The organism is Paraglaciecola sp. (assembly GCF_030730205.1).
Taxonomy (GTDB): Bacteria; Pseudomonadota; Gammaproteobacteria; order Enterobacterales; family Alteromonadaceae; genus Paraglaciecola.
The window spans coordinates 1-57,671 of record NZ_JANQVQ010000125.1; the positions used below are offsets into that span (position 1 = coordinate 1).

Annotated in this window: 49 protein-coding genes (1 of these 49 running past the window's edge); 19 read left to right on the plus strand and 30 right to left on the minus strand. The window is 43.9% G+C overall.

All coding sequences use genetic code 11. The features are described 5' to 3' along the window. Positions 1-118: 118 nt before the first annotated feature. From NWQ57_RS08800 to NWQ57_RS08870, 15 genes are all read right to left on the minus strand, one after another. Positions 119-1,159 carry an AgmX/PglI C-terminal domain-containing protein gene (locus tag NWQ57_RS08800; RefSeq protein WP_306021777.1) on the minus strand — a complete coding sequence of 347 codons (1,041 nt, stop codon included), beginning with the start codon at positions 1,157-1,159 and terminating at the stop codon, positions 119-121. Continuing rightward, entirely contained in the window at positions 1,156-1,704 is a 549-nt protein-coding gene (locus NWQ57_RS08805) for a biopolymer transporter ExbD (RefSeq protein WP_306021778.1), read from the minus strand. The genes NWQ57_RS08800 and NWQ57_RS08805 overlap by 4 nt, the downstream gene beginning before the upstream one ends. Before the next feature lie 23 nt (positions 1,705-1,727). Then, positions 1,728-2,294 carry a biopolymer transporter ExbD gene (locus NWQ57_RS08810; protein WP_306021779.1) on the minus strand — a complete coding sequence of 189 codons (567 nt, stop codon included), beginning with the start codon at positions 2,292-2,294 and terminating at the stop codon, positions 1,728-1,730. Positions 2,295-2,316: 22 nt separating this feature from the next. Next, complete coding sequence (locus NWQ57_RS08815) at positions 2,317-2,982, minus strand: MotA/TolQ/ExbB proton channel family protein (RefSeq protein ID WP_372340904.1); 666 nt, start codon at positions 2,980-2,982, stop codon at positions 2,317-2,319. A gap of 69 nt (positions 2,983-3,051) precedes the next feature. Continuing rightward, the gene (locus tag NWQ57_RS08820) at positions 3,052-3,345 is read right to left on the minus strand and encodes a hypothetical protein (RefSeq protein ID WP_306021780.1); all 294 of its coding nucleotides are present in this window, start codon (positions 3,343-3,345) and stop codon (positions 3,052-3,054) included. Next, positions 3,342-4,082 (minus strand): tetratricopeptide repeat protein, encoded by a 741-nt coding sequence (locus tag NWQ57_RS08825; protein WP_306021781.1) that lies wholly within the window; start codon positions 4,080-4,082, stop codon positions 3,342-3,344. The genes NWQ57_RS08820 and NWQ57_RS08825 overlap by 4 nt, the downstream gene beginning before the upstream one ends. Beyond that, positions 4,069-7,068: a tetratricopeptide repeat protein gene (locus NWQ57_RS08830; RefSeq protein ID WP_306021782.1), complete on the minus strand. Its 3,000-nt coding sequence runs from the start codon at positions 7,066-7,068 to the stop codon at positions 4,069-4,071. The genes NWQ57_RS08825 and NWQ57_RS08830 overlap by 14 nt, the downstream gene beginning before the upstream one ends. Then, entirely contained in the window at positions 7,065-9,245 is a 2,181-nt protein-coding gene (locus NWQ57_RS08835) for a tetratricopeptide repeat protein (protein WP_306021783.1), read from the minus strand. The genes NWQ57_RS08830 and NWQ57_RS08835 overlap by 4 nt, the downstream gene beginning before the upstream one ends. Further along, positions 9,246-9,815, minus strand: coding sequence for a hypothetical protein (locus NWQ57_RS08840; protein ID WP_306021784.1), 570 nt, complete (start codon positions 9,813-9,815; stop codon positions 9,246-9,248). A 26-nt stretch (positions 9,816-9,841) separates the two neighbouring features. Further along, a complete protein-coding gene (locus NWQ57_RS08845; protein WP_306021785.1) occupies positions 9,842-11,080 on the minus strand; it encodes a DUF3570 domain-containing protein in 1,239 nt (412 codons plus the stop codon). Continuing rightward, positions 11,067-11,312, minus strand: coding sequence for a DUF4266 domain-containing protein (locus NWQ57_RS08850; protein ID WP_306021786.1), 246 nt, complete (start codon positions 11,310-11,312; stop codon positions 11,067-11,069). Before NWQ57_RS08850 ends, NWQ57_RS08845 begins: the two co-directional genes overlap by 14 nt. 7 nt (positions 11,313-11,319) lie before the next feature. Then, positions 11,320-11,877, minus strand: coding sequence for a TlpA disulfide reductase family protein (locus tag NWQ57_RS08855; protein WP_306021787.1), 558 nt, complete (start codon positions 11,875-11,877; stop codon positions 11,320-11,322). Between the two features lie 24 nt (positions 11,878-11,901). Then, positions 11,902-12,528 carry an outer membrane beta-barrel domain-containing protein gene (locus tag NWQ57_RS08860; RefSeq protein ID WP_306021788.1) on the minus strand — a complete coding sequence of 209 codons (627 nt, stop codon included), beginning with the start codon at positions 12,526-12,528 and terminating at the stop codon, positions 11,902-11,904. Further along, the gene (locus NWQ57_RS08865) at positions 12,498-13,253 is read right to left on the minus strand and encodes an SH3 domain-containing protein (protein ID WP_306021789.1); all 756 of its coding nucleotides are present in this window, start codon (positions 13,251-13,253) and stop codon (positions 12,498-12,500) included. Before NWQ57_RS08865 ends, NWQ57_RS08860 begins: the two co-directional genes overlap by 31 nt. Positions 13,254-13,279: 26 nt before the next feature. Next, the gene (locus NWQ57_RS08870; RefSeq protein WP_306021869.1) at positions 13,280-15,985 is read right to left on the minus strand and encodes a hypothetical protein; all 2,706 of its coding nucleotides are present in this window, start codon (positions 15,983-15,985) and stop codon (positions 13,280-13,282) included. Positions 15,986-16,664: 679 nt separating this feature from the next. Between NWQ57_RS08870 and NWQ57_RS08875 the strand changes: the two genes are divergently transcribed. The 4 genes from NWQ57_RS08875 to NWQ57_RS08890 all read left to right on the plus strand — a co-directional run bounded on the left by NWQ57_RS08875 (position 16,665) and on the right by NWQ57_RS08890 (position 23,363). Next, positions 16,665-17,867, plus strand: a complete 1,203-nt coding sequence (locus NWQ57_RS08875; RefSeq protein WP_372340905.1) for a hypothetical protein — start codon at positions 16,665-16,667, stop codon at positions 17,865-17,867. A 2-nt stretch (positions 17,868-17,869) separates the two neighbouring features. Beyond that, the gene (locus NWQ57_RS08880) at positions 17,870-20,359 is read left to right on the plus strand and encodes a LamG domain-containing protein (protein ID WP_306021790.1); all 2,490 of its coding nucleotides are present in this window, start codon (positions 17,870-17,872) and stop codon (positions 20,357-20,359) included. Between the two features lie 16 nt (positions 20,360-20,375). Further along, positions 20,376-21,968, plus strand: coding sequence for a hypothetical protein (locus tag NWQ57_RS08885; protein WP_306021791.1), 1,593 nt, complete (start codon positions 20,376-20,378; stop codon positions 21,966-21,968). A 426-nt stretch (positions 21,969-22,394) separates the two neighbouring features. Further along, entirely contained in the window at positions 22,395-23,363 is a 969-nt protein-coding gene (locus tag NWQ57_RS08890; protein WP_306021792.1) for an alpha/beta fold hydrolase, read from the plus strand. On the opposite strand, the gene NWQ57_RS08895 is transcribed toward NWQ57_RS08890, so the two are convergent. Next, the gene (locus NWQ57_RS08895) at positions 23,364-24,887 is read right to left on the minus strand and encodes a GAF domain-containing sensor histidine kinase (protein WP_306021793.1); all 1,524 of its coding nucleotides are present in this window, start codon (positions 24,885-24,887) and stop codon (positions 23,364-23,366) included. It lies immediately after the preceding gene. A 345-nt stretch (positions 24,888-25,232) separates the two neighbouring features. Between NWQ57_RS08895 and NWQ57_RS08900 the strand changes: the two genes are divergently transcribed. Then, positions 25,233-26,669 carry an FAD/NAD(P)-binding protein gene (locus NWQ57_RS08900; RefSeq protein ID WP_306021794.1) on the plus strand — a complete coding sequence of 479 codons (1,437 nt, stop codon included), beginning with the start codon at positions 25,233-25,235 and terminating at the stop codon, positions 26,667-26,669. Positions 26,670-26,683: 14 nt separating this feature from the next. Here the strand turns inward: NWQ57_RS08900 and NWQ57_RS08905 are convergent, their stop codons facing one another. From NWQ57_RS08905 to NWQ57_RS08925, 5 genes are all read right to left on the minus strand, one after another. Beyond that, positions 26,684-27,109: a potassium channel family protein gene (locus NWQ57_RS08905; protein ID WP_306021795.1), complete on the minus strand. Its 426-nt coding sequence runs from the start codon at positions 27,107-27,109 to the stop codon at positions 26,684-26,686. Between the two features lie 128 nt (positions 27,110-27,237). Then, positions 27,238-27,396, minus strand: coding sequence for a YqaE/Pmp3 family membrane protein (locus NWQ57_RS08910; protein ID WP_306021796.1), 159 nt, complete (start codon positions 27,394-27,396; stop codon positions 27,238-27,240). A gap of 115 nt (positions 27,397-27,511) precedes the next feature. After that, positions 27,512-28,129 (minus strand): LysE family translocator, encoded by a 618-nt coding sequence (locus NWQ57_RS08915; protein WP_306021797.1) that lies wholly within the window; start codon positions 28,127-28,129, stop codon positions 27,512-27,514. A 134-nt stretch (positions 28,130-28,263) separates the two neighbouring features. Further along, complete coding sequence (locus NWQ57_RS08920) at positions 28,264-31,494, minus strand: glycoside hydrolase family 15 protein (RefSeq protein WP_306021798.1); 3,231 nt, start codon at positions 31,492-31,494, stop codon at positions 28,264-28,266. 518 nt (positions 31,495-32,012) lie between these two features. Beyond that, the gene (locus NWQ57_RS08925) at positions 32,013-32,804 is read right to left on the minus strand and encodes a hypothetical protein (protein WP_306021799.1); all 792 of its coding nucleotides are present in this window, start codon (positions 32,802-32,804) and stop codon (positions 32,013-32,015) included. A gap of 346 nt (positions 32,805-33,150) precedes the next feature. Here NWQ57_RS08925 and NWQ57_RS08930 point away from each other — a divergent pair, with 346 nt between their 5' ends. Then, entirely contained in the window at positions 33,151-34,791 is a 1,641-nt protein-coding gene (locus NWQ57_RS08930) for a methyl-accepting chemotaxis protein (RefSeq protein ID WP_306021800.1), read from the plus strand. A 20-nt stretch (positions 34,792-34,811) separates the two neighbouring features. On the opposite strand, the gene NWQ57_RS08935 is transcribed toward NWQ57_RS08930, so the two are convergent. The 4 genes from NWQ57_RS08935 to NWQ57_RS08950 all read right to left on the minus strand — a co-directional run bounded on the left by NWQ57_RS08935 (position 34,812) and on the right by NWQ57_RS08950 (position 39,050). Continuing rightward, positions 34,812-35,588: an ABC transporter substrate-binding protein gene (locus tag NWQ57_RS08935; protein ID WP_306021801.1), complete on the minus strand. Its 777-nt coding sequence runs from the start codon at positions 35,586-35,588 to the stop codon at positions 34,812-34,814. Between the two features lie 119 nt (positions 35,589-35,707). Next, a complete protein-coding gene (locus NWQ57_RS08940) occupies positions 35,708-36,034 on the minus strand; it encodes a YdbL family protein (RefSeq protein ID WP_306021802.1) in 327 nt (108 codons plus the stop codon). Positions 36,035-36,057: 23 nt separating this feature from the next. Continuing rightward, positions 36,058-36,228: a YnbE family lipoprotein gene (locus NWQ57_RS08945; RefSeq protein ID WP_306021803.1), complete on the minus strand. Its 171-nt coding sequence runs from the start codon at positions 36,226-36,228 to the stop codon at positions 36,058-36,060. A gap of 5 nt (positions 36,229-36,233) precedes the next feature. Beyond that, complete coding sequence (locus tag NWQ57_RS08950; RefSeq protein ID WP_306021804.1) at positions 36,234-39,050, minus strand: YdbH domain-containing protein; 2,817 nt, start codon at positions 39,048-39,050, stop codon at positions 36,234-36,236. Positions 39,051-39,296: 246 nt separating this feature from the next. Between NWQ57_RS08950 and NWQ57_RS08955 the strand changes: the two genes are divergently transcribed. Together NWQ57_RS08955 and NWQ57_RS08960 are read left to right on the plus strand one after the other, a co-directional pair. Then, positions 39,297-39,671, plus strand: coding sequence for a BlaI/MecI/CopY family transcriptional regulator (locus NWQ57_RS08955; RefSeq protein WP_306021805.1), 375 nt, complete (start codon positions 39,297-39,299; stop codon positions 39,669-39,671). Then, on the plus strand, positions 39,664-40,890 hold the full coding sequence (locus NWQ57_RS08960; protein ID WP_306021806.1) for a M56 family metallopeptidase: 1,227 nt from the start codon (positions 39,664-39,666) through the stop codon (positions 40,888-40,890). The genes NWQ57_RS08955 and NWQ57_RS08960 overlap by 8 nt, the downstream gene beginning before the upstream one ends. Positions 40,891-40,941: 51 nt before the next feature. Here the strand turns inward: NWQ57_RS08960 and NWQ57_RS08965 are convergent, their stop codons facing one another. Beyond that, a complete protein-coding gene (locus NWQ57_RS08965) occupies positions 40,942-42,636 on the minus strand; it encodes an NAD-dependent malic enzyme (RefSeq protein WP_306021807.1) in 1,695 nt (564 codons plus the stop codon). Positions 42,637-42,798: 162 nt separating this feature from the next. Beyond that, positions 42,799-45,429, minus strand: coding sequence for a penicillin-binding protein 1A (locus tag NWQ57_RS08970; RefSeq protein WP_306021808.1), 2,631 nt, complete (start codon positions 45,427-45,429; stop codon positions 42,799-42,801). 138 nt (positions 45,430-45,567) lie between these two features. Between NWQ57_RS08970 and pilM the strand changes: the two genes are divergently transcribed. The 9 genes from pilM (at position 45,568) to NWQ57_RS09015 (ending at position 54,345) form a co-directional block, all read left to right on the plus strand. Beyond that, on the plus strand, positions 45,568-46,632 hold the full coding sequence (gene pilM, locus NWQ57_RS08975; RefSeq protein WP_306021871.1) for a type IV pilus assembly protein PilM: 1,065 nt from the start codon (positions 45,568-45,570) through the stop codon (positions 46,630-46,632). Then, on the plus strand, positions 46,620-47,204 hold the full coding sequence (locus NWQ57_RS08980; RefSeq protein WP_306021809.1) for a PilN domain-containing protein: 585 nt from the start codon (positions 46,620-46,622) through the stop codon (positions 47,202-47,204). Before pilM ends, NWQ57_RS08980 begins: the two co-directional genes overlap by 13 nt. After that, on the plus strand, positions 47,201-47,824 hold the full coding sequence (locus NWQ57_RS08985; RefSeq protein ID WP_306021810.1) for a type 4a pilus biogenesis protein PilO: 624 nt from the start codon (positions 47,201-47,203) through the stop codon (positions 47,822-47,824). The genes NWQ57_RS08980 and NWQ57_RS08985 overlap by 4 nt, the downstream gene beginning before the upstream one ends. After that, entirely contained in the window at positions 47,821-48,354 is a 534-nt protein-coding gene (locus NWQ57_RS08990) for a pilus assembly protein PilP (protein WP_306021811.1), read from the plus strand. The genes NWQ57_RS08985 and NWQ57_RS08990 overlap by 4 nt, the downstream gene beginning before the upstream one ends. Next, positions 48,347-50,110, plus strand: a complete 1,764-nt coding sequence (locus NWQ57_RS08995; protein ID WP_306021812.1) for a type IV pilus secretin PilQ — start codon at positions 48,347-48,349, stop codon at positions 50,108-50,110. The genes NWQ57_RS08990 and NWQ57_RS08995 overlap by 8 nt, the downstream gene beginning before the upstream one ends. 230 nt (positions 50,111-50,340) lie before the next feature. Beyond that, a complete protein-coding gene (gene aroK, locus NWQ57_RS09000; RefSeq protein ID WP_306021813.1) occupies positions 50,341-50,856 on the plus strand; it encodes a shikimate kinase AroK in 516 nt (171 codons plus the stop codon). 28 nt (positions 50,857-50,884) lie between these two features. Then, positions 50,885-51,952 carry a 3-dehydroquinate synthase gene (aroB, locus tag NWQ57_RS09005; protein ID WP_306021814.1) on the plus strand — a complete coding sequence of 356 codons (1,068 nt, stop codon included), beginning with the start codon at positions 50,885-50,887 and terminating at the stop codon, positions 51,950-51,952. Positions 51,953-51,986: 34 nt separating this feature from the next. Further along, entirely contained in the window at positions 51,987-53,438 is a 1,452-nt protein-coding gene (locus NWQ57_RS09010; protein WP_306021815.1) for an SPOR domain-containing protein, read from the plus strand. Positions 53,439-53,520: 82 nt separating this feature from the next. Further along, complete coding sequence (locus tag NWQ57_RS09015) at positions 53,521-54,345, plus strand: Dam family site-specific DNA-(adenine-N6)-methyltransferase (RefSeq protein ID WP_306021816.1); 825 nt, start codon at positions 53,521-53,523, stop codon at positions 54,343-54,345. A gap of 45 nt (positions 54,346-54,390) precedes the next feature. Here NWQ57_RS09015 and NWQ57_RS09020 read toward each other — a convergent pair whose 3' ends face one another. The 3 genes from NWQ57_RS09020 to NWQ57_RS09030 form a co-directional block, all read right to left on the minus strand. Beyond that, entirely contained in the window at positions 54,391-54,600 is a 210-nt protein-coding gene (locus tag NWQ57_RS09020) for a DUF2970 domain-containing protein (RefSeq protein ID WP_306021817.1), read from the minus strand. A gap of 7 nt (positions 54,601-54,607) precedes the next feature. Beyond that, on the minus strand, positions 54,608-54,895 hold the full coding sequence (locus tag NWQ57_RS09025) for a hypothetical protein (RefSeq protein ID WP_306021818.1): 288 nt from the start codon (positions 54,893-54,895) through the stop codon (positions 54,608-54,610). Between the two features lie 231 nt (positions 54,896-55,126). Then, positions 55,127-55,780 (minus strand): TorF family putative porin, encoded by a 654-nt coding sequence (locus NWQ57_RS09030; protein ID WP_306021819.1) that lies wholly within the window; start codon positions 55,778-55,780, stop codon positions 55,127-55,129. A 322-nt stretch (positions 55,781-56,102) separates the two neighbouring features. On the opposite strand from NWQ57_RS09030, the gene rpe reads away from it, so the two are divergent. Beyond that, a complete protein-coding gene (gene rpe, locus NWQ57_RS09035) occupies positions 56,103-56,786 on the plus strand; it encodes a ribulose-phosphate 3-epimerase (protein WP_306021872.1) in 684 nt (227 codons plus the stop codon). Between the two features lie 30 nt (positions 56,787-56,816). Continuing rightward, positions 56,817-57,671, plus strand: the 5' portion of a protein-coding gene (trpS, locus tag NWQ57_RS09040) for a tryptophan--tRNA ligase (protein WP_306021820.1). It continues 153 nt past the right edge of the window; only the first 855 of its 1,008 coding nucleotides appear in the window; its start codon is at positions 56,817-56,819; the stop codon falls past the right edge of the window.

A 57,671-nucleotide genomic window follows, 5' to 3' on the forward strand; every position in this document is an offset into this window, starting at 1 on the left:
CCCGTAAATTCTCTAGCCTTTTTATCAGCGCTTTTTTATTGGCTGCTAATTTTCATAACACCATCATATTTTTTGTCAAAGCTCATAGCCATAAGTATAAGCAGCAAGCTATTACGTACTAGAAAGGCAAAAAATTAAATGAGTAGTCGAGCAGGGTTTGTGTGGCGTTTTGTGCGCCAAAATTTATGAGTTTTATTCTGGCCAGCAAGGCCTCTTCTAATGCTTGAGAGTCTAATTCGCTGCTGACAATTTTAACCGCTGAAACACTGCCATCGGGCTCAATTTGAATATTAACGGTTAGCTTGCCTTGTAAACTCGCATCTGAGCGCAGGGCGCGGCGATAGATGGCATAAATACCACCTTTGTTAGCATCTAAGACTTGGCGGATAGACTCCGTACTGCGATTGCCGATGACCACGTCTTCGTCACTGGCTTGTTGTGCGGCCAGTGATGCAAGGCCTTCATTCGGTGCGACATATTCGGTATTTTTGCGCTCAGCTAATTCGCCTTTAGAACCTGTGTCACTGCTGAGTTTTGCGGTATCCACGCCGCCGCTGGCAGTACTGACTTTTTTGCCAACGAATTTGCGCTGAGTTTGATCAGTAGTACCGGCGCCCTTAATACTGTCGGTATTGGCTAAATTATTGATGCTGGGATTTTCTCGCATACTGGCCAAGTCATCTTGTAAGGCTAAGAGCCCGCTTTGTTTGGCTGTTTCTTTGGCCTGTTCAGTCATTTCAGCCTGAGTTGGCACCTTCGCCTTAGGCGTTTCTACCTTTTTGACCTCTTTGGGTTTTTCAATCTTGGGAGGCGGTGGCTTTTTCTCTGGTTCTTTTACTATTGGTTGTTTTTTCTCTGGTTGTTGTTTTTCTGGCACAACGGGAGGTTTGGGCTCGACAATAGGTTTAGGTGCTTCTACTTTAATCGGCTTAATCAAACGGGTTAATTGCGGCGGTATTTTTTCTTTTTCTTCACGAGGCCTTTCAGGTAGCTCTTGCCATTTCACCACGCCAGCCATGATACACGTGCACACTAGTATTGCGCTGCAAATCACTTTGAAGCGTTTGTTTTCGGCGGCACTAGACGACCACGGCAATACCGACACAAAAACGCTAGCTGAGCTGCCTTTTAACACAGCGGTGGCGTTCACAACATTCATGATGCGTCACTCTGAGCTGGCTCAGCAGCGCTATCCGATAAAGTTTGCTCAATGCCCTCGACGGCCAAGGAAATATTGGTAAAACCCGCTTGCGCACAGGTTTGCATTATGCGTTTTAACAAGGCGTAGGGTATGCTTTTATCACCCATGATGGTAATGGCTTTATCGAGTGGCTGTCCTTCCTCATCAAGTTGTACCCCAGAGGATTTGCTTGATTGGTAGGCTAGCTCATCGCTTAGCTCGCTGATATTTTCATCGGCTCGGGCCATAATGTCTGATACGTCGGCAAGTTTTCGCCCTTGCAGAATTAAATCATTATTGTTGATTAGCAAAACCAAGGTTTCTTTCGCCGCTTGTTTGGCGGTGGATTTAGGTAATTCAACACTTTTGCTGTTTTGTAATACTTGTACGTCTGAGGCATTCAGCATCAAGAAAAATACCAATATGGTGAAAATATCCATCAACGACACCAGACTTAATTTCGAGTCTTTGGCCATTCTTCGATGATGGCGTTCCATGCGCATGGCTCGGGCAGATTTTTTCATGTTGTTATCCTTCTCTGCACATACTAGTTGGCGCCAATGCTACGATCTGCTTCGTGCGCGGCGTCAAAGACTCGGTCGTCTTGCGGCGCATCACCTAAGGAGATTTCTGGAAATAATTCAGCATCAACCACACTGGCCACCACCACGTCAGGGTACGAACGAATGCTATCCATTAAACCAATAATGGCCTCGTAAGGAATATTCTCTTCAAGTAATAAGGTGGCGGCTTTTTTATCAATATCTTGCCCAAGCAAATTCTGTTTGATTTGTTTTAGGGTAAATTGCAAGGCCTCGTAGTCATAGCCCTCGTTAACTAAGGGAATGTCTTTAATCAAGTAACCTTGCGGGTAATACACTGCAATGTTGTGAGTTCTGACCACAATTTCTAAACGCTGATCTTTTACATCAATAGGAAATTCGCTGGCTTCGCCCAGTTCAGGCAAGGTGAGCTCTAGCACGGTGATGCGTGAAAAAACCATCATCATCAGTAACACAGGCACTAATACGATCATCAGGTTCATAAATGAAGTGATATCGAGCTCAGCGTCCGCTTTTTTACCTTTGCCGCGCCCTTTGCCAAATCTTGCCATGAGACTCTCCCGCTACGTTGGCTTATTCAGCACGGTCAGATTGGCGAGAATGGGTGCTTAACGCTTGGCGAGCGATCAGTAAGTTCAAACATTTCACACCGGCCATTTCCATGCTGTCGATTATTTCTGTGGTTTTAGTTTGTAACACTGAATGAAAGGCCAATAGTGGAATTGCCGCAATCAAACCAAAGGCGGTGGTATTCATGGCCACTGAAATACTTTGTGAAAGTAAACTGGCTTTTTCTGAGGGGTCAGCGGTGGCTACCGCCGAAAACGCCGCGATCAAACCGATAATGGTACCTAGCAGACCTAATAACGTGGAAATATTCGCTAATGTGGCTAAATAGGCCGTGCGTTTTTCTAGGCGTGGTGTGGTTTCCATTAAGCCTTCTTCCATGGCGTATTCAATATCTTCACGGCGTTGGCTGTGATTTAATCGCGCCATACCGGCCCCAATAATGCGACTAATCGGCGCAGTGTCGCTGCTAGCAAAGCTCAGCACACCTGCGTAATCGTTGTTGTTGAGTAGGGGCTCCATTTGCGCGAAGGCTTTTTTGTTCACCCTTTTTGCCATACTCAAGAATAGATAACGTTCAATAGCAATGGCTAAACCCAAGGCTAAGACGATGGCGATGGGAAACATAAACGCTCCCCCTTCTTGAAAAAACCTTACGATGACGTCGAACATATGAATTGCTAACTCCTTGAGTAAATATCTCTGCACTATACCTAATTTTGAACCTTGTTAGGTATATCCTTAGGGATTTAAGCTTTCGCTGGGATAACTAAGGTTTTGTTGTTGGCTTAAGGCCTTTAACTGGCGACTGAATTCATCACGCTCTAAGGGCACAAACTTGCGATTAATGCGTTCTACGATAGGACTAGGCAAGGCTTGCTTGATTGTAGGGGCTTGCCAAGGCACGATAGTTAATACCTTGGGCTGCTCTTGATCGCCGCGAATAGTGTCCTCTAGTTGAATAACTTGTTGCTCTTGCCCCATCACACTGTTGGCCACTACGAGTATGCTCAAACATAACAAATAACACTTCATAGGGCGTCTTCCTTAATTGAGCCAGAGCTGGCATTGCTGGCTTGTAATTGGCGCTCAAGATCAGCAATCCAGCTTTTTACCTTACGATCAGGCTGCGTTAATAAGGCCTGATACACCTGATAATCGGCGAGCGCTTGTTCTTTTTCACCTAAATATAAATCGTACAAAATGCCACGATTTAGGCGGGCTTGAGTAAAGGCCGGCCAACTGTCTAACGCTTGATTGTAGTGGTTTAAGGCAACACTGAACTTACCCTGTTGGCGGTACAATAAACCAAGGTGATTGTGTGCCAAATAGTTGCTGGTTTGTAAATTAATGGCTTGGCGTAAATAGGCTATGGCTTGCTCAACGTGGGCCTGTTTTTCAGCAATACTGCCCAGCTGAACCCATACACCAGATAGCGCTGGATAGTGTTGCGACATGGTTTCATACAGTGATTTGGCTTCATCTAGCTTGCCTTGCTTGAGCAATTGAGCCCCCGCAGCAAAGCGGCTTTTTGCCGAGTCAGGCACATTAACCAGGGCACTTTCTTCTTGATATCGATTGGGTTTAGCTTGCAGAACAAGCGCTTCGCGTTGCCATGGGTCGCTTGGCAATAAGCCCTTTGGCGCAATAGGCTGTTCTACCTTAGGTGGTGTTGTATTACTCCTTGTTACAATGCCGTCAAAGGTGGCACAGCCGCCAAGCAACAAGGTAACAGCTATCAGCGAGCCGCTAACACCCTTAGAATATTTCATTGCTCAGCTCCACGTGTTGTTCAGCTTTGCGATACCGAGCAGGCATAAGCTGTTCAAGGGCCACAAAACTTTGCTTAATCCACTTATCGTAGTCTCCTTGCCAAGCCCGTTTTGCATTGGTTTCATGCAAAGTGATCGCTTGTTCTTCAAAGGGAAACGCTTGCTCTTCTAACAGTAAGGTATATTGCTCTAGCTCTAAAGCATTCAAATTTTGAGGCTGACTTGAGTTCATTAAATCTTTGGCAAGCTGATGATAAATATCCGCTAAATAGAAATTAGCGGCAGTCACAAACTCTGCCACCTGATAATCAAGCACCTGATTAAAGGCTGCAAGCGTGTCAGTTTGTGCTGATTTTTTCAGGGCTAAACTCTTTTTAAGGGGTAAGCTGAGTTTGATTTGTTTGAAGTGATTAAACTTATCTTGCGCAAAGACCAAGGCACTCATGGCCGCTAAATAGCGCGAGCGGTCAGTGCGTTCAATAGCAGGGTCAGCCAAGGCTTGCTGGTCACCGTCAATGAGCTTTTGCAGCCAAAAGCGGCGCTTGGTGTCATCGTTAGCTTGGCGATACATTTCACTTAATACAAACCGCGCTTCATTCGCCTCAGCTAAAGGGAGCGTAAAGGCATGAGCATAACTGCGATAAGCTGCCAACGCCGCTTGCTTTTGACCTATTTTATTAAAGTATTGCGCGGCAACATACAAAGCTTGTCGCCCCTCTTCACTGGCGGGTGATGCTTGCCACAGCACCATCAGTTTATCAGCCGCTTGCTGCCAATTTTCATTTTGCTGATAGGCGTATATCAACTTGTCGTCGATGCCTTCAGTTAAAGAATTATCACTGAAACGCTGTTTAAAATCTTCAAGCAAGTCAATGGCTTGTTGCCAGTCTTGCATCTCCAGCAAATAGGTGGCGGCGTCGTATTGTGCATTGACGCGGATGCTGGTTTGCGGAGCAAGGGCGATGACCCGTAAAAAGTCATTCACCGCCAAGGGCAGGTAATGTTGTTTGACATTAAGCTCGCCTTGTTTATAAACACTGGCCGCCAATCTTTCCTGAATATCGGCTTTACTGGGATCATTCGCAGCTAACTCAAGAGCAATATGTTGATAAGACGTCTCCGCTGCCACGTAATCTTCAAGAGCAAATTGACTGTGAGCAATCACCAACATACTGGCTTTTATATTGGCTGGTGCTATAGCAGGCTGCCATGCAAGTAAGCGTTGCGCGTTGTCGATAGCCTGCTGATAACGGGCTAGGCTAAAGCGTTGCTGCATGGCGATATACAGCACTTCTGGCGCACGGCTATCACTGGCAAACTGCTCAACAAATTGATCTTGGCTGGCAAGTTGTTGGTCTAGCCACTGCTCTTGACTCAGCGGACGAGTCTCATCACCAACGAGCTGAATTTGTCGGTACGCTAATATAGCGGCATACGCCGCTTCTGCAGCCTGAGGATAGGTGTCAGCTGCATAGGCATACGCCTCGAAGGTGTCTATGGCCTCGGCGTAATGGCCAGCGGCAAATAAAGCTTCACCTAAACTAAAACGTAAGGAGGGAGTGACAGGATCGTTGTAAAAAGTAGCAATAAACTCGCGATACCACGCTGCGGCTTGTAAATAACTGCTTGTGGCTTGGGTTTGCAGGTCAGCAGCAACCGCTTCTTCGTTCAGATTACCCAAAGTGGCTTCTGAGCTTGACGATACACCTTGGCGTTTGGCCCCTAACATTTGTGCGCGGCTATGTTCAAACACAGCCAGCTCTTGTAAGTATTGACTCAAAAAAGGCGCCACGCGTTCTTGCTGCACTACGCCCCAACGAGGCCAATATTCGCCGTGAATACCGTAACGCTGCACAAACAGGTCTTTAGCGGGTAAGACTTGAGTCGGAAACTTGCCAAGTATGTACGCATCGATTTCTTTCACCGCAAAAATGGGCGCTTGAAAGTGCTTGGCATGCACTAAGGTGAAGCGTTGATACACATCGGCACTGTCTTTAAAACGGCTTTGATTGAGATAAAGCTGGGCTAGTTGGTCGTACAATACATATTCGTAATGACGAGCGCCCACCCGCGTAAAATGCTCAACTATGCTATCCGCGCGGTTTTCGTATTGATTTTCTTGATAAGAAAATAACAAACTCATGATCCGAATGGTGTCGTTGACTAAGCGCTTTTCACCAAGGCCCAATGCATCAATTTGTGCTTGGCTATCAAATTGCGCCATCATCGTTTGCGCAATGATGTCGCTGGGTAAACTGTTATCCAATAACAGAGTAAACGCTTCTAAGGCTTGGATATTTTGATTGCGTTTAAAAAAACTCCAGCCCAGCATATAAGCCGAAGTAGCGTAATACGCGCTTTGTGTGCCTTGACTCAAGACATTTTGATACGCTTCGACCGCCGCAGCATAGTTATTACGATTAAACGCTATTTCACCAAGGCGAAAATACACCTCAGCCAAATACGGATTAACAGGAAAGGCTACTAGCAATTGCTGCAAGGTAAGGTAACTCTGCTCAACCTGCCCTAACTGTTCATGGGCTTTGGCAAGCTGGTACAGCACTTCCATATTACTTTCTTGCTGAGGCTGACTGACCAACAAGTCTTGGTATTGCTTCACCGCCGATTGTAAAATATTTTCACCTTGCTGATTAACCAATAAACCAGATTCAAGCTGTCGTTCAGCCAATACCGCAGTTAAATCAGCTAAGCGATACTGCACAATTTTTTTGGTTTCAGGCTCTGTTACGCGGGGCAACAAGGCGGCGTAGTCAGCGCGTAATTGCTCCAAACTCGGTTCTGGCAGCAGCTTATTATCAATGGGAATAGGCGCAAAGTAAGACTCCCCCAATGTTTTCGAGGAGATGTTAAATTTCTTAGGCGCAGTGGGTTTCGGGTCAAATAGGCCAGTGCTGCAAGCAGATAACAATAAACACACTAAGGTACTGAATAATAAAGGACGAGAGCCGAAGTGATGATACATCATTTTGGTTGTACCTCTGCTGCCTTGGGCGACAACTGCATAGGACGACCAATTTCAGGCTTGGGTATTTGCGAACCGTGCGCCTGATTTTGCTGCAAAGCTTGATCCTTAAGTCTCACCATGGCCAATTGTGCCTGCATTATGTAGTCATTTACGTTGAGCACTTGCTGGTCTATTAGGGCCGAAAGTTGTTGACTCAACCTGCCGAGCAGTTGGCCTTGCAAAGCGTCATTATTTTGCTGTTGTTGAGTAATTCGGATGGTTAAATTGCCGACTCGCTTACGCTGTTCAGCATAGTTGGGGCGCCCTTGTAGGGCAGTCAATAATTGATTTTGCTGCTCGGTAACCCGTGATAACTCACTATCAAGTTCAACTAAGGCCTTTTGTGCTTGCCAGCGTTTATCCGCGTAGGCCTCGCTCGCCTGCCAAATTAATATGCCTTCAGCACGCCTTAAACGCTGGGCATATTCAGCTTTAAGTGTATTTTGCTGCAAACGACTTTGCGCCTGTTCTATATCGGCCCAACGCTGCTTTGCTCCCTGTAGGCGCGTATATTGCTGCTGGTATTCGAGTGGCATAAGCACTATGCCATCAGCTTGTTGTTCGGCAACTCTGAGCTGCTTTGCTAAGGCATCGCGCTTCGCTTGTAGTTGAGCAAGCTGTTCAAATATTTGGCTTTGCAACATGGCCTTAGCTCTTTCAGTGCGCTCAATTTCTCGCTCGTCTAACATTAATTGGTAATGCGCCATGCGCGTCTGCCACTCTTGGTATTGCGCATCTAACCTTTGCGTTTGTTGCAGGGCTGATAATTCGTGACGAAACCCGTTACTGACACCTATGCTGTTGAGCAGTTCAAGTAACATACTCGTATCGGGTGAATTTGCGATCTTAGGGGCGATGAGTAAGGCCTGTTCGGCGTCGTAATTGTGTGCAAGTGATAACAAAAACGGAGCTTGATTGACTTGCTCCCGCGCCACACTTAATTCAGCCAAGGCTTGATGAAAGCGGCTCACGCCAGCGCTTAATACCGCAACCGATTGACGGGGAGCGTACGCTTTTTCATAGGCATAAGATGAGGCAAGATACGCTTCTAATGTGTATTCTGAATGCTGAGGTAAATTAATTAAACTCTGCCAAATGCCCAATGCAGTTTGCAGTTCTTCACTTTTTACTGCCGCCCAACCATAACCCAATACTGCAGCGTCACCATCAAGGCCTTGACGACGAATTTTGGCAAAAACTCGATAAGCCTGCTGGGGTTTGTTTTGCTGCAATAATACATACGCTAAGGTCAAGTTGGCCCGGTCTATAATTCCCAGCACTTCTTGTTGCTGCTCCTGTGCTTCGTCTTCAGAATCGGGGCGTGATTCTTGTAATAAAGGAGAAAACCAGCCAGTGATGAGTTGAGTAAAGCCTCGATTTGGCCGATTAACCAATGATGCTAACTGTTCAATGGCACGCTCTGTTTCTCCGTTTTTCAAGCTGGCTAAGGCTTGATTGTAAAGCAGGTAATAATGATAAATTGAATTGTCAGAGAGGGCGTGCGGCCAATTTTCTGGCAAAGTGGGCGTAGCATCAGTTAGATACTGATTGCGTAATTGCGCCTGTAAATACACCCACTGATCGTGACTCTGCACATCTAAATAATCGTTGGCTTCTGCCTCAACAATCTGACTAAAGGCCTCTGAGGCTTGTTGCCATTGCCCTTGGCGATAGTAAGTCAATCCTAACAAATACCACGCTTGGGTGCGTTTTTCAGCCGATTCATAAGCCCCTAAATAACGCTCAAACAGGCTGGCGGCTTGGTCTTCTAATCCATAAGCCAGACTCAAGACTCCTTTGAGTAAGGTCGGTTCAATATCTTGAGCCCGCAAATAAGCAGGTAGCTGCAACAACCCCTGCGGATAACGCTCTTCAATCCAAGCGAGCTGACTGAGTGCATCTTGCACATCACCTTGAAAGTAAGCATACAAGGCGTTTTGATAGCGTTTTTCTAGTAAGACCTGCGCGTTGTTGTTGGCAATTTGATTATTGGGCTCTTGGGCACTCGCGGCCAGTGGCAAACAAAAACACAGCACTGCCCAAAGACTCACCTGCCCTGCACTGACCGCCCAACGCTTTCGTCGGACCTGATACACGTGACTAAGTAAGGATAGCAATGGCAATTTAGGCTGAGACATTTAAAGTTCAAGCACCTTAAATTCAGGTTGTTGGCTGGCGCTAGAATCAGTGATGCGCAGCTCTAACAATTTTGCGTCAGCAGACTTGGTAAATACCAAACTGGTGGCGCGGGTATACTCTCTATCATGGGGGCCGGTGCCAATGAAAAAAGCGCTGATTTCGTGCTCACCTTGGGCAAGATTAGCCACATGCAGTTTTTGCACGCCGCCTTTGACCAATGCCCCTTGCTGTTTTTCAGTATACAAATAATGCGTTACAGTTTGTCCATCGAGTTTTACCTCAACTGAATCTAAGTCAAAGTAAGTCCCTACATCCATGGATAAGTAGACTACAAGCTGAGTGCTTGAAGGAAATAACAAATCTTCCTCCAATACAAACAAATCACGATTGAGAGCGATCACTTCTTTTTTTAACTGTTGCAGTTGTTCTTGAATGCTTTGGTCATCAGCCGTATTGCTGCTTTCTTGTGCCCACACCCCAGCACTTAGAAGTAAAACGCTCATGGCCCAGATACGCAAACCAGCGCCGACACTACGAATACATGCTGCGCGTTGAAAAAAAAGTTTCATTACATTGCCACCTAATTGGGTTATCACTAGTAAAAAATCGACACGTACAAACGTGTAATATTGGCTGAAAATTCATATAAGGGTTCATCGCCCACAGGAGCGTCCACCAGCACATTCCGAAAATCATCGTAAGCAAATCTAACATGATCAAAATCAAGGTTAATGCTGCTTTTTTTCAACCAGTTGGCGGCTGAAAAACGAAACTCGTAACTCACACTAAACCCTAAGGCGACATTGCTAAAGGTACTCATTTCTTTGTCACGGGCGCGAAAATTAAATTCTTCACTGCGCTGGTATAAATCTTGATAAAAATCGGCTTTATCTTGCGAATAAAATCGACTGCGCAATTCGATGATCCAGTCATCAGTGAAGGTATGGATGTAACCTACTTTGTACGTATTGGCATCAATGCCCCACGTATCCGAGAAGACTTTTGCCTCAGCGTATAGAGACGCGCGATAGGGTAAGTAATAATTAGCGCTGAGTGCGGCGGCATTACTGGTTCGAGTAGTGGGATAGGCTTCAGTTTCAAAGCGATAGCCCCGAGCGCTAGACTCATCAATAAAACGCACTGAACGGTAAGGATTATTGAGGTAGCCTTCATCGGCAATATTCTCAAAACTCAAGCCGACGATCATGTTTTTAGTCACCACTTGGGTTAGGCCCAAGCGATAATTTTGGCGATCAGCTTGTTCTAAAAAGTTGTCATCGCCTCGCTTACCCACTTCATCGTTACCACGAGCATAGCCGATACTCAAAGTTGTTAAGTCACCAAAAAAATCTTGTGACAATCCAAATGAAATAGATGTAGCTTCAAAGTCGTTTTCAGAACTGGTGGTATAACTCAAATTCATTAGGGTTTTGTTGCGCAAATAATCAAGCCCAACACTGTGTTCGGTGCGCTCTTCTTGATATTGACTTGCGGTAGCCAACACATCAATAGACGCACCCGATATGGTATCAACGTAGTAGTTAGCGGTTACTGACACACTGTTACCAATGTTTTTACGCAGTAAAATGGACGGGCCATCAATAGACATGCCGCCACCTTGATACGAGTGATACATGGCGTCAGAGCGCTCTTGCGGTAATACCGCTGCTTGCGTGGTTGCACACCATGTCATGATAACTATCAAGCAAATTAGAGGTAGTACTTTGGCGGTGTATTGCCTCTCACCAAAGTCTTTGGAATTATAAGGGGGCAGCAAATGAACGAGCCCCCATACGCCTCGTGGGATGACCGGCATATTGTTAATTGCAACCACAACCGCCCCCTGCCCCACCTTCAGCGCCTCTTGCTCCTTCGCGCGCTTGAAACGCGTGGTGAGTGTAACTGCTGGCAACGGGGTTACGATTCATGCTCATGATGGGGTCAGCTAAATTTTCTCGCTCATAGGGCTGCACCCAAGGCTCAATCGAGGCACAACCACTCATCAACAGCCCAAAAACCAAGGTAAGAGCCGGCTTGATATAATGACGTTTAAATAGCGACTTCATAAGCAGATTATTCTCTTAATAAGGTTTTAATAATGATTTCGTATTTTGCCACATCACCACTTTTATAGCCTTTGTGCAACAAGCGCTGGTAGCCATCTCTGTCTACAATGACTGTAGTGGGCATGGCGCTGACATCATATAATTTACTGACCTTGGCATCAGGGTCAAACAATACCGGAAAGGTTACTGCGATGTCGCTTAATAAGACTTCAGCTTTGGCCGGGGTTTTATCCACATTTATGGCCAAAATGGTAAATCCTAAGTCTGCATAGTCTTGCTGCAGTTTTTCGAGCAAGGGCAGCTCTTCACGACAAGGTCCGCACCACGATGCCCAAAAGTTAATTAACACCACATTGCCTCGCTGCTCTTGCAAACGCATATTGCCGTCATTTTTACTGGCTAGGGTAAAATCAGGGGCGAGCTCTGTTTTACCGGCTGCCATCGCACTTGGTTGAGCAAGCACTAATAGACTCAAGAACATTGTGGCCATAAAAGCGCGCACACTACCAAGCGATACCCTCGGCGATAAACTGTGCGCTATAACATAAAAAAATTGACTCATCATTCGGTCTCTACTGCTTTGTGGTTTTTAAAAAAAGAACGTCGCACCCAGGCCATACTGAATATTGTGTGTGGTCTTTTCATCGCCGATTAATTCGCTGTTAAACAGATGGTCTTTCAGCTCAACTCGTAGCGAAAAGTAATCAGTGAGTAAAACCCGATATCCTGCCCCTAAACTTACGGTAAAACGCTCGTCACCTCCAAATTCGGTACTGCCTGCACCAATAATAAAGTAGGCAGCCGAGTTAATGACCAAGCTGTCAGTGACAAACGTTTCGCCGTTTAAGTTGTAGCCCAAACCTAGGTTGTAATAACGATAGTTGCGCTCGTCTTCGGTTAATAGCGGCGCTCCACCGCTGAGTAATTCAAAGCTGGTTTGCCCTGCGGTCGCTTGCTCATAAGCGGCTTCCACAAAAAAATCTTCGTTAATATGAAACGCAAAACGGGCACCGACGATGGCACTTGTCGAAAAATCTTCAATGCTGATCACGCCTGCCACTAAGCCAAATTCGAAATTTTCTGTATCAATATTGGCTTCATTTATTTCTCGGCGCTCGGGCTGTGGCTCGATAACACTGGATTCTTGGGCTAAGGCGGGGCATGCACACAGCACCACTAGCGAGATTAAAAAAAGACTGCGAAACCTAATTGCCATTGTGCCAATTCCTCGTTTGTGTCTCGGTCGGTTTTGACCAATAAACTGTTATATTCCAACTTAACCAAAAAGTTACGTGCTAAATAGTAGCGTAAACCCAATCCAGCCGAGAGCACATTGGCGCTGCGTTTTTCATCGCCACTTTGCACTAAACTACCCTTGGGGCTTGTCCAAATCTTACCGGCGCTTACTACAAAATAAGGCGCTAAACGCCACTCTGGAAAGGCGTTATGCCTGATGTTCACCAGCGCCAATTGATTTTCAGAGTAAGTGCCCACGGCTTGCGTAATATTAACGCCTAAGGCGATATTTTCGGTGGCCAGCCAATTACCGATAACGCTAATACTAGGTACGCCATCAAAGGAGCCCGCCATCGCCCCCACTTCAAATTGGCGTTGGCTAAAGTCCTCAAATGAGCCATCAGACAGTTTTACCGGTGCTAAATTGCTGTCTAGGGTGAGGTGCAAGTCGTCTTGACTGATCCAGCCTTGTTGGCCTTTTTCATTTTCTACTTTAAACCACGCTGTGCGCTGCTTGAGGACTGTAAGCCACTGCCCTTGCTTGGCTACTGCAATCACCGGATAACCGCCGGCAGGGCCAGAACGCATATCAACATAAGCGGTTCTTACTTGGACTTGAATCGGCGCTTCTGCTTGGCCACTAAACGACCAACATAGCAGCAGCAAGCATATGCCCCACAAGCCCGCGCTTTTACACTTGAACACTGCATATCCTTGTGACTGTTTATTCATTAATTTACCGGTGCCGCAAAGGGATTGTTGTAATATTGTCCACCTATATCTAACCATTCTGCAATAAGCTTTAATTCTACCGGACTGAGCCAAGTATAATGACTTCCACTGGCATTAAAGGGCAAGAAAAAATCCGCACTGGCGTGAGCGCCATTGACTGACATCGTGTTACTTACCGCCACAGTAGTTAATAGTGCTATGGGCTGGCCTACTTCATCTAAAATTAGCTCACCGTCTTCATCACGCTCAAACACGGTATCACCGTTGGCGTCGCTTACCTCAACCAATCGCTCAAGCAATAAGCCTTCAATGATCTCTTGCTCGTTGTCAGTGAACATCAGTTCACGATAACTGGTAAATTGGTCGGGATTCTCCGTTGAGGTGCTACTGCTCAAATCCAGTTGTGCCGCTGGCACCTGTGCCAGTTCGGCGGCATCGACCGGAGCATGACAGCTCGTGCAACGATGATTGTTTAATTCGCTTACCCCATCTTCGGCTAACACAGGACGCTCGGCGTCAAACAGGGGCTGAATGTGCTCTGGGTAATTAATTTGAATGCGGCACAAGGCTGTCCAATTGGTGGCACAACTCGGGGTAATGGGCAGTGGCGTGGTTAAATCGCCATAGGCCATAGTGAACCCCGCTGCAGGTGCTTGAGTGGCCGGGTCATTCCAAATATCGCTAAACTCAATATCAGCATTGGGGTAACTAAGACCATTCATGCGCCCCGCCGTTTGTGCCATGGTTTCGCCTAGTTCAGCGAACAAGGCTGGATTGGTATTGGGGAATGGCAGCCCGGTGCTGGCTGCCCCCTGATTAATGCTGCTGGCCTCTGCGTCAAAACGGCCATGAGCTGCGGTGCTAGCTTGGGTATGACAACCATTACAGCTGCGCACTTCACCTGGGGCAAACTGCAACCAATTTTGATGACGCTCACTCACGCGTTTACCATCACCATCAAGAATACTGAAAGCCACAGGCACATTAGCAGGTAAGGTCATCAATACTGAGCCATCAGGCTCGACCGGGACGTAACCAATAATTTCACGCATCAATTGACCCGTGCTGCGGCCAAAGGCTGAGTTACTGATATCACGAGTACTATCATCGGGCTGCGATACCGCTTTCACAACCCGTAAAAACCGCGCGGGGCGCTGAGCCACAGCGGTTTGCGTAGGATCGGCTAAGACAGCCAAACCTTGTGGCGAGTTATCTACCCCAGCAAAGTCATATACGCTTCGAATATGGACCTGTGCTAAGTCAGCCACGGCCAGCGCTGCGTCAAAATCAGCACTTTGCTGAGCATTGCCTGGAAAAGCGCGCGCTTGCATGGCAAGTACTTCGCTGTACATTTGTTGCTCTTGCGGCACAGCTACAACCAATTGAGTATTGTCGATGGGGTCGTACATCCACAAGCCATATAACAGAGGCGCGGCTTGAATGTCAGGCGTGGCCAGTAAGGCGGGCGTACAAGGTAAAATAGGTCGAGGCTCGCCTTCATCGACCGAAGCTTCAGGATCGTAAACTCGGCATTGGCTCCAACTAAACAAGATGCGATCACTGCCATCCCATAAGGGGTAAACCGCTGAAAAACGCCCTCCCGCTGACAGCGCACCATCAATTACAATATTGTCAAACAAAACGACTTGTTCAGCCGAACCATTGCCACTTTGCCCGGTAAGCGGTGTTTGACGGTCGATAAATTGCTGAATATTAATTTCGACAAAATCGCCGCCCCAATGCTCATTTACCACGGGACGAAGTGCACTCAGTATATTGCCACTGGGTAATTCACGTAGTTGACTGTATTGCAAAGCTTGGGTAGAGCGCTCACTTACGTGGCTGTGCCTGCCGTACATTAACTCTAACTCGCTGCCATCAGCATTCATCTGATAAATATTAACACTGTTGTTGTTACCGGCATTGTCCCAACGACTAAACAAAATTTTGCCTGAACTTAGTACCGTGGGGTCGAGATCATGACTTTGATTAAAAGAAATTTGTTTTATATCGCTGCCATCAGGATTGATAACATGCAATACCGACGCGGTTTGATTACGCCGCTCATCCAAGGCTTGGTATTGGGGTTTGTTTTCATCGAGTAAAATGGCTTGGTTAGCTTGTTGACGAGTAGAACTAAATACAATTCTTCCATCTGCTAAATAAACTGGCGCGGTATCTTGCCCCTCTTCAGCTAAGGCATCATTACTGATGACGCGTTCTAAGATGTCGCTCTCTAAGTGATACTGCCATAAATTCCAAGTAGCTTGCTCGTCCTCATCTGCCCCTTCAATTTCTGGGGCACGCATGGCAAATAGTAAGGTTTGGCCATCATAAGACACTTCTAGATCTTTAACATCGTAGGCGGCTAAGGGATTGTCGGGCGTAGCGTCTGCGATTTCTTGTGCACTAAAAAAAGCACGATCAGTGATATTGCGCTCGACCGCGGTGGCCGAAGCACGTGCTTTAATATATAGCGCCGCTCCTGGCACAAAATCATTTAAGCGGCGCAAGTCTTGACTGACTATCTCGCCATTTGCATCTAAGGGTAAATTGCGCTTAATAAAGGCTAATGGCACGTCGACCACAACCGGATCAGGCGCTTGATCATTGGGCAACACCTTATCACCACCACAACCTAAAATACTGTTTATGAGCAAACAACTAAGCAGTATCTTGATATACGTAGGGTAGGCATGAAACATAGTCACTGGCGTTTTGCGTCCTATCTGGTGCATTATGAAGTGTGCGTATTGCTGCTAAGACTACCAACCAACAAGCCAATGTAAACTGTCGTTAGCTTGCAACAAGTCTGAGCAATAATGCCATTAAGAGAGTCATATCCTGCCACGCTTAAAATATTCACTCAATTATCTACGCTAACATAAGTAATAAAATTTAATACCCAAGCAAACTAAAAAGTCACAAACGCAGATTACCCCGCTATTTTATTCTTAGCGTGTTAGCCTAAAACAAACAGTGCCTTATTAGTGACACCAAGCACAAAGTAAGCCCTCCCTTGCACACCAGCAACGCTAGGTGTTTACTAATTAGCTTGGCTGCAACAGCACATTTCTGCCGAGTCAGCGTCTGCTATCGACAACTAAAAACCCTGTTACTCGCATCGTTTAATGACCATTTTATTGATTAGCAGCTACTTAGTAAGGCTATCACCATATTGGTGCGGTATGTGCTAAAGCCATCGCGGCTTGCAGATGAGGTGGTAGTAAGCTGGCAATATCTGCGCTGTATAAGGTATTAGTAACTAGACCTATTGCTCATTGTTCATATTTACGCCACTTCAAATTAAGCCTTTAATCTATTTATTTACGCAGGAGCTTCAGTTTGAAAAAGCTAATTAGGCAACTCGGCTCGTTAGGCATCATGGGGGTGTTAACCACTGTGATGTTGTTGCTTGCTGGTCTGACTCTTTCCTCACCGTCATTGGCGGGTGAAAGAGAACAAGCCAAACGCATGCATGACCGCTTAACGGGCGTGCCGCCTTCTGCTGATGTCCTTGAGCAAATGAGTGTACTGATTGCACAGGGCCAAATTAATCAAGCTGCCTATTTGGCCATGAACAACCCAGCGTTTTATTCCGTGACCCTTAAAAATTGGGTTAGCCCTTGGACGAATGAAGAAGCGGATATCTTTGTTCCGCTCAATGACTACACCGCCACAGTCATTGGTATGGTCAGAGACGACATTGATTTTAGGCAGGTATTAGCGGGTGACATTTTATATGTGGCCAAAAACCACTATAACTTGCCTACGTATAGTATGAATAACAATGCTCTGTACCAGGCAATAGACGATCAAGGCCTCGACCTACAAACAGTATTAGAAGCCTCTAGCCAATCTGCACAAACCGGGCTGCCACCTGATGCCACTGCAGGTGTAATGACAACCCGCGCCGCGGCCAAAGCCTTTTTTAAAGATGGAACCAATCGTGCCATGTTCCGTTTTACCTTGATGAATCACCTTTGTACCGACTTAGAAGGCTTGAAAGATACGAGCCGAGCACCTGATAGAATTCGCCAAGACGTCAGCCGAAGTCCTGGCGGCGATAGTCGCATATTTAACAACTCCTGTGTGGGCTGCCATGCAGGCATGGATCCTTTGGCTCAAGCCTTCGCCTATTACAATTATCAATATGATGTTGATAGCGATCCCGAGGGTGAAAACGGCAATTTGCAATACCTCGCAGCCGGTCAGCAAGACCCACAAACGGGCAGTCGAGTGCAAGGTAAATACCATATTAATAGCAATAATTTTCCCTATGGATTTAGCACCGACAATGACAATTGGAGCAACTATTGGCGAGAGGGCCTTAACTACAACCTAGGTTGGGATCAACGTTTGCCTGCTTCAGGAAGTGGGGCCAAGTCCATGGGTTGGGAGCTGGCGAATAGCCAACAATTTGCTCAGTGCCAAGTAAGCAAAGTGTTTGAAAATGTGTGTTTACGTCGCCCGCAAGATGCGCAAGACCGCGCACAAATCAGTACCATGACGGCTCACTTTCAACAAAATAATTACCAGATAAAAGGCGTGTTTGCCGATTCTGCCACCTATTGTAAGGGAGAATAATCATGGCTAATAACGGGTTATTCTCACGTTTTTTTCATCGCCCTTATTTTTTATCGTGCACCGCAGTGGTATTTAGTACTTTGCTTTTAAGTGCCTGTGGCGGGGGCACAACTCAAGTTGTTCAAACGCCTATGCCTGCCCCCGTCGACACGTCTCCAATAACGTACTCAGGCCCTGTGGCGGCGACCGCCGATGTGCAACAATTTAAACTCGCCCTGTGGGATAACATTAGCGGTAAAGAACGTTGCGGTGCGTGTCATGTGCAAGAGCAGCAAAGCCCGTATTTTGCTCGTAACGATGATGTAAACCTAGCTTATAGTGCGGCAAACAATTTGGTTAATCTGCGATCTGCGCAAGACTCTAGTTTGGTTGCAAAGGTCGCTGGCGGCCATAACTGCTGGCTGGCCAGCGCATCAGCCTGTGCCGATATTATGACGACGTGGATCAACAATTGGGCTCAGATAGAAAACACCGCCAATAAAATCCAACTTGAAGCCCCAATGGCAAAAGAGCCAGGAGCGAATAAAAACTTCCCAGCCGATAGCCGTTTATTTAACGAGACGGTTTATCCCGTACTAGAAACCTACTGTGCAAATTGCCATACCAATTCAGCCTCAATTCCTATTTCTCCCTATTTTGCCTCTAGCGACATCGATGAAGCCTATGAAGCGGCTAAAGCGAGAATAGAGTTGGATACACCGGCTAATTCACGTTTTGTTGGTCGCCTTCGAGACGAATTTCATAACTGTTGGAGTGATTGCGCCAGTAACGCAGACGCGCTTATCACTGCAATTCAGGCCATGGCAGATGGCATTGATGTCACTCAGCTCGATGCGAGTTTGATAAACAGTAAAGCCCTTAGTTTATTTGAAGGCACCCTTGCCACGGGCGGCGGACGTTTTGAAAAAGACCTGATTGCCAAATGGGAATTTAAAACCGGCTCTGGTAGCACCGCCTTTGATACCAGCGGTGTTGAGCCGGCCATTAACTTGAATCTATCAGGTGGTTTTAGCTGGATCAATGGCTGGGGGATACAGTTGGTAAATGCCAAGGCGCAAGGCTCTACCAGTAGTAGTAAAAAATTACATGATCTGATTACCGCTACTGGTGAGTTTGCTATCGAAACATGGCTTGTGCCTGCCAATGTGACCCAAGAAGGACCTGCGCGCATCGTCAGCTATTCGGGAGGCACAGATAAGCGCAATTTTACCTTGGGTCAAACCTTGTATAACTACAATGCCTTGTTACGTACCGGCAATACCGACAGCAATGGGCAACCTGCACTGTCTACTGCTGATGCCGATGAAGTATTACAAGCGAGTTTGCAACACGTGGTGCTGAACTATGATCCCATCAACGGACGTCAACTGTTTGTCAATGGCGTATTTACCCAAGATAGCGACTCAATTGAAGCCAGTGATTTAAGTGCCTGGAATGATAGCTATGCCTTTGCTCTTGGCAGTGAAGTCTCAGGTGACTTTCCATGGGCAGGCTCTATTCGCATGGTCGCGATTCATAATCGCGTATTAAGCGCTGAGCAAGTCAGCCAAAACTTCGATGTTGGTATCGGACAAAAATTCTTTTTACTGTTTGATATCAGTGAACTAAGCGGTATCAACCAAAGTTACATCGTGTTAGAAACCAGTCTTTACGACAGCTACAGCTATTTGTTTAGCGAGCCGTTTTTTATCTCTTTGGATGAAAATGCTGATATAAGCACGCTAGCGTTAAAAGGCATGCGAATTGGTATTAATGGCCGTGAAGCTAATGTGGGCCAGGTATTCAAAAATCTAGATGTGAGGGTCAATAGCAATGAGTATGTTGCCGGTGAAGGCCAAGCCTTATCGCGCCTAGGCACCATTATTCCGCTGGAAAAAGGGGCTGAGCAGGATGAATTTTTCTTAACCTTTGAAGTAGTAGGTGAACAATCCAATGTTCGGATTGAAGCCCTACCCTCAGCGCCTGCGACCAGTGTCGATTTAGTACCTCAGGCACAAATTGGCATGCGCGATTTTGCTGAAATCAACGCCAGCATGGCGGCCACCACTGGCGTTTCGACCAACAACAGTTCGGTAAAAGCGGCTTATGAGCAACTCAAACAGCAGTTGCCTTCGGTCACGCAACTCGACAGTTTCTTAGCCTCCAATCAAATGGCGGTAACCCAACTGGCCATTAAATACTGTGATCAACTGCTTGAGAGCAGCAGCTTACGTGGTACGTTTTTTAGCGGCTTTGACTTTAACCAAGCGGCAAGCTCAGCGTTTATTAACCAAGACCGAGCCTTAATTTTTACACCTATTATGCAAGGTATTATTGGCCAAAACATTGGCAATCAGCCCGACACCAATGCGGTTATTAGTGAGCTTGATGCCTTAACAGACAAATTAAGCGATTGCTCAGGCGGCAAAGTATGCGATGCCAATTACACCAAAACCATTGTGAAAGCACTGTGCGCCTCAGCGCTGGGCAGTGCTGCCCTAACCGTGCAATAAGGCTGAGGAATAAGTGATGAACAAAACGAAAAAGCATTTTGGCCTTAACGAACCGCTTCGCCATGCTTGTCATAGTAAACCCATCTCTCGTCGTGATTTTATTGCACAAGGATTTATGGCGGGTTTAGGCACGTTTTGCAGCGGTTCTGTGTTGAGTCTTTTTGCCAATCCAAGTAAGGCTTATGCGGCCTTGTCTCCGGATTTAGAAGCCTTAAAAAGCAGTTGTGGCATTGCTTCACAAGGCGCAGGTAAAATTCCTTTTATTGTGTTTGATTTGGCCGGAGGTGCCAATATTGCAGGCTCGAATGTATTAGTAGGTGGCCGCGGCGGGCAACTCGATTTTTTAAGTACCGCGGGTTATAGCAAATTGGGCATACCGGGCGACATGGTGCCTGCGATTGCTAACCCGACCACCGGACTAAGTGATTTTATCAATACTGAATTGGGCTTAGCCTTTCATGCCGACAGTGCTTTTTTACGGGGTATACAAGACAAGTTTTCGGTCACTAATCGGGCCAATGTCAATGGCGCGGTTATTCCCGCTCGCTCTGAAAACGACACAGGCAACAATCCGCACAATCCCATGTATGGCATAAACAAGGTGGGCGCTGACGGCAGTTTACTAAGCTTGATTGGTTCACGTAATAGTGACTCCGGTGGCAACTCCATGGCGCCTGCCATGATGATTGACTCAAGTAAACGCCCCACCAAAATTGATCGTCCTTCAGATGTTACAGGTTTAGTGGATACTGGCGATTTAGTTGGACTCTTAAGTCAGCAAGACTCCGTGGCGGTCATGGAGTCTATTCAACGCATCAGTGCCATGAAACTGGGCAAGGTCAATAGCCAAATTACCACTGACGATGTGCTCAAAGATCTGGTCAACTGTGGTTATGTGAAAAGTGCCGATATTACTGATAGATTTGGTGATCCCTCTACCTTAAATCCAACACTGGATGCCGATTTGGTGGGTGACCAAGGTATTTTTAGCGAGGAAGAATTTGCCAATGAGGGAGAATATCGAAAAACGGCCTCAATGATAAAACTGGTGATTAACGGTTATGCCGGCGCAGGCACGATTACCATGGGTGGTTTTGACTACCATACTGGTGATAGAGCAACCGGCGAAACACGCGATTTGCGTGCAGGTCGTTGTATGGGTGCCTGTTTAGAATACGCCGCACGTAAAGGCGTTCCGCTAATGATGTATGTTTGCAGCGATGGGGCAGTGGCCAGCAATGGCATGATTGATGATTCCACCAACGGTCGAGGCAAAGGGGTGTGGACAGGAGACAACTCCTCAACGGCTGCGTCTTTTTTCCTTGTTTATAATCCCAGTGGCACACCTCAGCTCATCGGGAATACCAGCGACCAACAAGCCAAACATCAGCAAATTGGTTATATGCGCAGCGACGCTTCGGTTGAAACAGCCAGTTCTCCTGCCGCCAATAATGTTAACCTATTAGTCGAAACCGTGATTTTAAATTATATGGCACTACATGGCGAGCAAGGTCAATTTGCCACCCTATTTCCACGCCATGGTTTAGGTAATAGTGCTTTGCTCGATAGCCTAACGGCTTTTGAACCCATCGTTAATGGTGTGATGTAAAAACCAGACGAGTATAAAACAACCCGGTTGTGGAGGCAGCCTAAACGAGGCAAAATATACCCGCTAGGACGAGCAACAACTCGATAATTAAAACTCATGGTCGAATGTAACAAGGAATACGCAGTAATGACGCAACGAGCCAAGCTAGAATGTCGAACTAAAGCAGCACAGCAGAGCGAAAATCAATGTCCCCATTGGCCCAAGACACTCGTCAGTGCCGGAAACAGAAAAATAGTCAGTCAGAAACGCCCAGTTTTAGGCGAGCACTATAACGAGGGCTTAAGTTATACCCTAAGAAAAGTGCGGCTTTTTAGGCTTTAAACGCGCTTAGAGCTAAAAGCAAATTTTGCCTAATCGGCATAAATATTTCGAGAATGTTCGCCAATGAGCTACAGTCTAACGCTTCATTAATGTTGTCGTTGTTCTATGATGAAAAAAATTCTGCGTTTAATTGGCGTGATGTTACTTGTGGTGTTGCTTGCCGCTTTTGGCTACCGGGTTGTGCATAATCAGCCTGACCGCTCTGTCGACGAGCTTAGCGCCCGTTGGGCACCATCGCCTTCGCAGTTTATTGATATCAATGGCTTGCAAGTTCATCTGAGAGATGAAGGGCCCCGTGATGATCCTGCACCGATTATATTACTTCATGGCACTAGCGCGTCCTTACATACTTGGGACGGCTGGACACAGGCCTTAGTTGAACAGCAACATCGAGTAATTCGCTTTGACCTGCCCGGTTTTGGCTTAACCGGACCCGCTGTCGATAACGACTATCGTATTGAATCTTATGCGCAGACGGTGATGAATGTGCTCGATAGCCTCAATATAGAACAAGCCACCTTAGCCGGGAACTCCTTAGGTGGATATATTGCGTGGGCCACTGCCGTTCTGTATCCCAATCGCATTAAAAACTTAGTGTTAGTTGATCCTAGCGGTTATCCCTATGAATCCGAATCGTTGCCTTTGGCTTTTAAAATCGCTAAAACACCAATTCTCAATCAGATCATGCACGGCTTTTTACCCCGTTCGCTGGTCGCTAGCAGTGTTAGGAATGTATATGGCGATCCAAGTTTAGTCAGTGAAGAACTGATTGATCGTTACTTTGAACTGACCACCCGAGCGGGCAATAGAGACGCCTTAGCCGAACGATTTAAACAAACTCGTCCAGGCGCGATGGTAAAACGAATGGCAGAAATTAAGGTGCCTACCCTCATTTTATGGGGCCAAAAAGACCGTCTCATTCCTGCGCACCTCGCCGAACATTTTCACCAGGCGATCGACAATAGTCAGGTGCATATTTTTCCACTTCTTGGTCATGTGCCCCAGGAAGAAGACCCACAACAATCCGTTGGTGTGCTGAGTAAATTTTTAGAAGAGCACCGCACAAGCCAGTAGTTAATTGGATCGAGCGGGTAAATCTAAAGGCAAGGTAATAATAAACTCACTGCCCTTACCTAAGGTACTTTTCACCTGAATATCCCCTTGCAACTTTTTTACCACCAGATTGTGCACGATGCTTAATCCAAGCCCGCTGCCACCTTGACCTCGTTTAGTGGTAAAAAACGGCGTGAATATTTTTTCAAGTATAGGTTCACTCATGCCAATGCCGTCGTCTGCCACACTAATACGCACACACTTTTGTGCATATAACACACTAGCGTGTAATTTGACGTGCCCCTGTTCTCGACCTTCGAAGCCATGAATAATACTGTTTTGGATTAAGTTACTAATAATTTGAAATATTGAGCCTGGATGAGTAACAAACTCACCGTTTTGTTCTACTTGATAACTAATCTCAATGGGGGAACGTTTGTAATTAGGACTAATGGTATGCATGATTTCTTTGATGTATTGCTGTAGGTTAATTTGGCGGTTTTCATTACTGCCAAGATCCACGGCAACAGATTTAAAATCTCGCACTATTTCACTCGCCCTTGTTAACGCGGTCATGCTGATAGATTGCAAGTCTTTGGTAGTGGTGAAATAACGTTGTAAATCGCTGCGCTTTAAACTGCTGTGCTCAAAGGCCTCAAGTGTTTGTTTTAAACTGTCTTCACAGGTTGAAATAGAGGTAATCGCTATACCAAGTGGGGTATTAATTTCGTGTGCAACGCCCGCGACCAATTCGTTTAACGCGGCGAGTTTTTCTGCTTCAATGAGCTGTCTTTGGGTATCTTTTAATTCAGCCAGTGAAATTTCTAATTTAGCGGTTTTTTCGGCCACCAGCTCCGATAATCTCTCTTGGTGTTCAGCCAATAATAGTTCTGTTTCTTTATGTTCAAATACGATAGCAGCAATGTGGGCTTGAACCTCAATGTATTCGAGATCGCGTTTTGAGGGTGTTTTACGTTCTTCGTAATACATCGCAAACGTACCGAACACCTTTCCCTCGGCATTATGAATTGGCTGTGACCAGCAAGCCCGCAAATTGGCATCTAGGGCATATTGCTTAAACGGTTGCCAATTGGCATGTGTGGCAATATCTTCCACGATAACCTGGGTATTATTAAAGGCCGCAGAGCCACATGAACCGACACCGTCACCAATCTCTACTCCATTAATGGCATCGATATAAGCTTGCGGTAAGGAAACTGAAGCCACGTGAAAAAGCTGATTGGTTTGCTTATCGAGGCGTAAAACCGAAGAATGCATATCTGGGTGTAGCAGTTCTGCTTGTTCACATTGTAATTGCAAAATATCTTCAATATTGTTGCGTTTTGATAAGGCTTGCAGAATTTTATTACTGCTTAAAATGATTTGTTCGCGGTAAGCTTGAGAGTGTAATTGCGCCTCTAATGCTTTTATCTGCTGTTGAAGTTCAGCAACCGTCTCATTTTTAGGTGCTCGATTATCGGCTTGAGTATTTAGAGGGGGGATTTGGCTGATATTATCAGTTGGCTCAGCATGCTTAGAACTCATATTAATAGCCTCATTTTACAAACAGCAATTTCACCATGTTGCAAATAAGCAGCCACTTAGGTTTGAATTGCTCAATGCGCAAAACGTAAGTCATCATTTGCTCTATCAGACGAGTTTCGTATCGCGATAATACAGTGTCTCAGTGTGTTCAATCTTAGCCGGTTTGTCAAAGCACTTTATAGATGGGGGTACCATGCTTTTGCGTAGCAAAATATGTCCAGTTTAACCTTAAGTGGCAAATAAGTAGCCCTTGATCCTCAAGAAAGATTTTGCTCATGCCCTGTATCATTTTCTGCGCGTAGACGTTAATGTCGCTCAATCAGTACGTTAAAAAAAGTCCAAGAAATGCAATTTTCTTTGTCTGAAAAGTATACAGCCGACTATGTGATTATTGGCGCGGGAGCAAGTGGTTTGGCATTTGTTGATACGCTAATTAGTGAATCAAACGCCACGGTAATCATTATTGATAATAGACATAAACCAGGTGGGCACTGGGTTGACGCCTATTCATTTGTGACCTTACACCAACCTTCTGCGTTTTATGGGGTGAATTCTACAGAACTCAGTCAGGGCAGGATTGACCATGTTGGCTTAAATCAAGGCCTGAGTGAATTAGCCACAGGTGCCGAGGTTCAGGCTTATTACGATAATGTAATGCGAGATACCTTATTAGCAAGTGGCCGAGTGATATATCTGCCTCTGTGTGAGTACGTGGGAGAGGGGCGAGTTAAGCACCTTATCACGGGCTTTGAATTTACGGTGCAATACCATAGAAAATTAGTCGATAGTACGTATTATAAAACCAGTATTCCGGCTACTCATCAGAGGCAGTTTGCGGCTGCACCTGAGCTAACAGTGATACCGCCTAACGCCCTACCTACCGTGTTACATAATGCCCAGCATGGTTTTAGCCATTTCACTGTACTTGGTGGCGGGAAAACAGCAATCGATACCTGTCTATGGTTATTGCAAAACCAAGTTGCGCCAAGCAGTATTAGTTGGTTCATGCCCAGAGATGCGTGGTTTTTAGACCGTAAGAACACCCAACCCAGCGCCGAATTTTTTAGCGACTCCATTGGCGCACAAGCGAGTCAAATGGAGGCGATTGCGGACTCGACATCTCTGACCGATCTCTTTTTACGCTTAGAAAAAGCGGGCGTATTTTTGCGTCTTGATACGGGGGTATTGCCACAAATGTTTCACGGAGCGACGATTTCCCAAGCCGAATTAGCCCAGATAAGGCGGATTAAGCATATCGTGCGTAAAGGGCGAGTCGAATCCCTCAGTGCGGCCGAGATTATTTGTACTCAGGGCACAGAATCGCCTATAGCTCACAGCCTATATATAGACTGCACCGCCAGTGCGATAACTAATTTAACTGTCGAACCTGTTTTCCAAGATAATGTCATTAAACTGCAGACCGTGCGAGCTTATCAACCAACCTTTAGTGCGGCATTTATTGCGCATCTTGAATTATTGTTTGACGACAACGAGAAAAAAAATCAATTGAGTAAAGTGGTGCCATTACCGAACAACGTCAACGATTGGATAGAAATGACTTATCGAAATATGATGAATCAATTTTTCTGGTCTAAAGAGCCTGGACTAAAAGAGTGGATAAACAACCAACGGCTTGATGGTTTTTCACAACTGATTCGAGGCGTTAAATTTTATCATTTTGAAAAGTTAAAAATATTGAATCGTATGCGCAAAGCTGCAAAACCAGCCATAACAAAATTAAAAATCTACCGAGAACTGCTTAGCTCAACCAAAAATTCATAGCTTGTTGCGTAGTCTTATAATGTGCTCCAATGCTTCTGCATCTCAAAATATAAAAACGATGCGGTCCACGTTATTAACACTAGCCCTGTTAACGATTCAATGCCGGTTAAATAGCGCAGGTTTCCTATGGGCTCAATATCACCGAAACCGACGGTACTGAACACGGTAAAAGAGAAATAAGCACAATCCATTAAACTGCCATTAAAATTGCCTGTTAGCTTGCCCCAGCCCTCAGCGAGATTCATCAAGTAATAAGCTATGGCAAAGATCCAGATTTCTATGACGTGCGCGACCATGGCTCCGAATACGCCAAACACAATAGTGTAACTGTGTTTGATATTAAGACGAGGCATATACAAAACAATGCGATACAAAAACTCATAATGTACCATCACCACTATCGCCACAATTAAACTGTTAATAATAAACACAGAGAGCATTTATACCTCCTGAATGACCTTAGCACACACTAGATATATTCGGCGGTACTCGCTTGGCAACCTTAAATAATTAGGGGCGCCATGCTAACGATCATGGCGCTGAGTTTCAACGCCAGTAAAGCGTCACTTTATTTTGTGCATACCCACAAGGCATGAACAATGCCTGGGATGTAAAATAAGATACAAAGCAGAACGTTGATCAACAAATCTTTACCCACACCACTTTTTAGAAAAACCGCGATGGGTGGCAAAAATATCGCCAATATAATTAACACAAGTTTATTCATTTTATTTCTCTCTTTATGTGCAATAGCCGATATGACTAAACTCAGTATAACGATCACACATTGCTTTGCCTACGAGCAATCTATGGCTGAGCGCATAATACCCCATTGCAATACTTCATCCGGCAATTAACCAAAGACCCACTCCAATTAATAGCGCCCCAGCGATTCGGTTTAACCATCGAATATTGTCGCCGCGATTGAGAAATAAACGTAATGATTTACCGCCGCTGGCGTAGGCAGTCATACACAAAAATTCACTGCACATAATGATGCCAACAAATACGCCTAACTGAATACTAATTGGCTTATCAAGGCTCAAAAATGGCGGTAGCAAAGAAATCATAAACGCCCAACCTTTGGGATTCGCGATGGCTGTAATAAAGCCTTGGGAGACCAACGCCAGATTGCTCGGTGGTTTGTGCATATACTCATTGGTAATAGGCTGAGCTTTTGCGCGCCACATCATCACTCCCACATAGGCTAAATAGCCCCCACCAGCCCATTTGAATAGCGTAAATATTTGCGGGAAGTTTAGCATTAATGTAGCGACCCCCATTACTGCAGCAATTGCGACTAACGCGACACCAACAACCTCACCGAGCATCATCCACAACGTTCGACGCATGCCAACACTCATGCCCAGGGTCATGGCTAAGGTCATGCATAAGCCCGGAGTGATAGAGACAAAAAAGAAGGTAGGAATGAAGACCGCGAGAATAGACCAATCAGGCATAAAACATAACACTGCAGAGAAAGTAGCGCTTAAGTTTACTGGATTATTTAGCGGAATCTAGAAAAAAGAGCAAGGAGTTTGCCTTATGCAAACTCCCACAATACATCCACTACAGATAGTGTTTTCCATCTGGCTTAAGCTATTGGTTCACACTCATCTGATTGCTCCATCATATCAAGCCCACCGGTACGCACAGTAAGCAAATTACTTAAAGCTGAGACAATAAACGCACTGGTTTCTAAGGGGGATAGCGCATAGAAACATTCCCATGCGTGGCTCTTATATTCAGTATAGTTAGACGCCCTTTCAGGATATTGTTTTAAATAGGCTAAGTTAACAGCATGGCCAATTGCCACATCCACCACGATGGCTTCATCCACAATTAAGCTTGGATTTTGCGCAAAGAAGCTGGCGACTGCGGTAAGCGCTTCAATGGTCAATTGACGATATTCTGCAGCTTGGATATTGTTCAGCATGTGCTCAGTCAACAAAGCAAAAGCGGCTTCACCTGGAGTCATATCACTCAAGACTATACTGCTGTGAATACGGTTGCGTTTGTCCATTTTATTGCCAATCACCAAGCCTGTTGTATGGTGCAGTATCAACCATATTTGCTCGTTAAATGCAGCCGAACGGCGGTCAATAATACCTTGGTGTTGGCGCCATGCTAACCATCCGTCAACCGGTGTCACAAGTCGCTCTAGGCCTAAATTTTGTTGCCAATGTAGGGTGTCAGAGCTGCCTTTAGCGTGTAATTGCTCCATTTTTTGCGGTAGGTCAGCCAATGATTGGTAATTTTCTAACACCGCCTCTAGACGCTCTTGAATCACCGAAGGTGGCATGGCCATTAAACATTCATAGGCTTCATCAGGTGCCATATCATCAGCGCGAGCAATTTGACTGGTGAGCAGCATAATTAAATGACTGACCCGAATAGTCAGTAATTCACTGAATAGCTCAGGACGAGCTTTAATTAATAATCCCAAACACAACAATACTTCTTGAGTTAAAATTTGGTCTCGGGCGTCTTCACGGCAATAGGTTTGAATTTTGGTAAGTAATTCATCATCTTGCAGCGGGCGAGAAATGAGAGAATCGTCACTATAGGAACGTCCTACCTGAATAATTTTTTGTGCTACCAGCAAGGCACTCACGGCTAAACCTAGATCACCATCTGATTTCCCTAACAGACCAGAAGCAGCACGCAGTACAGACCAGACTCGTAAACGACCTGCTTGACAATATACTTCTTCAATCAAATCACGTAATGAATACACTCCGCCGTCAATATCAACCAAAGCATCTAAATTTTGTAACTTAACCAAGGCTGAGAGCAAAGCAATTTGTTCAAAGATGTTATTGGCTTGGGCTAAACGCCCGATTAAAACCTGCGACTCACTGCACAAATCGATCTCAAGTGCTTGACTGGGTGACAAGGGACTATGCTTAGCACTAACATTGAGCCTACATGACGTGGCCAACATCTGCTCTAGGGGCATATCAGGCAAACTAAAGCCATGTAAATTACCAATTCGCTCTACGCTTGCGGTAGCAGAAAGTTGTGCCATTTTGCCATGTTTGACCGCTATACCATCAACCTCACCGCCTTCGACTTGTTTCATCAATTCGAAAAACGTCGTTCGGTCGGCATCAAGCAAGTTTTTAGTTAATAGCACCGTGACAGTGGGACGGCCCAACTCAGTCCAATTTCGCTGCAAGTAACGTAATTCACTTTTAAACCGGCGCACTAAAAAGTCGATATCGTAACTGAGGAAAAAAGCTTGCTGCATAAAAGAAGGGGTCAGACACACCACTCGCGACTTTTCTAACATGTAAATACGGCTAGTGGTTAAACTCTTAGGTACGCGATAGGTCCGTCCCGATAACCCCAGGCTGTCACAACGCCCCACTTGAGAGTGTACGTTGGCAATATCTTCTGGTCGACAGACTTGAACAGGGGCAATATCACTGAGCGTTTCCGTACTCACTCCAAAGGTGGCTAACTCTTCCTGCAACGCTTGGTCTTCAGCCAAAAATATAAGCTGCACCACTGGTTGTTTTAAAGGTTGAGCATGACGACGTCCTAAGGGGTCTAAATCGCCAGGTCGTAACAAGCCGTCTTCTAGCATCGCCCCCAATAAAAACAGGCTTTGCGCCCATACCAAGGGGACGTTTTCGTTTGGCAATCGGTCTTGTGAGCCAGGATTTTTCTTTTCAAGCTCTATGGATTCTAGTGGGACATAATACAGTTCTGGTAATAGCAGGTAACCATCCTGTTCAACTAACACAGCGTCTAAACGCGCTCGGTAGTGATCAATTTGAGTGCGGTCTTCACGGAATATCGCATCAAGATAAAGATAGGCATAAAATAAGGGCCACTCTGACTCTATGTGTTCAAACTGCTTTAATTCTTGTTCTTCATAATGCAGGCGGGCTTCGTCTTCCAATTCGGTTTGGTGGCCGTCACGTAAAAAGCGCTTTAAGCCATAACGGCCTTCTAACTTGCTAATAATATCGTTACGCACTTTATTGGCAAGCTCAGAGTCAGGAACGGTAAAGGCCGGAAATCCAATAACACTGAGTAATGCAGCGTCAATTTCTTTGGTATTTGACTCTCTGGGTAACATGGCGGTTAGCGTAATGTTTGCCTGAGCAATGTTGTCAGGAATAACATGGAGTACTGAGCTTTGTGAGCCTTTAGCGCCAAACAAATTAAAGCCTGATAAAGCCTCAAGTGCTGCTTTTGCCATCCCTAATGAACTGGCATTTAATTCGACACTACCGCTATTAGATTTAGCGCCACGCTCCCAAATACCGTAATCTGGGGTGCGGTACGCCCGTTCGATGTAATAGACCAAATTCTGCACAAAGCAGACTTCTTCATCAGTCCAAATAATATTCAAGCCAGAGGTGATCATTTGGGTCATCATCAACAAAAACACGGATGTCGCATCTATTTGTAAATGGCCCCACTCATCGTCTGCCACCACATTTTCACCGGTGGCGGTGTCGTATTTAGCATGCAATGAATCGAGCGGGCTACGACTTTTTTTAAAGGCCTCTACTTTTGCTGATTGACTCATCATTGAACGTAACAAGCCGCGCATCAGCTTAACGGTGCGCTGCTCGAGTTCAACGCCTCGTCCGCCATCATTATCAAGCTGGCGGTAGGCTAAGGCTAAACCCCATACAGCCAATATACTGTATACATTATCTCTGACCCACGCGTCTTGGTAATTACCGTGATTAGTTATGGCGGTACTGGCTGGCAACAACCCTGATATAGGGTGCTGTTTGTCGATAATGACCGATTTGATCTGCCTGTAATACGCATCTAGGCTGGTTGTTAATTCTATGTCTCGCATAATTTATCCTGTTTACTAGCAAATGGGATGCAAGAAAAAAGTGGCATCCGAAGAGTGTGTTATCACAAGTTTGTGACAGAGCTTACTTTGTTGAAAAATCACCTAAATCTAAAATGGGTTCAGCAAAGTACGCGCCACTTAGTCCCATTAATTAAAAATAAAAACGGGCTTTGTAAAATTCCATGTAATTGGCCAATTTAATTTCAATTTTTGTATATCTGGAGCGGATAATAGCAAAAAGAATAACTTAATCGTATAAGTTAATATAAGTAAAACCTATATTTTTGAGCAACAAGCCTGATATCTGCACACTTTGAGGGCATAAATAAGCTCCGTTTATTCTAGGTGGATTTCATGAGGTAAGTAAGCAGAGGAACAGGCGTTAAATAGCATTACTGGTGGGCGCTGAACGAAAAAGTGACAAACGCAGGGGTAAAATATCCCCGCAACTAGCCTAAGCATAACAAAGTAATATGCAGGTTTGCCTAGGCGAGCGGGGTAATAATATGTGTTAAAATTTATAACTTTTTGCTGATCCTGAAACGCAGATCCGTATCTGCTGCTTTATCTGTAATACCAAATAAAACCCCAGCAAACACTTGCCAACCCTCTTTACCTACTGCTCTTTGAAAGAATGGACCTATAGCGTGATTTTGATCTTTAAAATCTTGGATATCAGAGGTTCTACCGTAACTATTGTAGAGCTCGACCCCGATATCCCCGTAATTGGATTTCTTCCATACACTGCCCCTTGTAGCAAGGCCCACACCGTCAGCTGCATTTGAGCCAAATTGCACGCTCGTCATCGCAACAAGTCGAGCATTCCAATTATCTTGTAATTTAAACTGATGCATCCAGTTCACCCCAAACTGATCCGCCCGTCCAGCATCACGGTAGCGTAAATCAAAACGCAAACCGGTTTTGTAGGTGTCGGTACCTTGCAACTCCCACGTTAACTCACCTTGAATAAAGTCAAAATCGTTGTCTGATCGAGCAGTTTTGCGCGCTTGAGCCAAAATGCGCCACTGAAAATCACCGTTGATGGCTTGCTGGTAGTGGATCCTATGGGCAAAACCAACTTCGCCCGCAGCATTGTCAGGGTCGATACCGATACGATATTCAAACGAACGGTGGCCGTCGTTGACTACAGGTCCAAAAACGCCCCCAGTGTTGTCAGCTAAAGCAGAAAAGAAAAACAGACTTAGAAATAAGCCCAACAGCATTTGAGCCAGTTTGTTGATATTAAGCATAGAAATATTCTTTGCAGTACAACAGGTATTACCCTCTACAGTTAATTTATTTACGCTCATTACACTACCTCTACTCACAGAATTACCAAAAGAATTTGCAGCTTAGTACAATAAATCAAGTGACGCTAGCAACAGAAATAAAGCGCTCAATAAAGTCTGTTTATTGTGTTTTTAGCTTTTATGTTCGTTGCAATTTTTGAATTATTAACATATACCAAGTGTTGAAAAACACTTCGTTGCCGATACAAAGATATTCAACTTGATCGTATTTTGCATCATTTAGAATACGCTCAATTCGCAGTAACGAGGACACAACGAAGGGACTTGGACAATGCTACTTTTGCTAAATATCACACTGGCAAGATTATAAAATTTACCAATTATACCGATGTAAGGGGCTGTATCCGTGAATATCAACGATTTATCCATCCGCTATAAGTTTGCTATACCCTTGTTAGCCATTACGTTTATGCTAGTGCTTATCAGTGGTTTGAGCCTGTGGTCAAACAGCAATTTAACGCAAAATACGGAGCGACTTTCTGGTACCTTTATTAATTCTATTGAAGCAGCGTTAAACGCAGACAGAGATCTTTATCAAGCCTTAACCGCCAGTCAAAACTATTTGATGAAGAAAAATCATGGGCAAATTGACACCGCTGATGATTTGCAAGATTTTAATGACAATGCGAAACAAGCTTTAGATCGGATGAATAAAACCAGAAGCTTGTTAAAGGACTACCCGCAGATAGAACAATCAATTACCTCGTTTGAAAGTGATTACAACCGTTGGCTAACATCAGCAAAAAGTGTGTTTACTTTGGCTGATCAGGGGCAGCTTAAAGAAGCGTCAAACAAGCTTAGTAATGAAGTGATGGCGGATTTTGAGCGACTCAGAGAAAACTACGATGTGATGGGGAGCAAAGCCAAAGAAGTCGCTGATCTAATCACTGAAGAGGCCAAACAGGCAAGTTCAAATCAGCAAATAATCCTCAATCTTCTTATTTTAATATCATTGATTGTTTGTGTAACCAGTGTGGTTATTGGTCCGAGATTGGTTACAACACGTGTAAGTGAACTGAATAACGTGATTAAAACCATCAGTGAAGGTGAAGGGGATTTGCGCTCACGTCTAGACGCAAAAGGTAAAGATGAATTGGCTACGTTAGCGGGCACATTTAACGGAATGATGTCTAAGCTACAAGCCTTAATTGTTGATGTCAAAGATGATGCTGTAACCCTCAATCAAACCGTCAAAGACTTAGATAGTTCAGCTAAACAAAACCAATCGATATCGCAAGAGCAATCAATTAACTTGCATCAGATTTCAGACGCCCTTAATCAGATGGGCCAAGCAATCCACGAAATAGCCCGAAGTTCACAAACGGCACAAACTGAAACAGAAGCCGTGAAACAAAATACGATTGCATCAACAAAAGTGGTGGATGAATCGGTAGCGACTATTACGCAGCTATCTAAGGCAATCTCTCATGCTAAAGAAGTTATTGCTAAACTTGCTACTGAATCGAATCAAATTGTTAAGGTGTTAGATGTTATTCGCTCTATTGCTGACCAAACTAATTTGCTTGCACTTAATGCTGCAATTGAGGCTGCTAGAGCCGGCGAACAGGGCCGAGGTTTTGCGGTAGTGGCAGATGAAGTACGTACCTTGGCAAGCCGCACACAAAAATCAACCGAAGACATTCAAAAAATGATTGCTGGTTTAGAAAAAGGCGTAGAAGAAGCGGTGACTGCCATTACCAGTGGCGCATCTCAAGTAGAGGGCGTGGTAGACATGTCGCAAAAGCTGCACGACGCCTTAGAAATAGTAACGGTCTCAGTCACTACAACAACCGGCATTATTTTCCAGATAGCAACGGCTACCGAGGAACAAAGTGAGGTGGTGGATGACATCAACCGCACGATTGGTTTGTTAAATGGTTTATCAGAAAAAAGTAACGATGTGGTTAAACAAACAAATTCTGTTGCGTCCAATATTTCGAAGCTTGCTCATGGTTTAAATAATAATGTAGGGCGGTTCAAGGTTTAGATTTAACGCAAAAGGACAAGTCAAAAAACAAGGATGTTGTTACGTATTTCACTGGTCATATTGTATTTTTGAGCCAACTTAGTTTGCCACTGCTCTGAAATATTTTGCAGTTCACCATTTTTAGAAATCGTTTTAAAGGCTTGTTGCCAGTTTTTCACCAAGGTTGGATTAGAATATTTTGACATCACAATATACACCGGAGCCATATTAACCGTGTAAACAGGTGTGAAATCCCCCAGCCTAAATCCTAACGTATTTGCATGGAATCGTAAGCCTTGCTCATCATAGACAATGGCATTTACTCGCCCTAGCTTAAGCATTTGAATATTTTGTTTGTGCAAGGTCACGGAGTTTAAATTTTTGAAATGACGATTAATTAACCACTCTTCTCTGACGTCACCTCGCACCACACCGATATTTGCCAAGACTTTAAGATCGTCAAGTGTGTCGATATTCATTGCAACACCACTTAAGGCATAGACTTGCCATTTTTTGACCATAACTTGGGCGAGCCAAAAATAGTGATGCTCACGGGAAGGTGTTCTAGAAATACCGATTAAGATCACGTTGGGTTCACGTGCCATGATAGTGAGCGCCCGCCCTTCAGGAATAAAGAGGATTGGGGTGTTGTTACTCAATTCTTTTTGCATGGCTTTTACAATCGCCAGCACGTAACCATCTTGCTGCTCATATTGATTGATGTAAGCGGCTGGTGGCTCATCTACAGCGTATATTCTTAACTCTTGTGCCGTAGGACTTGAAAAATGAAAGAACAGAACAAAAAGTAAATATCTCAAAGGTTCGCTCCAGAGCTGAGATTTACTTTTAAATGTAGAAGTATTGCGGAAGTATTAAAAGCCAAACAGACATTTTTATGCCTGCTTGGCTTTATTTAAACGTTACCAATATCTCGCTTTTATTTTTTCTGCCATGAGCCATTCACCCATAGATAGTGGCCAGACAGCGTTTTTGCGTACGCTTTTTGAGCTGCCAGTTTTTCTACCTGTTCTAAGGTAATATTATTTTTTGCCGCGAGATCTACATAAATATCTCGGCGTTTCTGATTGACTTCGTTGACTAAGGCTTGCGCGTCAGCTTGCGCTACAACAACACCTAAATAGCCATTATCTTTCTCTCCTACCAAGCCTTGCTGCTTAGCATCATCTAGTTCTAAAGCAAAGGTTAAACTGCTAAAACATAAACTGATAATAAGTAGAATTTGACGGTAAAAATTTATTTTCATTGAAACGACTCCACGGCTAAGTATTAAAATAAGTTACTGTCTTCGCTAAAGACATTATCAAGTTCTTTGTCAACTTTGACCCTGATTTCGTGGTCAATTTTAACGTTAATATTTATAGTAATTGGCTCTTTGGTTTCTACTTGAACGGTGTGAGTACAAGCGACTATGAGCATACTTAATGGGACTACTATCATCTTTTTCACTGTTTACCTCCTTGAGTAATATTTTTTTCAATTTTATCTTGAATCCCGTTTGCGACCCGTAAGGCGCGCAGTAGGTCAAACATATTTTCCTGGTGACTATAATTAAAATTCACTGCTTGTTTTTTTTGTGGGTTTTCGCCAACAAAAGCCAAATCAAGATACAACCAACCGTCTGGTTTAAAGGTCACTTTGCTACTCAATTGACTAAATTGATAATTTTCTAAAAAACTTAGGCTGCTTTGCTGCTGCTTGATCGTATCGAACGCTGCATTGTTACTGATGGTAAGTTTTCCGCCACGTTGACTAACAAGTCTGCCATTGTCGACTTCCACGCTAGCCCCTTGAGTTGCAATCGGAATTGCGCCCATCATTTTGCCCGTCACTCGAATGCCAGGCTGATTTTGTAAAGCTACCATTTTTTCAAGATCAAGATCTTGCAATACCACATCGAAGACTTGCTCACGTTGATCGAGCCACACCTCATTCATGCTGAATCTGCCTCCAAGAATATCACCCGAAATATTCTCAAATTTAAACGCGCCTTGCTCTGAAACTAAAATGCCTTCAATTTTTTCTACGGGTATCCCGGGATTTATCGAACTAATTTTCAGTGTAGTTTTATCTAACTGAAGTCCCGCTGAATCAAATTTAACAGGTAAGGTAAGGTCGACCCCACTGAATAAGGTATTAGCATAATGTCCCCCCACATCATTAATACTCATCAAACCGTGCACACTAAACACACCATTTTCTGGCGCTAGGGAGCTGTTAACCGTGCCCGAAAAATTACCTTGCACAAGGGTAAGATCTGGCAATATTTGTGAGATGAGAGCCTGAATAGTGCTGACTTTCACTGATTCAAATTCAAGCTTTACCTCAGCTTGTTGTTGGCTGATATGGCCAATAGGCAGCCCTGCGTAACTGAGCTCATGCACTGAAAGGGTGGTTTGTAAGTTAAGACCGCTTGAGCCCTTATGGCGAAGAGACGTAGGCGCTAACTTCAATTTTTTTTCATTTATACTGACATTAAGTGCCGCAATATTCGACACGCCATTGAAAGTAAGCTGCTGCATATCCTGAATACGCCCCTGAATAGAACCGCTGATATTTAACGTTTTAAGCGCGGCAGATTGCACATCATTTACCTGATGCTCAAGAGAATATGTCAGGTCAGAGAGAGACTCACCTTTCACCTTAAATTGAACTCCTACTTTGGCAACACTCTTCGCAGAGTCATGCACCTGATTGACAGCGGCTTTACCTGTCAAACTCAGCGCACTTATTGCTTGAGTAAGCGCATTGTATTTATCAGGATGGAGTTGACCAGACAATTGAATTTGGCTTTTGGCGCTTGCCACTTCAAGTTCAGATCTTTTTACCTTATTTACAATCCCGTCTAGCGTCATTGTAAAGTTTAAAGAGGGCATGATATTAAGATGGTATTGACTGCTAATTTCGTTCAGTGCCATATCCTTAGTCACCAGCTTGGACGCTTGTAAATCCCCGCTCAGCGCTAAACCCATGTCTTGATCGCCCTGCAACTCAAAGCCTAATTGGGCGCTGGCAATAGACAGGCTGTTGTGATGATAGTTTTCAAGAGTGAGCTGATTTTGCTTTGCACTTAGCCCCCATCCACTGCTTGCTAAATCGATGCTGTCAGCCAAGGATAAGTTCAGACTTCCACGACTTAGCACAGTCACCTTGCCAGTTTGTTGCGTATATTGAGCTAAATCTTGGATGAGCTGAAGTTGATAATCTGCTGTCATTTCACCAGATAAAATATAGTTAAACTGCTTAAGCTCCAAGCTCAGCCATGACTCACTTTCTGCCTTATCTGATACTTTGCTTATGATTATTTGCGGCAGGTTTACTTGCGTAGGCTGAATATCTATTGGCTGCGGTAAAGTAATAACAAACTGCTCAGCCTGCCAATCTTGCATTAACTGTGGGCGACTCGCGCAGTCAGCCAAATCAACGTGAATATTCAGCTCACTAAAATCGGCAGTCATATTATGCGCTTTAAAAATATCGCCTATGACCAAGGCACTGCTTCCTTTCAATGACAAACCAAGGTGGCAGTTGCTCAGTAATACTGCCTCTGTAAACTCTATTAAGTGAGTGCTTTGAATAGCGGCACCGTCAAAATCGATGTCACTGCTTAACGTAAACGCTTTGAGCAATTTGTCGTTGAGTAAATCAGGATACTGCTGCACAAACGCTTTCGCCGCAGGCACATAATTAACCACATCAAATGCAGACCAATTAACGTGAGCACTGACTCGATTATCTTTTAAACTTAGCTTGGCATTGATATCCCCTGCTAACGTGAGTTCAGTTGCGTTCTCAAGGTTAAGGCTAAAAGCCAAAGGCTCAGCTAATAACGAGGAAGTCAGTTGCACATGCTTAATACGCACAGAAGGAAGATTAGTGGGTATTAAGGCTAGCTCGAAGGAAGGGTCACTGGGAGTTATCTGCTCGTTTTGTGCCGTGAGGTGGTGCTTGATTTGCATAGCTTGCACAGAGATATGCCCATCAGCTCTGTTCCAAACCGCGTCATTTATTACAAGCGACAAATTGGGCGAAGTTATACATAGCTGTGTAATCAGCACATCTAATTGCCAGCTTAGATCAACCGCAATGCAATCAACGCTGATGTCTTGGTCAGCCGCCACATACTCGATGGTCGCTTTGACCAGCGCATTACGCATCAAGAATAGTGTGAGGGTAATGCCCAAAATAATGGCCACCAACCATGTCAATACACTTAAGGAGGTTTGTCCTTGCTGTTTATTTTTGCAAATCAATTTGCTCAAGCTCTGTCACCACGTGTTACAAGAATCATTCTTAAACCTCGCACTATCATATCGAGTTTATGGCTAAAGTGATGAAAAATTTTACTCCGCAAACCCAATTATTGACTGAGTTCCTCTCAGTTTTGTTACGTATGCCTCTTCAACAGCCGGTTATTCCGCTAACTGAGGAAAAATTACACAAAAATGCTTGCACTTTTTGATTACAAGTGTAATCTAAATCAACTGACTACAAATGTAATCAATAAAATGATTGAAATAACAAAAACTGAATTTGAAGTATTAAACGCATTGTGGCAAGGGTATCCGGCATCTGCTAACGATATTATTGCTCGTCTTAACCAGCAAAAAAGGTGGCACGAAAAGACCGTAAAAACCTTACTGAGCCGTTTGGTTAAAAAACAAGCCGTCGACTTTGATAAGCCTCAGCGCAGCTATTTGTATTTTCCCCTCATCAACAAAACCGATTATGTACGCTCTGAAAGTAGCAGCTTTGTTAGTCGCTTATTCGCAGGAAAAGTCGCCCCCTTAGTCGCGGGTTTTGCCAATACAGAAAAATTATCTCGCCAAGATATTGAAGATTTAAAGAGCGTGATTGAGCAATGGGAAAAAGACAATGATTAACTGGCTCATTTCACAGCAACTGGTGTTAAGTCTGGCGCTATTGTTATTATTAGTCGCCGAGAAAAAAGCCTTGAAAAAACTCAGCGCCAACCATGTTTACGCTTTATGGTGGCTCGTTCCACTTATATTGTTGGCCAATAATTTACCGCAAGACCTATTAAATTTAGACAATCCGGTGCTATATCAGTATGCAGTTAAAGTAAGTACATCCCATTATACAGCAGGCAATATGCTTAGTTTTAAGCTGGTCTGGTGGCTTGGTGTATTCTGTGTTTTGAGTATCGCATGTATTGCCCAAAAGCAAATTCATCAAGGAGCACAACGCCAACTTGCAACAGCACAAATGCCGGTGGCTTTGCCTAAATATTTAAAGGTACTCGAATCACAGCACGTCCGCTCCCCTCTTATCTCGGGTATTCGCCCTGCTCGCTTACTATTGCCTGCCGATTTCACCACTAAATTTAGCCTGCAACAGCAGCAACTGATTTTACAACATGAACTGGTGCATTTTCAGCGTGGCGATAATTTGTATAACTTAATTGCGCTACTGTTTGTTGCTGTGTTTTGGTTTAACCCGTTGGTTTGGCTGGCCTATGGTGCATTCCGCCGAAGCCAAGAACTTGCCTGTGACGAAACAGTATTAATCAACAAATCAACTCAAGAAAAAATGGCTTATAGCAGAGCCTTGTTGCTTTGTGTCCAAGCCCATACCCCAACACTGTCGATTTATTCACAATACGGAGCAAAACACCCTATGTTATTACGTATAGAGCGCATTAAAAATAAAACAAAAGTAAAAAAGAGTAGCCTAGTTTTTTCTATTATTACCAGTCTCGGTCTACTCGCAGGTGTCGCCATGGCGAATCAACAAGGTAATGCGATAGAAACCAGCAAGATCAATGAGGCGAGTCCGATTGTCAGGATAGAGCCTAAATACCCCTTACAAGCTGCCCAACAAAAAATAGAAGGGTCAGTGGTATTACAGTTTGATATCGAAAAAGACGGCAGTACCAGTAATATTAAGATTATCAAAGCTGAGCCCGACAATGTGTTTGGTAAAACCTCAATCGCAGCTTTACAAAAGTGGCAATACAAACCACAAATTGTGGGCGGGCAAGCGCAAGTACAACGCAATATTTTAGTCCAGTTAGATTATCGCTTAGATGAAAATCCAGGCCCGATAAAACCATTAATTGAAACCGTAAAGGTCGTGCAATAAGCACAAAAAAGCCGGAGTCATCCGGCTTTCAACTTGAAGTGTGACGTGAGATTAAATACTGACTCGTTTGTAAGGTCGGTATTGAGGTAACCAAAAATGTTTTTCAATACGCTCAAGTAAAATTTCATCAGAGACTTCTAAGGCTAAACCTTGTGCCATAGCAACTTTACCTACCGCAAACGCTATTTTCTTACTTAACTGAGCAATATCTTGTAAAGGCGGCAATAGTGCACCTTTGCCAGTCGTCGCCAGTGGCGAAGCTTCGGCTAGGGTTGCACTCGTTGCCATCAACATTTCGTCGCTAATCAAACTTGCCTTAGCCGCAATGGCACCCAAACCGATACCAGGGAAAATATAGCTGTTATTACACTGGGCGATAGTAAATAGTTTACCCTTGTATTCTACTGGCTTGAAAGGGCTACCTGTCGCGATAATCACTTCGCCATCCGTCCATTCAATCACTTGCTCAGGCGTCGCTTCAACCTGTCTCGATGGATTGCTCAAAGGAAAAATAATTGGCAAAGGGTTATGTTGCTTCATGCCACGGACAACCTGCTCAGTAAACAAACCTGCTTGGCCCGATACGCCAATAAGAATGTCAGGCTTAGCACAATTAACCACATCCATGAGTGAGGGATATTCACCACTGTAAGACCAATCAGTTAATGCGTCATTGCTTTGACATAGGCGCTGCTGGAAATCCCGTAAACCTTGCATTCCTTCCACCAACAAGCCAAAGCGATCCACCATGAATACTTGGCTACGAGCTTGAGCATCGGTGATCCCTTCACTGCACATTTGCTTAATTATTTGCTCTGCGATACCACAACCAGCTGAACCTGCACCAACAAAGGCAACTTTTTGCTGTGACAAGGTGGTGTTTTTTGTTTTACAGGCTGCCAAAATAGTGCCAACAGTGACTGAAGCAGTGCCTTGAATATCATCATTAAAACAACAAACTTGATGACGATACCGCTCTAAAATTGGCATAGCATTGGCCTGTGCAAAATCTTCAAATTGCAACATAACCTCGGGCCAGCGGCGATATATCGCTTTGATGAACAACTCGATAAACTCATCGTATTCCGCTTGGCCGATTCGTTTATGTCGTGCCCCCATGTACATAGGATCAGCCAGTAATTTTTCGTTATTTGTGCCTACATCTAACATCACAGGCAAGGTATACGCGGGGCTAATACCGCCACAAGCGGTATACAGCGACAATTTACCGATGGGAATACCCATACCGCCAATACCCTGGTCTCCTAGGCCGAGTATACGTTCACCATCAGTCACCACGATGACTTTTACTTTGCGTTTAGTGGCATTTCGCAGAATGTCATCGATTTGATGGCGCTCTGAATACGAGATAAATAATCCACGTGAACTGCGATAAATATCAGAAAACTGCTCACAGGCATCACCTACTGTTGGGGTATAGATGATGGGCATCATTTCATCAATATGCTGTTTAATTAAGCGGTAAAAAAGTGTTTCGTTGTTGTCTTGAATCGCTCGAAGGTAGATATGCTTATTAATAGGCTCCTCGAAGCTTGAGTATTGCATGTAGGCTCGTTCTACCTGCTCATCAATGGTCTCGTAACGAGGGGGTAATAAGCCTGTTAAATTAAAAGCAACACGTTCAGTGGCACTAAAAGCACTGCCCTTATTTAACAACGGTGTCTCTAGTAAAGCGGGGCCTGCATGGGGAATATACAAAGCATTTGATTCTGCTTTATCTGTCATTTATTTGTCCTGTTAGGTCTTTTTAGTTCGACTAATTATGGTATTCATCTGTCGTTTATGAATACTTTTGCACAATCTATTTGATGCTGACATCAATTAATCGTCCATTGTAAACTGTGCGAGGCCGGATAATGATCCGACCTTCTTGATTATTAAGTAAAATTAAAATATTTCTTCTTCAGCTTTGCTGTTTTGCTCACTATCTTTAGATTCAATTATCTCACTTTCAGTCACAAAGATCTGGGGCTGTGACCCTTCTACAAAATACTCAAACATAGAGGTTTTATCTGTACGATTAGTTAGCTTGCCGCTATTTTTATCGATTCGAACGGTAACCAGGTCAGTTGGCATGGGTAACTGATGTTCAGTAACACCATTTAATGCAATCTGCATAAAGCGTATCCACGCAGGTTGGGCAGCCACAGCGCCGGATTCCGTTTCTGCCATCGCATTACCAATATAGTTAAATTTTTGCGGATTTTTATTCACCAAATTTTGATTACGACTGGCCCGGCCTAAACGTCTATTGCTGTCATCAAAACCAACCCAGGTGGTGGCCACAAGGTCAGGAGTAAAACCACTAAACCAGGTATCGCGAACATCATTTGTAGTACCGGTTTTTCCTGCTACATCGTCCCGCCTTAGGAGTAAAGCTGTACGCCAACCAGTACCACGATTATCCCAACTTCCATTAATCTGCACCGCTGAGCGCATCATCTCTGCCACTAAATAGGCATTTTCTGCACTGATAACCCGCGGCGCTTGACGCTTCGGTGGAAGATCCTTAGGACTGTTGTTGGTTTTGCCACTTAATTCGGCGGCAAGTAAGGCTTCTATATCGGCATCGCTTAACGATTGTGATAGGTCTCGCTCTTCTTTAACAGCTGCAATCTCGCAAGGGTCACAGGCATAAGCAGGATTGGCTTCCCATAACTTTTTACCGTAGTCATCTTCAATGCGTTGAATAAAATAGGGCTGAATCAAAAATCCGCCATTGGCAATTGTGGCCATCGCCGTCACTATTTCTAAAGGAGTATGTGAGCCTGAGCCCAAAGAGACTGTTTCATCATTAGGTATATCGCCCAAGCTAAAACCAAAACGTGTTAAATGCCGTCTTACGGTATCTAAACCTAAGGCGCGTACTAGGCGCACCGACACGACGTTTTTAGACTTAGTTAGCGCAACACGTAAACGAATAGGCCCATCATACTCTGCGGGAGAGTTCTCCGGGCGCCAAGCAGTGCCGGTACCTGCTTCCCATTGGGTAATTGGCGCATCGTTAATAATACTGGCTAAGGTGTAGCCATGATCCAATGCTGCCGAATAGATGAAGGGTTTGATATTCGAGCCTACTTGACGTTTAGCTTGCGTAGCGCGGTTAAACTGACTTTGGTAAAAACTGTAGCCACCTACCACTGACTGGACTGCACCGTTGTGTGGATTTAATGCAACAATTGCGCTACTGGCCTGAGGATATTGCGCGATTTGCCAATGAGCGTCGTCTTCACGCTGACGAATTAAAATTAAGGCGCCAGCTTGCACAATATCACTGGCTAACTTGGGGTCTGGCCCTTGTTTGTTATCATTAATAAAAGGCCTTGCCCAGTCCAAGCCTTCCCAATCAATGGTGCGGTATTGGCCATTTTTATCAAACACAGTGATGTCTTGAGCATTCACTTTGGTCACAATTGCAGCATGCAATGTTTCGTAAGTAGGATAATTATTCAGTAACTCCAACATCTGCTGCTCAGACCATGCATTGCTGTGCTCATTTGCTGCTTTCACCTCACTTTTAAGCGATGTTTCAGTGCCGCTCACCCAAAGTTGTTGTAGCGGACCACGGTAACCATGACGCTCATCATAATCATGTAAATTACGACGCAACGCCTTTTGTGCGGCTATCTGTAAATCTGATGGCACAGTAGCATATACCTGGTATCCGCCTGTTTCCGCTTCATCTTTGCCGTATAATGCTATCATTTCGTTGTAAATTTGGTCGGCTAAGTAAGGGGCATCTAACTCAATTTCAGCACCGTGTTTTTTAGCAGTTATCGGCGCATTGTTAGCGCTCTCAAACTCAGCTTGGCTGATATAGCCTTCATCAAGCATACGCATTAATACGATACGGCGGCGTACAATAGCTCTGTCGGGACGACTAATTGGATTGAGCACCGAAGGTGCTTGAGGTAAACCAGCAATGGTCGCTATCTGCGCTAAGTTCAATTCATTTACCGTTTTCCCATAATACACCTGAGCGGCTGCACCAAAGCCAAAAGCTCGATGCCCTAGTTCAACTTTGTTGAGATACAACTCTAGAATCTCGTCTTTACTCAATAACTGTTCCATGTGCCAAGCAATGATTATTTCTCTTATTTTACGAATATAAGTTTTATCTCTCGTAAGAAAAAAGTCTCGAGCCAGCTGCATGGTTAAGGTACTGCCACCTTGGCCTTTTTCACCAGTTAAAACTAAATTAACCAATGCGCGCATCATGCCGATAGGATCTATACCGGGATGTTGATAAAAGCGACTGTCTTCTGTGGCGATCACTGCGTGAATGAGTTGTGGTGGCACTTCTGACAAAACAAGCGGGATACGCCTTTTGACGCCATACTGAGAAATCAGCTTCCCGTCTTGGGTATAAATACGCATAGGAGTTTGTAGGCGCACATCCTTTAATACTTCTATACTAGGCAGATCGGCTTTAATGTAGAAATAAGTGCCGGCAACAAGGCCTAGGCCTAGCAGAGACAACACGGTGATACTGATAATGATGGGTTTTAAATACTTCACGAACTAAAAATACCAAGGTAACTTCGACAAAATGACTTACATTTTATACCTATGTACTGTTATTAGATCCATAAATAACAGTTTTTTAAGTAATAATAATCAAATATTGATTAACTTATTGTTGTGGAAAGGAATGTGTTGACAAACCTATTTAGAAAAAAAGCCCAACAAATGATTGGATTAGACATCGGCTCTCGTTTTGTTAAGGCCGTATTGCTCGAAAAAACCAACGGTAAATTTAGCCTGCAGGCTTTTGCGTGCGAGCCCATCATCGGCAACGCGTTTGCCGAGCGAGAAATCAAAGATTTTGAAGCGGTCAGCCACGCCTTAAAAAAGGTTAAAGCCTCCCTTAAAACCAAAAATAAACATGTGGCTATTGCTGTTTCAGGCTCCACGGTTCTTAATAAAATTGTCTACATGGATCCAGGCTTATCAGACTATGAGCTAGAGAGCCAGATAGAACTAGAGGCTGACAGCCTTATTCCTTATCCTCTTGAGGAGGTCTATATCGACTTTGAAGAAGTCGCCGATAGCACCACTACCGCCAATAAGGTCGAAGTTTTACTCAGCGCGGTACATAAAGATATCGTTGACCGTCGCATCACCTTATTAGGTGAAGTGGGTTATGAGGCCAAAATAGTTGATGTTGAAAGTTATTCGTTAGGCTCGGCTGTAGCGAACTTTTATGCCAGTGATGATAAAGACGGCATTTGCTGCCTAAATATCGGAGCAACTTATCTACAGTTATGCTGGGTTAAAGATGGCAAAGTCCACTACACCAAAGATCACAGCTTCGGGATGGATGCCCTAGTGCAAGACTTGGTCTTATTATACAACCAAGAGCGCTCACACATTGAGAAACAATTGCAGACTAATAGCCTACCGGATAATTGGAAATTAGATTCTTACCCCGTTTTTTTAGCTAATTTACAACAGAATATCAACCGAGCATTGCAAGTTTTTGTCAGTGCTACCGGTGCCAAACGTCCAACTAAATTACTGATTTGCGGCGGGGCTTGTCATGTCGCGACTGTCACTGAAGATCTTGCCAATGAATTAGCCATCGACATAGAAATGTTTAATCCCTTTGCCGATATGACAATATCAGACACCTTGCAAAATTCTGAATTAAGCACCTTTGCACCTCAATTAGCGATAGCGGCGGGTTTAGCTTGCAGGAGTTTTAGCCCATGGCACATATAAACTTATTGCCTTGGCGTGAAGCCAAAAGAGTTGAAGAAAAACGCAATTATCTCACCATGCTGGCAGGTATCGCTATTGTTGCCTTCGGATTAATGTTTGGGGTTGGCACGATTGTCGACAACATGATCACCAGCCAAAACCAACGTAATCAGTTTATCGATCAACAAATTGTCGCTTTAGACGCACAAATTGAGAAGATTAAAAATATCAAAAAAGACAAACAAGCCATCGAGCAGCGCATGGCATTGATTGAGCAGTTAGAAGCCAGTCGTAATGCAGTGCCAAAGGTACTCGATGAACTGGTTCGTCTGGTACCGCCAGGGTTGTCCTTTCGTAGTTTTTCTCGTCGTGGCAACCAAGTTGAAGTCTTAGGGGTGAGTGAATCGAACAACAGACTTGCTGACTTTATGCGTCAACTTGAGCAATCAAACGTCTTTAGCAGTGGCGTACTGTCTTCCATCGTTGCAGATACTTCTGCACTCGAAGCCGTCAGTGACTTTAAATTGACCTTTACGATCAATCCGAGTGTTGCACCAGATTTCTCTGCTGAAAACGTGGAGCCCAAAAAATGAAATTTGATGTTAATAAACTGAAAGAAATCAATGAACTTGATTTTGAACAAATCGCAGTTTGGCCATTTGAAGTTAAAACTGTTGTGGCTGTTTTTGTGGCTATTATCGCTTTAGTTGGTGGGTACTACGGTTTAGTGAAGTCTAAATTGCCTTTGTTAGAAGCGGCGCAAAATCGTGAGGCTGAACTCAAGCAAAACTATCAAGCTAAGTACCGTATTGCCGTTAATTTAAGCGCATATGAAGAGCAACTAGCTAGGTTACAAAATGATTTTTCATCGATGTTAAAATCACTGCCTACCAGCAATGAAACCCCTGGTTTATTGGATGACATTACTTTGGTCGGCACCTCTGCTGGCCTGACTTTTAGACTACTGAACTGGCAAAAGGAAGTACCTAAAGAGTTTTATACTGAGTTACCCATACAAATGGAAGTGACCGGTGGTTACCATAACTTTGGCCAATTTGCCTCTGAAATTGCTGGTTTGCCGCGGATCGTTACGGTACACGACTTTGAAATTTCGCAAGAAGCCAATACCTTAAAACTCAAGTTACAAGCCAAGACCTATCGGACTGCAAAAGGTGATAACGAGCAAAATATTGGAAAGGAGCAAAACAAATGAGATGTCTAAGTGTATTTGCTCTTACACTAGTCCTTTGCGGCTGTAACGCAGGCATTGAAGATCTGCAAGTCTATATCGCCGAGGTAAAACAAAATACTCCGGTTAATATTGAGCCTTATCCCGAATTTGAAGCAAAACCCACTTTTATTTATTCAGCCTTAGAATTGAGGAGTCCTTTTCAGCATCCAAGAAATATGGGAGTAGAAGTTAAACAAATTTCACAGCCAAATTGCGCGCAGCCTGATTTTTCTCGTAACAAACAGGCACTAGAAAAATTCGGTATCGATGCATTAAGTGTTACCGGCTTTTTTACTTCAAATGGCAAAAAATGGGCACTGATACAATCTAATACTGGTAGTTTATTCAAAGTGACAAAAGGTGATTACCTTGGGTTATTTTTTGGAAAAATTGATTCGATCAACAATGGCGTAGTTTCGTTCACTGAAATGCTGCCCGATGGTGCTGGCTGTTGGCAGAAAAAGCAGGCCACTCTCACCATGCTTTCAAAGGCAGGAGAAAAAAATGTCTAAATATTCTACTTTTAATGTTCAGTCTTTAATCGCAAAACCAGTTTTGAAATGGTCCATAGGTTTATTGCTTTCGGTTTGGACTTTTAGCGTACTAAGCCAAGAAAGCGGTGTTGTATTAGTCGACACAGACAAACAAGCCAGCAGTGTTTTTAGCTCTGAATTACAAGATATTCAGTTCAAACGTATGCCCAACGGCGGAGCACAAACTACGTTAGTTTTTAGCAACAGTAATTTCCAGATGCAATTAAGCAAAGCAAATAACAAACTTACCCTGTTATTACCGACCACGCAATTGGCTAAAGAACAGCTGTATAAACTTGATGTCATTGATTTTGCGACACCTGTTTCAATGCTTGAAACCTATCAACAAAAAGCCAGCAGCAAAGTGGAATTTGCACTGGTAGATGAAGTGAGTTTTCGCCATCAAAAATCTGGCAACAATTTGATTATCAATATTGAAAAGATGAGCGAAAAAGTTAAAAGCACGGAAAACAGCAAATTTGCGGGCGAACCTATCTCTTTAGATTTTCAAGACGTTCCCGTCAGACAAGTACTACAAATTATTTCTCAGGTTAACGGGTTCAACTTGGTCACCACGGATACGGTTACTGGCAATGTTACCATCAGCTTATCTGGCGTACCTTGGGATCAAGCATTAGACATGATCTTGAAAATTAAAGGACTTGATAAACGCTTGGAAGGCAACATTTTACTTATCGCACCAACCGAAGAGTTAACTGCTCGTGAGACTCAACAGCTGCAGGCAAAACAACAAGTAGCAGAGCTTGCACCACTGGTTTCAACCAATATTCAAATTAACTACGCTAAAGCAATTGATATGGCGAGTATTTTGAAAAATGCTGAAAACACGGTACTCACTCCCCGTGGTACTGTTTCAGTAGATGATCGCACAAACACATTATTGTTGCGCGACACACAGTTATCTATTGATGAAGCCAAAGCACTGATAACAGCCCTTGATATACCGATTAAACAAGTACTGATTGAATCAAGAATGGTGACTGTTCGCGACAATGCGGGTCAACAACTTGGCGTGCGCTGGGGGTTTAGTGATAAACAAGATGACAACGGTATTTCAGGCTCGTTAACCGGTGCAGAAACGATTGCAGGCGGCACTATTCCGTCATTGAGCGACAGACTCAATGTGAATTTACCAGTGGCTAATCCAGCAGGAAGAATCGGTTTACAAGTCGCAAGATTAGTAGATGGCACGATATTGGACCTAGAACTGTCTGCCTTAGAATCGGAAAACAAGGGCGAAATTATTGCGAGCCCACGTATTACAGTGGCCAATCAGCACGAAGCTTACATCGAGCAAGGTACAGAAATCCCTTATGTGCAATCAACCTCAAGCGGTGCGACTTCGGTAGAATTTAAAAAAGCGGTACTGAGTTTAAAGGTCACGCCTCATGTCACCCCAGATAACCGTATTATTTTGGATTTGGTGGTAACTCAAGATACTCGTGGCGATACTGTTTCTACTTCTACAGGCCCAGCGGTGGCGATAGATACACAAGAAATCAGCACTCAGGTCTTGGTAGAAAATGGAGAAACTATTGTACTAGGTGGAATTTTTCAGCAAACTACGGCAGATGACATTTCTAAAGTGCCCCTTTTAGGTGACTTACCTGTACTAGGACACTTATTCAAAAACACCTCTGTTAGAAACGAAAAACGGGAGTTATTGATTTTTGTGACACCCAAGATTTTGACGGATAATTTACGTACACAGTAAACAATTGTTGAAAACGGAACTTTTAACATATATAAAACATTAAATTAGCTGTCTAAGCGTATGATTAGACAGCTTTTTTAATGCTAAATTAACAAAGCTTGCAAAATTCGGGGTAAAACTGAGATAATCACGCCCTCGAAATTTCAACGAGGTCTGGTTAATCCATAAAAGGGTAGCCGCACAAACCATTTCTACCCCTTAAATAAACATAATTGTGAATAAAGCAAAAAATGGCTGAAAAACGTAATATCTTTTTAATAGGCCCCATGGGAGCTGGTAAAAGCACCATCGGTAGGCATCTCGCAGATGAACTCCATTTAGAGTTCTTCGACTCAGATCAAGAAATTGAAAAACGCACCGGTGCAGATATCGCTTGGATCTTTGATATCGAGGGTGAAGAAGGATTTCGTGCACGCGAAGAAACCGTGATCAATGACCTGACTGATAAACAAGGCATTGTTCTCGCTACTGGTGGTGGTTCTGTGGTTAGTAAAGCGGTAAGAAACCGTTTGTCAGCCCGCGGAATAGTTGTTTATTTACAAACAACCATAGACAAACAAGTCGCCAGAACCCAAAGAGACAAACGCCGTCCACTGCTGCAAAATGATGATCCAGAAGCAGTACTTCGTCGTTTAGCGGAAGAACGCAATCCGATGTATGAAGATGCAGCTGATTATGTCGTTGATACTGATGACCAAAGTGCTCGCGCTGTGGCCAACCAGATAATCGAGAAAATCGGTCTGTAAACCTGTAGAAAAATAGAGAGCTACGCTTATGGCAACAATTTCTGTTGAGTTGGGTGAGCGTAGCTACCCCATCTTTATCAATGCTGATTTACTTAAACAACCCGATCTGATTCTTCCCTATTTGAAGACTAAAACCGTGGTAGTTGTGACCAACGATGTTGTTGAGCCGCTGTATTATCCTCTACTTTTGAATGCGTTGCAGGGCTGCCAGGTCAGTAAAATTGTTATCCCTGACGGAGAGGAACATAAAACCCTAGCAACTTTCGAATTCGTTAGCTCCAAATTATTAGAAATGTCTGCTGCGCGTGATACCACCATCATTGCACTTGGTGGCGGTGTAGTAGGTGATTTAACCGGCTTTGTTGCGGCCTGTTTTCAACGCGGTATACCTTTTATTCAGATCCCAACCACTTTACTGTCACAGGTTGATTCGTCGGTAGGAGGCAAAACAGCGGTAAATCATCCTCTAGGTAAAAATATGATCGGGGCTTTTTATCAGCCTCAAGCCGTTTTTATCGACACTAACTCCTTACACACCTTACCAGAACGAGAATTTTCAGCCGGTATGGCTGAGGTGATTAAATATGGGGTTATTTATGATGCCGACTTTTTTAGTTGGTTAGAACAAAACCAAGATCGCATAAAGGCGAAAGATACCGATGCTTTGCAACATTTAATTGCGCGTTGCTGTGAAATCAAAGCGGAAGTTGTTGCTATTGATGAACGGGAATCTGGTTTACGCGCCCTACTCAACTTAGGTCATACTTTTGGTCACGCGATTGAAGCTGAGCAAGGTTATGGTAACTGGCTGCATGGCGAAGCGGTAGCAACGGGCATCGTTCTTGCTAGTGAAGTAGCTACTAAGATGAACTGGCTCGATGCGTCAGATTACCGACGAATTGAAACCTTGATAAGCAGTTTTGATCTACCGATAAAAGCACCTCAAGACATGAACTATGAATGTTTTATGCAGCATATGCGTCATGACAAAAAAGTGCAGGCAGGTAAGCTAAACTTCATTATTCCTACTGGAATAGGCCAAGCAAAAGTCACTAATCAAGTATCCGAAGAGGTACTTCGCGCCGTTCTTTCTTAGTAAATACTACTCCCGAATCAATAAAGGGAGTTTGATGACTAATGATGAGAACAGTATGGCGACTTCCGATCTACAAGACCGATTAGAGTATTTAGTAAGCTATTCATCACAGCTAATGTTCATTAGCTCAGACGTAGCAAAACAATCAAACATACTTGATACCTTCATCGCAAAATCAACGGAACAAATTGAAGTCGCTTTAATTGCGGCTTCTACCACTACCCCCTTAGCTAAATATCGTGAGAAACTTTACCAGCAGTTGGTGAGTCAAACTAAATCAGCTGACTTCAATCGGCCACTAAATCAGTTGTTAGCCGAACTTAATCATCATGATGGTCCAATTATTATCAGTGTAAGTAAGGCTGAAAACTTGCCTGATAAACTGGTAAAAGAGTTATGGGAGCTGGTACTTCAAAGCCGCTTTACCAACAACAAACAGCACCTTAATATTTTATTATTTGCTCAAGCATCGTGGGCGAGAGATACGCAAAAATTACTAGGTGGTAAATCGGGTGACAAACCCTTACTTATTAACACCAGTACTAGCGTAGATTCGTTGCAGACTGAATTAAGCTCTGATCTCGATAAACTCATTGCTTTAAAGCGTAAAAAATTTGCTGAACGTTTACAGCAAAGGGCAAACGAACCCCAAACACAAGCAGTATTCTTAAAACGCAAAGGTGTGATTGGGGCGTTTATTCTCATCTTTATTGCCCTTTTTATGGCGATACTGAGCTGGCAATATCCCGAGGCATTACAATCCGTCTTAAATCTTAGCCACGATAAACCCGCAAGCCTACCTGAGTCATCTGAAACTGAAGCATCAGTTAATAGACAGCTAGCAGCTAGTAAAGACTTACCCGCAAGCAGTGACATGCTAGCAGAACAGCCGATTTTGAGTGAAGAGACTGACAAAATTGAAACATCATTGTCCCCACAAAGTGAGTCTACTGCCGATCCACTCGTGACCGATTGGCAAACGGCGATAGCCCAAGTTGAAGAGAGCTCAACACAATTTTTATACGAAAAATCAAGCCAACTTAATCGAGAAGAAAGTAGCGAGTCAATTGAGCTTGATGGCCCACTTGCCAGCCTACCTCAGATGAGTGATGTTCAGCCTTCAGTTGTGCAGTCAAATATTGCAACACAGCAAATCGCATCGCCTGAGTATGACATGGAGCAAGCCACTCTCTCTGCACCAGAGTCATTACTGAGCGGCACTTACTATATTCAGCTTTTAGCCATGGCCGACAAAGACTTACTGCAGAAAAATATCAGTGAACAAAATCTTACCGATCAAACATGGGTGTATGAAACGCAACGATTTGGTGGAAATTGGTATGTATTAGTCATGCAGCAAAGTTATGCAAGTTTTGCTGCAGCTAAAGCAGGACTAGAATCCTTAGCGACAAATTTGCAAGCTCAATCTCCGTTTGTGAAGTCTGCGAATGTAATACAACAGGAAATAGCGTCAAACTTGCGATAATTTATTGGTGTTTCGCCAGATGGTCGTTACAATTCGCGGGCGTTTTATCATTTTCCTTTGTTAGGCAGCAGTATTAGTCACTATGGCGTTAAAAAAAAATAGAGCATTCCTAAAATGGGCAGGTGGAAAATACAGTTTAATTGAAGCTATAACCGCAAAGTTACCCTACGCGAATAAGTTGATTGAGCCCTTTGTGGGTGCCGGTTCAGTTTTTTTAAATACGCAATATCCTAAATATCTATTAAACGATATCAATCCGGATTTAATTAACCTCTATAAAATAATTCAGAAACGTGCTGACCACTACATCGCAGACAGTGCCAGTTTATTTGTAGCAAGTAATAATTGTGAGACGCGGTATTATGCCTTGCGTGAGAAATTTAATCTCAGCACTGATCGGTATGAAAGAGCGGTTATTTTTCTTTATCTAAACCGCTTTGGCTACAACGGACTGTGCCGTTATAATCAAAAAGGCATATTTAATGTGCCTTTTGGCCGTTACAAAGCCCCTTACTTTCCGCTAAAAGAAATCTTATTTTTTGCAGAAAAATCGCAGCAAGCGGTCTTTACCTGCTTACCCTTTGAGCATGTTTTTTCGCGTTCTCGTTTAGGCTCTGTGATTTACTGTGATCCACCTTACGCACCGATTAGTCAAACGGCAAAGTTCAATAGCTATGCTAGCGGCGGGTTTTCCCTAAGCAGTCAAAATGTGTTAGCTAAGCTAGCCGAAAAATCAGGGTATGAGCGTAATATCCCTGTACTGATTAGTAACCACGATACCCCCTTTACCCGTGAGATATATCAACAGGCTCGATTAACAGAATTACAAGTTAGTCGTTTTATAAGTCAAAGTGGCGGCACACGTAATAAAGTAGGAGAACTGCTGGCTCTATATCAGGCTGATTAAACCTTATTGAAATAATGATTTATGCAGCGATACCGCCAAAGGACACTAGTTGGGTACGATATAAGACACTAAAAAGATAAGCCCAATTATAAACAGCAAGACAAAGATTACCCCTACCACGATATACGGAATAATGGATTGTTGTTGAAAATCTCGCTCTCTGTTTTTAGCGCTTTGCACGCCAAAAGCACTAGCAGCAACGCTCTTGACTATATCAAATAGGGAGGTTTTTTGCGGCTTGTTCGAACTTGCCATGATGGCCCTAAGCCGCTGGTTTGTTTTTAGGTGCTTCAGTTTGACGAGACAGTAGCTCAAGCAAATCTAAAAAATGGAACTGATAAGAATTTGACCGACCACTGACCCATGATAACCAACTAACTTGTTCAACATTTGATGTTGCGCACCGATTAATAGGGTGACTCATTGGTAGCTCACTCGCAAAGACAACATCTTCAGAGCAATCACAAACTGCAACACCATCGTCTGCCGTTGGAAATTGTGCATAACTGAGCATCACCGTTAGGATACCAGCACTCAGGATGAATAACATTTTTGACTTCCTGATCATCACGTTAGCTCCGTTTGAAATACTTTGTTGCATTATACTGATGTACAAAACTTCAACAAGGTAACTTTACCGTAATTACATGTCCGTTCATCTCATGTTCAGTTTAGCAACTAGCATCGCCATCGTTTTGTTACAGCCCGATATTTCAGACAAAAAAATACCAGCATCAAAGCTGGTATTTTTCTGATTAAGCCAAATTGGTTAAATCAATAATTAGAAGCTCGTGCCCCAGCTTACAACTAATTTCAAATCGTCGTCACCAGATTCTTCTTCAGCTTGTGAGATTGAAAAAGTGAAATCGCCTTTGCTGATGTCTGCTTGGATATGTGAATAGTCACCATCGCTGCCAGCATCAAAGTCATAATAACCAGCAGTTAAGCCCAAACTAAAATCGTTTGGTAAGTCAAAGCCGTAGCTTACGTGGTAATACATATCGCCTGTATCAAATGCAGAACCTTCGTCAACTTGGCTGTTGATAGTATAAGCTACGCCGAAACCGAAAGCGCCAACACCGCCATTGAAGTAAATCTCACCGAAGTCAGAATCAGTAAGATCCGAGTAGTTGTAGTAAATGTAACCAACATCATAGGTGAAATCATCACCACCGCTAAAACCTAAATAGAAATCAGCTTCGGCGCCAGCACCTTCACTTAAAGAACCAATCCAAGTTCCAGCATAAAAGCCGCTTTCGTCTGCGTAATCTAAACCACCAGATACAGAAGCTGAATCGCCACTCTGGCTTACACCACGCCATAAGTAATTGCTGGTCGCACCGATGTTGGCACTCACTTCAGCAGAAGCAAACTGACTGAATCCTGATGCAGCTAGTAGAGAGGCAGCGATAACGCTTAGTTTTAAAGTTTTCATGTGTGTACTCCAGTTTTATTTATAATACTTTCAGTGTGTTAACTTCTGATTCTGTCGTTATTTTTGTATTTTTATTTCACTTGTAACGCAAATCTAATGCCTAAAAATAGTTGATCTAGGCTTAATAAAAAAAACAAAGTAAACTACTGATTTATATCGATAATTTATTTTACTTTTTTATTTTGGCCAGATTTTAGCCTAAACAAATGCGCCTTCTTTGCACCAATTTGCAACATAAGGGCCTTGATGGTGCAAACCTTGAGTCTAGGTAAATAGGCGTTTTTTCTGTAAAGTAGGGGTTTTAGATTTGACGAGACAAAGCATGCAAGACTATTTGATTGCTCCTTCAATTTTATCTGCTGATTTGGCCAGGTTAGGCCAAGAAGTCGACTCTGTACTTGCAGCAGGTGCAGATGTAATCCATTTCGACGTAATGGATAATCACTATGTGCCTAATCTGACGTTCGGACCGATGATGTGTAAGGCCCTCAGAGACTATGGGATCACAGCCCAAATCGATGTGCATTTGATGGTGCAGCCCGTTGATGACTTAATAGAAGGTTTTGCTAAAGCAGGGGCTAATTTAATTAGTTTTCATCCCGAGGCATCAAAACATCTTGATCGTAGTATCCAGTTAATTATTGATTCAGGCTGCAAGCCCGGTTTAGTAATTAATCCAGCGACCCCTTTAAATTATCTAGATGATGTCATGCATAAGTTACATCACATACTGTTGATGTCGGTAAACCCTGGATTTGGAGGCCAGCAATTTATCCCACATAGTTTGGTTAAATTAAGGCAAATCAAACAAATGATTGTACAATCGGGTTTTGACATCAGATTAGAAATTGACGGTGGCGTAAAAGTCGATAATATCCGCAGCATTGCTGAGGCAGGAGCCGACATGTTTGTTGCGGGATCTGCTATTTTTAACCAACCAAATTATCAGCAGGTCATCGATGCCATGCGCCATGAGTTATCCTTGGCAAAACCACATTTTTGTTAATTATCACCAACTATTGTAGACACAACTATCATGACAAAACCTATTGTACTTAGCGGCTGCCAGCCATCCGGACAACTATCTATTGGTAATTACATTGGTGCATTGCGCCAATGGGTTGGCATGCAGGACGATAATGAATGTTTATACATGTTAGTCGATCAGCATGCGATCACGGTTAGACAAGAGCCTAAAGAACTGCACAAAGCCTGTTTAGATGGCTTAGCCTTATATATAGCTTGTGGTATCGACCCCGCTAAAAGCAGTATTTTTATCCAGTCACATGTACCAGAGCATTCTCAGCTCGCTTGGATAATGAACTGTTATGCGCAAATGGGTGAGCTCAATCGTATGACGCAGTTCAAAGATAAATCAGCAAAAAATATCAGTAATATTAACGTTGGGCTTTATAGTTACCCCGCCTTAATGGCAGCAGACATTCTGCTCTATCAAGCCAATGTTGTACCTGTGGGCGAAGACCAAAAACAACACTTAGAGCTGACGCGTGATATCGCGACTCGTTTTAACAATGTTCACGGTGACATCTTTACTATCCCTGATCCTTATATTCCTGAATTTGGTGCTCGAGTAATGAGCTTACAAGAGCCAACCAAAAAAATGTCAAAATCAGATGATAATCCCAACAACTTTGTGGGTTTATTGGAAGCGCCTAAAGTCATCAGTAAAAAAATTAAACGCGCCATGACTGACTCTGATGAACAAGCTCGTATTTACTTTGACGTAGCAGAAAAGCCTGGGGTATCCAATCTACTTAGTTTGCTGTCTTGTGCGAGCAACCGCTCTATTGATTCGCTTGTACCAGAGTATGAAGGGAAAATGTACGGTCATTTAAAAACCGACGTTGCTGATGCAGTCGTCGCTCTATTA

Coding starts and splice junctions, on each gene's coding strand:
- NWQ57_RS08800 (WP_306021777.1), bottom strand. CDS start 1,159: ATGAATGTTGTGAACGCCACCGCTGTGTTAAAAGGCAGCTCAGCTAGC.
- NWQ57_RS08805 (WP_306021778.1), bottom strand. CDS start 1,704: ATGAAAAAATCTGCCCGAGCCATGCGCATGGAACGCCATCATCGAAGA.
- NWQ57_RS08810 (WP_306021779.1), bottom strand. CDS start 2,294: ATGGCAAGATTTGGCAAAGGGCGCGGCAAAGGTAAAAAAGCGGACGCT.
- NWQ57_RS08815 (WP_372340904.1), bottom strand. CDS start 2,982: ATGTTCGACGTCATCGTAAGGTTTTTTCAAGAAGGGGGAGCGTTTATG.
- NWQ57_RS08820 (WP_306021780.1), bottom strand. CDS start 3,345: ATGAAGTGTTATTTGTTATGTTTGAGCATACTCGTAGTGGCCAACAGT.
- NWQ57_RS08825 (WP_306021781.1), bottom strand. CDS start 4,082: ATGAAATATTCTAAGGGTGTTAGCGGCTCGCTGATAGCTGTTACCTTG.
- NWQ57_RS08830 (WP_306021782.1), bottom strand. CDS start 7,068: ATGATGTATCATCACTTCGGCTCTCGTCCTTTATTATTCAGTACCTTA.
- NWQ57_RS08835 (WP_306021783.1), bottom strand. CDS start 9,245: ATGTCTCAGCCTAAATTGCCATTGCTATCCTTACTTAGTCACGTGTAT.
- NWQ57_RS08840 (WP_306021784.1), bottom strand. CDS start 9,815: ATGAAACTTTTTTTTCAACGCGCAGCATGTATTCGTAGTGTCGGCGCT.
- NWQ57_RS08850 (WP_306021786.1), bottom strand. CDS start 11,312: ATGAAGTCGCTATTTAAACGTCATTATATCAAGCCGGCTCTTACCTTG.
- NWQ57_RS08855 (WP_306021787.1), bottom strand. CDS start 11,877: ATGATGAGTCAATTTTTTTATGTTATAGCGCACAGTTTATCGCCGAGG.
- NWQ57_RS08860 (WP_306021788.1), bottom strand. CDS start 12,528: ATGGCAATTAGGTTTCGCAGTCTTTTTTTAATCTCGCTAGTGGTGCTG.
- NWQ57_RS08870 (WP_306021869.1), bottom strand. CDS start 15,985: ATGTTTCATGCCTACCCTACGTATATCAAGATACTGCTTAGTTGTTTG.
- NWQ57_RS08875 (WP_372340905.1), top strand. CDS start 16,665: ATGGGGGTGTTAACCACTGTGATGTTGTTGCTTGCTGGTCTGACTCTT.
- NWQ57_RS08880 (WP_306021790.1), top strand. CDS start 17,870: ATGGCTAATAACGGGTTATTCTCACGTTTTTTTCATCGCCCTTATTTT.
- NWQ57_RS08885 (WP_306021791.1), top strand. CDS start 20,376: ATGAACAAAACGAAAAAGCATTTTGGCCTTAACGAACCGCTTCGCCAT.
- NWQ57_RS08890 (WP_306021792.1), top strand. CDS start 22,395: ATGATGAAAAAAATTCTGCGTTTAATTGGCGTGATGTTACTTGTGGTG.
- NWQ57_RS08895 (WP_306021793.1), bottom strand. CDS start 24,887: ATGAGTTCTAAGCATGCTGAGCCAACTGATAATATCAGCCAAATCCCC.
- NWQ57_RS08900 (WP_306021794.1), top strand. CDS start 25,233: ATGCAATTTTCTTTGTCTGAAAAGTATACAGCCGACTATGTGATTATT.
- NWQ57_RS08905 (WP_306021795.1), bottom strand. CDS start 27,109: ATGCTCTCTGTGTTTATTATTAACAGTTTAATTGTGGCGATAGTGGTG.
- NWQ57_RS08910 (WP_306021796.1), bottom strand. CDS start 27,396: ATGAATAAACTTGTGTTAATTATATTGGCGATATTTTTGCCACCCATC.
- NWQ57_RS08915 (WP_306021797.1), bottom strand. CDS start 28,129: ATGCCTGATTGGTCTATTCTCGCGGTCTTCATTCCTACCTTCTTTTTT.
- NWQ57_RS08920 (WP_306021798.1), bottom strand. CDS start 31,494: ATGCGAGACATAGAATTAACAACCAGCCTAGATGCGTATTACAGGCAG.
- NWQ57_RS08925 (WP_306021799.1), bottom strand. CDS start 32,804: ATGAGCGTAAATAAATTAACTGTAGAGGGTAATACCTGTTGTACTGCA.
- NWQ57_RS08940 (WP_306021802.1), bottom strand. CDS start 36,034: ATGAAAATAAATTTTTACCGTCAAATTCTACTTATTATCAGTTTATGT.
- NWQ57_RS08945 (WP_306021803.1), bottom strand. CDS start 36,228: ATGATAGTAGTCCCATTAAGTATGCTCATAGTCGCTTGTACTCACACC.
- NWQ57_RS08955 (WP_306021805.1), top strand. CDS start 39,297: ATGATTGAAATAACAAAAACTGAATTTGAAGTATTAAACGCATTGTGG.
- NWQ57_RS08960 (WP_306021806.1), top strand. CDS start 39,664: ATGATTAACTGGCTCATTTCACAGCAACTGGTGTTAAGTCTGGCGCTA.
- NWQ57_RS08965 (WP_306021807.1), bottom strand. CDS start 42,636: ATGACAGATAAAGCAGAATCAAATGCTTTGTATATTCCCCATGCAGGC.
- NWQ57_RS08980 (WP_306021809.1), top strand. CDS start 46,620: ATGGCACATATAAACTTATTGCCTTGGCGTGAAGCCAAAAGAGTTGAA.
- NWQ57_RS08985 (WP_306021810.1), top strand. CDS start 47,201: ATGAAATTTGATGTTAATAAACTGAAAGAAATCAATGAACTTGATTTT.
- NWQ57_RS08990 (WP_306021811.1), top strand. CDS start 47,821: ATGAGATGTCTAAGTGTATTTGCTCTTACACTAGTCCTTTGCGGCTGT.
- NWQ57_RS08995 (WP_306021812.1), top strand. CDS start 48,347: ATGTCTAAATATTCTACTTTTAATGTTCAGTCTTTAATCGCAAAACCA.
- aroK (WP_306021813.1), top strand. CDS start 50,341: ATGGCTGAAAAACGTAATATCTTTTTAATAGGCCCCATGGGAGCTGGT.
- aroB (WP_306021814.1), top strand. CDS start 50,885: ATGGCAACAATTTCTGTTGAGTTGGGTGAGCGTAGCTACCCCATCTTT.
- NWQ57_RS09010 (WP_306021815.1), top strand. CDS start 51,987: ATGACTAATGATGAGAACAGTATGGCGACTTCCGATCTACAAGACCGA.
- NWQ57_RS09015 (WP_306021816.1), top strand. CDS start 53,521: ATGGCGTTAAAAAAAAATAGAGCATTCCTAAAATGGGCAGGTGGAAAA.
- NWQ57_RS09020 (WP_306021817.1), bottom strand. CDS start 54,600: ATGGCAAGTTCGAACAAGCCGCAAAAAACCTCCCTATTTGATATAGTC.
- NWQ57_RS09025 (WP_306021818.1), bottom strand. CDS start 54,895: ATGTTATTCATCCTGAGTGCTGGTATCCTAACGGTGATGCTCAGTTAT.
- NWQ57_RS09030 (WP_306021819.1), bottom strand. CDS start 55,780: ATGAAAACTTTAAAACTAAGCGTTATCGCTGCCTCTCTACTAGCTGCA.
- rpe (WP_306021872.1), top strand. CDS start 56,103: ATGCAAGACTATTTGATTGCTCCTTCAATTTTATCTGCTGATTTGGCC.